36 protein-coding genes are annotated in these 54,322 nt (G+C 55.5%); 19 read left to right on the top strand and 17 right to left on the bottom strand.

The annotated features are described in order from the left end of the window. The first annotated feature begins 77 nt into the window (after positions 1-77). The 9 genes from secE (at position 78) to NZ823_05865 (ending at position 13,371) form a co-directional block, all read left to right on the top strand. Entirely contained in the window at positions 78-341 is a 264-nt protein-coding gene (secE, locus tag NZ823_05905) for a preprotein translocase subunit SecE (protein ID MCS6804667.1), read from the top strand. Position 342: 1 nt separating this feature from the next. Further along, positions 343-909, top strand: a complete 567-nt coding sequence (gene nusG / locus NZ823_05900) for a transcription termination/antitermination protein NusG (protein ID MCS6804666.1) — start codon at positions 343-345, stop codon at positions 907-909. Positions 910-993: 84 nt separating this feature from the next. Continuing rightward, a complete protein-coding gene (gene rplK / locus NZ823_05895) occupies positions 994-1,419 on the top strand; it encodes a 50S ribosomal protein L11 (GenBank protein ID MCS6804665.1) in 426 nt (141 codons plus the stop codon). A gap of 88 nt (positions 1,420-1,507) precedes the next feature. Next, on the top strand, positions 1,508-2,197 hold the full coding sequence (gene rplA, locus NZ823_05890; GenBank protein ID MCS6804664.1) for a 50S ribosomal protein L1: 690 nt from the start codon (positions 1,508-1,510) through the stop codon (positions 2,195-2,197). 15 nt (positions 2,198-2,212) lie between these two features. Next, positions 2,213-2,749, top strand: coding sequence for a 50S ribosomal protein L10 (rplJ, locus tag NZ823_05885; GenBank protein MCS6804663.1), 537 nt, complete (start codon positions 2,213-2,215; stop codon positions 2,747-2,749). Between the two features lie 208 nt (positions 2,750-2,957). After that, positions 2,958-3,356 (top strand): 50S ribosomal protein L7/L12, encoded by a 399-nt coding sequence (rplL, locus tag NZ823_05880; GenBank protein ID MCS6804662.1) that lies wholly within the window; start codon positions 2,958-2,960, stop codon positions 3,354-3,356. A gap of 213 nt (positions 3,357-3,569) precedes the next feature. Further along, entirely contained in the window at positions 3,570-7,967 is a 4,398-nt protein-coding gene (gene rpoB / locus NZ823_05875) for a DNA-directed RNA polymerase subunit beta (protein ID MCS6804661.1), read from the top strand. An 89-nt stretch (positions 7,968-8,056) separates the two neighbouring features. After that, positions 8,057-12,361 (top strand): DNA-directed RNA polymerase subunit beta', encoded by a 4,305-nt coding sequence (rpoC, locus tag NZ823_05870; protein MCS6804660.1) that lies wholly within the window; start codon positions 8,057-8,059, stop codon positions 12,359-12,361. A gap of 86 nt (positions 12,362-12,447) precedes the next feature. Then, entirely contained in the window at positions 12,448-13,371 is a 924-nt protein-coding gene (locus tag NZ823_05865) for a branched-chain amino acid transaminase (GenBank protein ID MCS6804659.1), read from the top strand. Between the two features lie 397 nt (positions 13,372-13,768). On the opposite strand, the gene NZ823_05860 is transcribed toward NZ823_05865, so the two are convergent. After that, entirely contained in the window at positions 13,769-15,691 is a 1,923-nt protein-coding gene (locus tag NZ823_05860; GenBank protein MCS6804658.1) for a hypothetical protein, read from the bottom strand. A gap of 1,172 nt (positions 15,692-16,863) precedes the next feature. Continuing rightward, a complete protein-coding gene (locus NZ823_05855; protein MCS6804657.1) occupies positions 16,864-17,373 on the bottom strand; it encodes an RNA chaperone Hfq in 510 nt (169 codons plus the stop codon). 365 nt (positions 17,374-17,738) lie between these two features. Between NZ823_05855 and NZ823_05850 the strand changes: the two genes are divergently transcribed. After that, the gene (locus NZ823_05850; protein MCS6804656.1) at positions 17,739-18,389 is read left to right on the top strand and encodes a LemA family protein; all 651 of its coding nucleotides are present in this window, start codon (positions 17,739-17,741) and stop codon (positions 18,387-18,389) included. Between the two features lie 70 nt (positions 18,390-18,459). Here NZ823_05850 and NZ823_05845 read toward each other — a convergent pair whose 3' ends face one another. Next, positions 18,460-18,948: a RecX family transcriptional regulator gene (locus NZ823_05845; GenBank protein ID MCS6804655.1), complete on the bottom strand. Its 489-nt coding sequence runs from the start codon at positions 18,946-18,948 to the stop codon at positions 18,460-18,462. 118 nt (positions 18,949-19,066) lie between these two features. On the opposite strand from NZ823_05845, the gene NZ823_05840 reads away from it, so the two are divergent. Continuing rightward, positions 19,067-19,231, top strand: a complete 165-nt coding sequence (locus NZ823_05840) for a zinc ribbon domain-containing protein (protein ID MCS6804654.1) — start codon at positions 19,067-19,069, stop codon at positions 19,229-19,231. A 92-nt stretch (positions 19,232-19,323) separates the two neighbouring features. Beyond that, complete coding sequence (locus NZ823_05835) at positions 19,324-21,081, top strand: DNA polymerase (protein MCS6804653.1); 1,758 nt, start codon at positions 19,324-19,326, stop codon at positions 21,079-21,081. Between the two features lie 54 nt (positions 21,082-21,135). Here the strand turns inward: NZ823_05835 and NZ823_05830 are convergent, their stop codons facing one another. From NZ823_05830 to rimO, 6 genes are all read right to left on the bottom strand, one after another. Further along, positions 21,136-22,605, bottom strand: a complete 1,470-nt coding sequence (locus NZ823_05830; GenBank protein MCS6804652.1) for an amino acid permease — start codon at positions 22,603-22,605, stop codon at positions 21,136-21,138. 214 nt (positions 22,606-22,819) lie between these two features. Continuing rightward, the gene (gene gyrB, locus NZ823_05825; GenBank protein MCS6804651.1) at positions 22,820-25,270 is read right to left on the bottom strand and encodes a DNA topoisomerase (ATP-hydrolyzing) subunit B; all 2,451 of its coding nucleotides are present in this window, start codon (positions 25,268-25,270) and stop codon (positions 22,820-22,822) included. Positions 25,271-25,471: 201 nt separating this feature from the next. Continuing rightward, positions 25,472-26,578, bottom strand: coding sequence for a DNA replication and repair protein RecF (recF, locus tag NZ823_05820; protein ID MCS6804650.1), 1,107 nt, complete (start codon positions 26,576-26,578; stop codon positions 25,472-25,474). Between the two features lie 399 nt (positions 26,579-26,977). Continuing rightward, positions 26,978-28,228, bottom strand: a complete 1,251-nt coding sequence (locus NZ823_05815) for a competence/damage-inducible protein A (GenBank protein ID MCS6804649.1) — start codon at positions 28,226-28,228, stop codon at positions 26,978-26,980. A gap of 7 nt (positions 28,229-28,235) precedes the next feature. Next, a complete protein-coding gene (locus tag NZ823_05810; GenBank protein MCS6804648.1) occupies positions 28,236-28,778 on the bottom strand; it encodes a phosphatidylglycerophosphatase A in 543 nt (180 codons plus the stop codon). Positions 28,779-28,823: 45 nt separating this feature from the next. Further along, the gene (gene rimO / locus NZ823_05805) at positions 28,824-30,155 is read right to left on the bottom strand and encodes a 30S ribosomal protein S12 methylthiotransferase RimO (GenBank protein ID MCS6804647.1); all 1,332 of its coding nucleotides are present in this window, start codon (positions 30,153-30,155) and stop codon (positions 28,824-28,826) included. Between the two features lie 193 nt (positions 30,156-30,348). Here rimO and NZ823_05800 point away from each other — a divergent pair, with 193 nt between their 5' ends. The 6 genes from NZ823_05800 (at position 30,349) to thpR (ending at position 37,089) form a co-directional block, all read left to right on the top strand. Continuing rightward, positions 30,349-31,476, top strand: coding sequence for a site-2 protease family protein (locus NZ823_05800; protein ID MCS6804646.1), 1,128 nt, complete (start codon positions 30,349-30,351; stop codon positions 31,474-31,476). A gap of 287 nt (positions 31,477-31,763) precedes the next feature. Further along, positions 31,764-32,672 carry a diadenylate cyclase CdaA gene (cdaA, locus tag NZ823_05795; GenBank protein MCS6804645.1) on the top strand — a complete coding sequence of 303 codons (909 nt, stop codon included), beginning with the start codon at positions 31,764-31,766 and terminating at the stop codon, positions 32,670-32,672. 3 nt (positions 32,673-32,675) lie between these two features. Then, positions 32,676-33,647, top strand: a complete 972-nt coding sequence (locus NZ823_05790) for a CdaR family protein (GenBank protein MCS6804644.1) — start codon at positions 32,676-32,678, stop codon at positions 33,645-33,647. A gap of 20 nt (positions 33,648-33,667) precedes the next feature. After that, entirely contained in the window at positions 33,668-35,008 is a 1,341-nt protein-coding gene (glmM, locus tag NZ823_05785; GenBank protein ID MCS6804643.1) for a phosphoglucosamine mutase, read from the top strand. A 3-nt stretch (positions 35,009-35,011) separates the two neighbouring features. Next, positions 35,012-36,472 carry an ectonucleotide pyrophosphatase/phosphodiesterase gene (locus NZ823_05780; GenBank protein ID MCS6804642.1) on the top strand — a complete coding sequence of 487 codons (1,461 nt, stop codon included), beginning with the start codon at positions 35,012-35,014 and terminating at the stop codon, positions 36,470-36,472. A gap of 5 nt (positions 36,473-36,477) precedes the next feature. Beyond that, entirely contained in the window at positions 36,478-37,089 is a 612-nt protein-coding gene (gene thpR / locus NZ823_05775) for an RNA 2',3'-cyclic phosphodiesterase (protein MCS6804641.1), read from the top strand. A gap of 229 nt (positions 37,090-37,318) precedes the next feature. Here thpR and selD read toward each other — a convergent pair whose 3' ends face one another. From selD to NZ823_05740, 7 genes are all read right to left on the bottom strand, one after another. Further along, positions 37,319-38,371 carry a selenide, water dikinase SelD gene (gene selD, locus NZ823_05770; GenBank protein MCS6804640.1) on the bottom strand — a complete coding sequence of 351 codons (1,053 nt, stop codon included), beginning with the start codon at positions 38,369-38,371 and terminating at the stop codon, positions 37,319-37,321. Between the two features lie 103 nt (positions 38,372-38,474). Further along, entirely contained in the window at positions 38,475-40,202 is a 1,728-nt protein-coding gene (locus NZ823_05765) for a CRTAC1 family protein (protein MCS6804639.1), read from the bottom strand. After that, a complete protein-coding gene (locus NZ823_05760) occupies positions 40,199-41,779 on the bottom strand; it encodes a tetratricopeptide repeat protein (protein MCS6804638.1) in 1,581 nt (526 codons plus the stop codon). Before NZ823_05760 ends, NZ823_05765 begins: the two co-directional genes overlap by 4 nt. Beyond that, positions 41,776-43,506, bottom strand: coding sequence for a CRTAC1 family protein (locus NZ823_05755; protein ID MCS6804637.1), 1,731 nt, complete (start codon positions 43,504-43,506; stop codon positions 41,776-41,778). The genes NZ823_05760 and NZ823_05755 overlap by 4 nt, the downstream gene beginning before the upstream one ends. A 19-nt stretch (positions 43,507-43,525) precedes the next feature. Next, complete coding sequence (locus tag NZ823_05750; protein MCS6804636.1) at positions 43,526-44,935, bottom strand: tetratricopeptide repeat protein; 1,410 nt, start codon at positions 44,933-44,935, stop codon at positions 43,526-43,528. A 148-nt stretch (positions 44,936-45,083) separates the two neighbouring features. Next, the gene (locus NZ823_05745; protein ID MCS6804635.1) at positions 45,084-46,601 is read right to left on the bottom strand and encodes a tetratricopeptide repeat protein; all 1,518 of its coding nucleotides are present in this window, start codon (positions 46,599-46,601) and stop codon (positions 45,084-45,086) included. Positions 46,602-46,680: 79 nt separating this feature from the next. After that, a complete protein-coding gene (locus NZ823_05740; GenBank protein ID MCS6804634.1) occupies positions 46,681-50,085 on the bottom strand; it encodes a TonB-dependent receptor in 3,405 nt (1,134 codons plus the stop codon). Positions 50,086-50,376: 291 nt separating this feature from the next. On the opposite strand from NZ823_05740, the gene aroE reads away from it, so the two are divergent. Continuing rightward, complete coding sequence (aroE, locus tag NZ823_05735) at positions 50,377-51,900, top strand: shikimate dehydrogenase (GenBank protein MCS6804633.1); 1,524 nt, start codon at positions 50,377-50,379, stop codon at positions 51,898-51,900. A gap of 54 nt (positions 51,901-51,954) precedes the next feature. On the opposite strand, the gene NZ823_05730 is transcribed toward aroE, so the two are convergent. Beyond that, on the bottom strand, positions 51,955-54,084 hold the full coding sequence (locus NZ823_05730; protein MCS6804632.1) for an acetate--CoA ligase family protein: 2,130 nt from the start codon (positions 54,082-54,084) through the stop codon (positions 51,955-51,957). Positions 54,085-54,322: the final 238 nt, after the last annotated feature.

Below are 54,322 nucleotides of genomic sequence, written 5' to 3'. Positions count from 1 at the left end.
GGTCTCCAAAACCGCAAGGTCGGGTTCGAATCCTGATACCCCTGCCAGTGATGATCTTGAAAGAAACGAAGGCAAATATGGCAAAAGTAATAACGGCGACGGAAGAGAGCCCGAAGGGGTCATCAACTAATATCGTCGCCAGGAAAGTTCAGGCAATTGGCCAGTTTTACCGTGATGTGAAAGCGGAGCTGAAACGGGTCACGTGGCCAACGCGCGAAGAAGTCTACCAAACAACGATTGTGACAGTGTTGGTAGTCATCTTCTTCGGTTATTTTCTGTGGGCCACCAATGAGGTGCTTTCCTATCTGGTCAGGGCCTTGATTGATTTCTTGTCAAAGTAGCATGGCAGAAGAACGCTGGTTCATCATTCATACATACTCTGGGCACGAGCACAAGGTGTGCGAGAGCCTGCAAAACCGCATCCGCGCCTTAGGCATGGAGGATGAGATTACCGAGGTCTTAGTCCCGACAGAGAAAGTCGTCGAACTCAAGAGTGGCAAGCGGGTAGAATCGGACAAGATGATCTTTCCCGGATATGTGTTGGTGAAGATGAAGACCGATGACTTCGGCGAGATTTCCGAGAAAGCGTGGCACACGGTCAGAAATACACCGAAGGTCACCGGGTTTGTAGGGGGACAGCATCCGACGCCATTGACTGACGAAGAAGTGGAAGAGATCACATCCCATGCCAAGCTCACGGCTGAGAAACCAAAGCCTAAGCACACTTACCTGGCCGGAGAAATGGTCAAAATCATTGACGGGCCATTTACCGGCTTCAAGGGCAAAGTGGACGAGGTCAATATGGACAAAAGCACGCTCAAAGTGATGGTGACGATCTTTGGGCGAACCACCCCGGTCGAATTGAGCTTTTTGCAAGTGGAGCGAGAAACGTTCACCGAGGAGACATAGGCAGGAGGTGGCGCTCGCCGATTCAATGGCGTTACAGGCAGCCAGCGGATGGAATATCATCGGCGTCGGTCGTCGAGAGGGAATATGGCAAAGAAAGTGGTCGCACAGGTGAAACTACAGATTACAGCAGGCAAAGCCAATCCGGCCCCGCCGGTTGGGCCAGCACTGGGCCAACACGGGGTCAACATCATGGAGTTTTGCAAGCAGTTTAACGCAAAAACAGCCAAGCAGGGCGACATCACCGTGCCGGTGGTGATCACCATCTATGCGGACCGGTCATTTACGTTTGTCACGAAAACTCCGCCGGCGGCGGATTTAATCAAGCGAGCGATTGGCCTGGAAAAAGGCTCCGCTCGACCCAATCGTGATAAGGTGGGGAAAATTTCTCACAAACAGCTTGAGGAGATTGCCAAGATCAAGCTGCCTGACTTGAATACCAACTCGTTGGAAGCGGCGACGCGTATCATCGCCGGGACAGCTCGCAGCTTGGGTTTGGAGATTGTTGATTAACACGTAGTTTGTAGGAGCATCGATTGGTGGATGCGTCCGGCATGGCGGTCAATCGCCTGACTACAAACAATCAAACCGGAGAGTTGTGATGAGCGGAAAGAAATATGCCGCTGCGGCGGCCAAAGTTGATTCGCGCAAAGCATATAGTGTCGAAGAGGCCATGGCTTTGTTGAAGCAGGTCGCTTATGCCAAGTTTGACGAAACGGTGGAAGTGACCATGCAACTAAACGTGGACCCGCGCAAGGCCGATCAATTAGTCCGTGGGACCGTGCTGTTGCCGCATGGCTTGGGCAAAACCGTGCGCGTTGGCGTTATTGCTTCGGGGGAAAAGTTGAAAGAAGCCGAGGCAGCAGGCGCGGACGTGGTCGGCGCCGAAGACTTGGTGGAGAAAATCCAAGGCGGTTTTCTGGAGTTCGACGTGTTGATTGCTACACCGGATATGATGAAATTGGTCGGTCCACTGGGACGAGTGCTGGGACCGCGCGGCTTGATGCCGAACCCCAAGACGGGGACTGTCACTATGGATGTGGCCAATGCCGTCAAGGAAGGAAAAGCGGGTAAAGTGGAGTTTCGCGTGGACAAGACCGGCGGCATTCATGTGCCCATTGGCAAGGTTTCATTTGACACACAAAAGCTGGTCGAGAACGCCCGCGCCGTGTTTGAGGCGGTGATCAAAGCCAAGCCGTCAACGGCCAAAGGCCGCTACATCAAAAGCGCCTACTGCTGTTCCACGATGGGACCAGGCATCAAACTGGATGAGAACGCCTTGACGGCCTAGTCAGGAGTGGGAAAGATGAAGACGCGAGCAGAAAAACAGGCACAGATTGATTTGCTAGCCAGTGAATTTCGTCGTGTGCCACATGTGTTTGTTGTTGGGTTTGAGGGGTTGTCAGTGGCCAAAGACTGGGAATTGCGTGGCAAGTTACGCGCGGCTCAGGCGGGCATCAAGTATCACGTCGTTAAGAACCGGTTGGCGCAGAAAGCGGCGGAAGGCACGCCCGTAGCGCAGTTGAATGAGCAATTCAAAGGCATGACAGCGGTGGCGCTGACCCCCGATGACCCGGCGACGCTGGCCAAGCTGTTAACGGAATTTGCTAAAGAGAATCCGACGTTTCGCTTCAAAGGGGCGGTGATCGAAGGACGAGCCATTGCGCTTGACCAGATCGAAGCGATTGCCAATCTGCCGACCAAGCCGCAGTTGATGAGCCAGATCATGGGCTTGATCAACGCGCAGCCACAACGACTGGTCAATGTCATGCAGGGTGTCATTCGCAACCTGGTGGTTGTGTTAGCGCAGATTCGAGATCAAAAGGCTCAGGCCGAAGGCTGACTACAGGAATAACCGGCGGAGTTGTCCATGTCGTTGGTGACGACGCTCAGAAACAATGAAAAGCGAGCGCCGATTAACAAATTCACGGATTGGATAATCTGTTCATCAGCTAATCTGTGTCTGATGCCTTTTTCGGAGCAGAAATCTTGTGTAGTGCCCGGCGGATTGCTTGGGCGAGGATTGAAACTAACGAGGAGAAACAAAGATCATGAGCAGTGAAAAACTTCAACCGATTGTTGATCAAATTGCCAACTTGACGCTGTTGGAAGCGTCTGAGCTGGTCAAGATGATGGAGGAAAAATTTGGTGTCTCGGCACAAGCGGCCGCCATGCCGATGATGATGCCGGGCATGGGTGGCGCGGCGGCGGGGGCAGCCCCGGCGGCTGAAGAGAAGACAGAATTCGATGTCATTCTTTCGGCCATTGATGCTGCTAAGAAGATTGGCGTCATTAAAGTGGTGCGCGAAATCACGAACCTCGGTTTGAAGGAAGCCAAGGATTTGGTAGAGAGCCTACCAAAGCCCATTAAGGAAGGCGCTAGTAAGGAAGAGGCCGAAGAAATCAAGAAGAAGTTGACTGAGGCAGGAGCTACTGTCGAAATCAAGTAAGCCATCAGCAACGAGCGGGCTTTTTCAACCACGCTGAAGGCTGGTGGTTGATAGCGAACCGGTTGATCCGACACGCAACGTTACGAACAGCTTCGTTATTCACTCAACGACACAGCAGGCAAGGCGCTCATCGGGAGCGAGGCAGCCGGCGTGTCGGTTGAGTCATTTTGTGTTTGACGGCGATTGCCGCCAAGCTGTTAGAGGGAACTAGTTATGCCACACCAAGCAAACAACGGACATCAACGATTGGACTTTTCTCGCATTCGGACGGCTATCGGCATTCCTAATCTGATTGAGATTCAACGTCAATCGTACAATCAACTCATGCAGATGGACCTGCTGCCCGAAGAACGCAAGCCCAACGAGGGTTTGCAAGCGGTCTTCCAATCGGTTTTCCCAATCAGTGATTACCGCAACAGCGCCCAACTGGATTTTGTCAGCTACTCAATGGGCATCTGGCAATGCAAATGCGGTCAGTTGGAAGGATTGGAGCACCTTCGATCCACATGTAGGAAGTGCAAGGCGACTATACGACTGAACCCGTTGATGTCTGATCATGTGCTGTGCCTCGCTTGCGGCGCGACGAACAAGAACGTGCTTCATCTGTGCCCGAATTGTAGCGAGCCGGTGGGCCTCAAGCTCAAGTACGATGTGCTCGAATGCCAGGAACGGGGCATGACGTATGCCGTTCCCATGAAAGTCAAATTCCGCCTGACGGTGTTCGACGTGGATGAAGCCAGCGGCCGCCGGTCGGTGCGCGACATCAAGGAAGAAGAAGTTTACTTTGGTGACGTTCCGCTGATGACGGAAAACGGCACATTCATTGTCAATGGCACCGAGCGGGTGATCGTTTCGCAGTTGCACCGCAGTCCGGGCATCTACTTCGAGAAGCCGTCCACTCACGGCTATCTGGGCAAAATCATCCCCAATCGTGGCGCGTGGGTGGAGTTTGAATATGACGCCAAGAATATCCTCTATGTGCGAATTGACAAGAAACGCAAGATTCTGGGCAGCGTCTTCTTGCGCGCGCTAGGGTTGCCTGTCAAGGTTGACCTGCGCTCTATTGACAACGACGAATTGCTCAAGACGACGATCCTGACGGCTCGATACTCGGATGAAGAGATTCTCCGCCTGTTTTACAAAACCGAACGCATTCGTATTCGTGACGGCAAACTTTTCTGGCAACTGGATAGGAAAGAGAACCCTGCATCGGCGACGCCCAAGTTCGCCGACGTGAAAACGCCTACGGACATCGTCAATCCGAAGACGGGCGAGGTGATCGTTAAAGCCGGACGGAAGATCAGCACGCATGCGTATCGTGAGATTCTCAAGGCAGACGTCAAAGAGATTGAATTGAACATCGGCGACCTGGAAGGCGCGATGTTCATTTCCGATTTGGTTGATCCGGACGGCGAAATCAGAGCCGAGGCCAATACGCCTGCCACACCGCAAGCGGTCTCTTCGCTGATTGTCAACAACATCCGCGAATTTGAGGTGTTTATCCCCGACCGCGACGAAGTTGGACATGTATTGAGCACAACGCTGAAAAAAGATAGCGCCAAATCGCCAGCGGAGGCGCTCGTTGAGATTTACCGCAAGATGCGACCGGGCGACCCGCCGACGGTGCTATCGGCCTGGCGTCTGTTTGAGTCAATGTTCTTCGATCCGCGCAAGTTTGACTTCTCGAAAGTAGGACGACTCAAATTCAATATCAAGATCGGCTATGACCAACACCATCGGATTGACGATCTGACGCTTTCGCCGAGCGATTTCTTCGACGTGGTTAGGTACTTGCTCAAGCTCCATCGCGGTATCGGCGAGATTGACGACCGCGATCATTTGGGCAATCGGCGCGTGCGTGCCGTAGGCGAATTGCTCGAAAACCAATTCCGTATTGGTCTGGTTCGTATGGAGCGCGCGATCAAGGAGAAGATGTCGGTTCATGCGGAGTTGCAGACGGCCATGCCCCGCGATTTGGTCAATGCCAAACCGGTCATCGCGGCGCTCAAAGAGTTCTTTGGCTCAAGCCAACTGAGTCAATTCATGGATCAAACGAACCCGCTGTCAGAGATCACGCACAAACGCCGGCTCTCAGCGCTTGGGCCGGGCGGTCTATCGCGCGAGCGCGCTGGCTTCGAGGTACGAGATGTGCACCCAACGCACTACGGTCGCATCTGTCCGATTGAGACGCCGGAAGGGCCTAACATCGGGCTCATTTCCTCATTGGCCTGCTATGCGCGCATTGATGAATTTGGCTTCATTCAAGCGCCCTACCGCAAGGTGGAAGATGGTCGTGTGATTGATTACGTGCGCATCACCAGTCCCGGTGATAGCCCGTTCAAGCTCCATGAACATCTTCCCCAGCACAAGGTCGAGAAAGTCAATCGCCGGTTGAAACACGACGGGTTGCAGCCGGCTGAATACGAACCGTATCCGTTTTACCTGACAGCGTGGGAAGAAGCTCACGCGATCATTGGTCAGGCGAATATTGAACTTGATGAGAACAATTACATCGTGCCAAGCCGCGTGCCCGTGCGCAAAGCTGGTGAATTTGCCACCGCCTCGCGCGAAGAGGTGCAATACATAGACATTTCGCCTAAGCAACTGGTCTCGGTTGCGGCCTCACTGATTCCCTTCCTCGAACATGACGACGCGAACCGCGCTCTGATGGGGTCGAACATGCAGCGCCAATCGGTTCCCTTGCTCAGGCCGGAAGCGCCAATTGTGGGCACGGGGATGGAAGATGTCGTCGCGCGCGATTCGGGCGCTGTTGTCGTGGCCCGACGCGATGGCGTGGTAGACAAGGTGGATTCCGAGCGGATCATCATCCGCGCCGATCAGGAAACGCGGGGCGGCGCCTTATCGCGCGAAGTTACAGCAGATATTTACCAATTGATCAAGTTCAAGCGGTCCAATCAAAATACCTGCATCAACCAAAAACCGATTGTTCACGTTGGGCAACGGGTCAAAAAGGGTCAGGTGATTGCCGACGGGCCGTGCACAGATCAGGGGGAGTTGGCGCTGGGTCGGAACGTGTTGGTCGCGTTTATGCCCTGGCGCGGTTATAACTTTGAGGACGCGATCCTGATCTCCGAGAAACTCGTCCGCGAAGATGCATACACGTCAGTCCATATCGAAGAGCTCGAAGTTGAAGCGCGCGATACCAAGCTGGGACCGGAAGACATCACGCGGGATATTCCCAACGTCAGCGAATATATGTTGCGCGACCTGGATGAAAGCGGGATCATTCGCATCGGCGCTTACGTCCGGCCCGGCTCAATTCTGGTCGGCAAGGTCACACCCAAAGGCGAAACGCAACTGACGCCCGAAGAAAAACTCCTGCGGGCTATTTTCGGAGAGAAAGCGGGCGACGTGCGCGATGCCAGTCTCAAGTGCCCGCCGGGGATCGAAGGCACCGTGATTGACGTGAAAGTCTTCACCCGTCGCGGCGTCACCAAAGATGCGCGGTCGCTAGCCATTGAGCAAGCTGAGGAAGATAAGCTGCGGCGCAACCTGCAAGACGAAATCCGCATTCTGGAAGAGGAACGCGACAAGCGAATCCGCGAACTGCTGGAAGGCCAGCGGCTGGCCGCCGATCTGTTTCATAATCGGCGCAAGGTGCTTGAGAAAGGCGAGAAGCTGACGCGCGACATTCTCAATGAGATGGAATTTCACGCGCTGCGCAAGATTCAAGTAGCGAATCCCAAGGTTGACGTCGCTGCTCAGATCAAAGAGATGGAGGCGCGCACGCACCGTCAGGTGCTCGTGCTGGAACACTTCTACAAAGAGCGCATTGAAAAATTGCGGCGCGGCGACGAACTGCCTGCCGGCGTGATCAAGATGGTGAAGGTGTACATCGCCATGAAGCGCAAGATGTCGGTCGGCGACAAGATGGCCGGACGGCACGGCAACAAAGGTGTGATCGCGCGTATCCTGCCGATTGAAGACATGCCGTACTTGGAGGATGGGACACCGGTCGAAATCGTCCTGAATCCGCTTGGCGTGCCTTCGCGGATGAACGTGGGGCAATTGCTGGAAACACACCTGGGATGGGCTGGCCACGCGCTGGGCTTACGATTTTCTTCGCCGGTGTTTGACGGCGCCACTGAGGAGGCGATCCGCGAGAAACTGCTGGAGGCAGGATTGCCTCCTTCGGGCAAAGTCACGCTCTACGATGGCATGACGGGCGAGCCATTTCAGGAGAAAGTGACGGTCGGCTACATCTACATGATGAAGCTGTCACACCTTGTGGATGACAAGATTCACGCTCGCTCCATTGGCCCTTACTCGCTGATTACCCAACAGCCACTGGGCGGTAAAGCGCAGTTTGGTGGCCAGCGATTCGGCGAGATGGAGGTCTGGGCGTTGGAAGCGTATGGCGCAGCTTATACGTTGCAAGAGTTGCTCACGGCCAAATCGGATGACGTGGCCGGCCGGTCGCGCATTTACGAAGGCATCGTCAATGGGAACATTGATTTTCAACCGGGCGTGCCGGAATCGTTCAGTGTGCTGGTGCGCGAGCTTCAAGGGTTGTGCCTTGATGTCGAACTGATCAAGCGCGACGAGGAGTTTGAAGCCGCCAATCGAGAAGAAGCATTGGCCGCCGATTGATCCGGGCACTGCTGACCTGTGATTGAGACCTGCTGCCTCGCTTCACCGTCTGAGGCAAAGGTCACGGGCAAAGGCTTAATGGAGGAACGATGTTTCGACGATTTTTTGATAAACAGTCACCAACGATCGAGTTTGAAGCGATTCGTGTTGGATTGGCTTCGCCGGAAAAAATTCTCTCCTGGTCACATGGCGAAGTGACCAAACCGGAGACGATCAACTACCGCACGTTTAAGCCTGAACGTGATGGCTTGTTCTGCGCGCGCATCTTCGGACCGATTAACGATTACGAATGCTTATGTGGTAAATACAAACGCACCAAGCATCGGGGCGTCATCTGTGACAAGTGTGGTGTAGAGGTGACGCTGAGCAAAGTGCGTCGTGAGCGGATGGGGCACATCAAGCTGGCCAGTCCCTGCTCACATGTCTGGTTCTTCAAGAGCCTCCCTTCGCGCATCGGACAATTGCTCGACATCCCCCTGCGAGACCTGGAGAAGGTCCTCTATTTCGAGTCATACATCGTCGTCATGCCGGATGAGGAGATCGCCAAGATCGGACTGCCCGTCAAATACAAAGAGCTGCTCAACGAAGAGCAGTACCGGCGGCTGGCCCAGGAGTTCCCCAACAAAATTGGCCCGCACGTCGCGCGCATGGGCGCCGAGGCCATTCGGCAACTCTTGACGCAGATTGATCTGGAAGAGCTGGCCACTGAGTTGCGCGAGAAAATGAAGAGTGATCCATCGCAACAGAAACGCCTGAAATATGCCAAACGACTCAAAGTGGTCGAAGCATTTCGCCGGTCAGGCAATCGCCCGGAATGGATGATCCTGGAAGTCATACCGGTGATTCCGCCTGAGCTGCGTCCGCTGGTGCCACTAGATGGTGGACGGTTTGCCACATCGGACCTGAATGATCTATATCGGCGCGTCATCAATCGCAATAACCGCTTGGCCAAGCTGTTGGAACTGCACGCGCCGGAAGTGATCATTCGCAACGAAAAACGCATGCTACAGGAAGCGGTGGACGCGTTGTTTGATAATGGCCGGCGCGGGCGCGTGATTAAAGGCGCCAATAGTCGCCCCTTGAAATCGTTGGCTGACTCACTCAAAGGCAAGCAAGGACGATTCCGTCAGAACCTGCTCGGCAAACGGGTGGATTACTCCGGGCGCTCGGTCATTGTGGTGGGGCCGGAATTGAAATTGCATCAGTGTGGATTGCCCAAGCAAATGGCTCTGGAGCTGTTCAAGCCATTCATTTATTACCAGCTCCAGCAGAAAGACCATGTGCAGACGGTCAAGCAAGCCAAAGAAGCCGTCGAGCGACAAGACCCGGTCGTGTGGGACATTCTGGACGAAGTGGTGCGCGAACATCCGATCCTGCTCAATCGTGCGCCGACGCTCCATCGGCTGGGTATTCAAGCGTTTGAGCCGATCCTGGTGGATGGCAAAGCCATCAAGATTCACCCGCTCGTTTGCACAGCCTTCAACGCCGACTTTGACGGCGATCAGATGGCCGTTCACGTTCCGTTGAGTCCGGAAGCGCAGGTTGAAGCGTCCGTGCTGATGCTGGCCTCAAACAACATCCTCTCGCCGGCCAGCGGCCAGCCCATTGCCGTCCCCACGCAGGACATCGTGCTCGGCTGCTATTACCTAACCAAACGCAAGCCCGGCGCTAAAGGCGAGGGGATGCGGTTCGCTTCGATGGATGATGTGATGCTGGCGCTCGATGCTGGTTACGTCGAATTGCAAACGCCGATCAAGTTGCGCTACGACGGAAAACTCATTGACATGGAACAGCAGCACAAGGATCAGGACATCGTCAATGCGCCGGTTTATGACGTGGAAGGGCGCGTGCTCGATACGACGGTCGGGCGTGTCATCTTCAACAGTCACCTGCCGGCGGAGATGCCCTATATCAACGGCGTGATGCGGAAAGCAGGCTTGCAGTCGTTAGTGCGCTATTGCTTCTTGCGCCTGGGCCATTCGCAAACCATCGAGATGCTGGATAGCCTCAAGGAGCTAGGATTCCTCTACGCTACAAAAGCGGGCATTTCCATTGGCATTGAAGACTTGGTCATTCCAGCTACCAAAGCCAAACTGGTCGAGCAAGCTGAGAAAGAAGTGTTAGCGGTTGACGAACAGGTCAAAGACGGCGTGGTGACCAGCGGCGAGCGATACAACAAGGTGATCGAAATCTGGTCGGCTGTGGCCGAAAAAGTGGCCAACGAAATGTTCAAAGCAATGGCTGCCAGAGAAGAAGAAACAGGCGAGCCGAATCCATTGATCCTGATGGCTGATTCCGGCGCGCGTGGCTCCAAGCAGCAAATTCGCCAACTGGCTGGCATGCGCGGCTTGATGAATAAACCATCAGGCGAAATCATTGAGACGCCGATCCGCGCCAACTTCCGCGAAGGGCTGAATGTGTTGCAGTACTTCATCTCAACGCACGGCGCCCGCAAAGGTCTGGCTGACACAGCCCTGAAGACAGCCGATTCAGGATATTTGACACGCCGCCTGGTGGATGTGGCGCAAGACGTGATTGTGACCATGGAAGACTGCGGAACCGTGCGCGGCATCTGGGCCGAAGCGATCACCCAAGGCGGTGAGATCATTGAATCGCTGCGCGACCGCATCATCGGACGCGTTGCGCTGGAAGACGTGGTAGACCCGATTGACGGGCGCGTCATTGTCGAAGCGAATCAGGAAATCACCGAAGACCTGGCCAATGAAATTCAGAATGCTGGCGGCATTGAGCGCGTCAAGATTCGCTCGGTGCTCACTTGTGAGGCGCGTCGTGGCGTGTGTGTGGCCTGCTACGGCCGTAACCTCGCGACCGGCCGCATGGTCGAAATCGGGGAAGCAATCGGTATTCTGGCAGCGCAATCCATCGGCGAGCCAGGCACGCAGTTGACCATGCGCACGTTCCACATTGGCGGCATGGCCGGCTCGATTAAAGAACAATCGTCGCACGAGACACGACGGGGCGGCACAGTCCGATATGATGACTTGTACACCATTCGCAACCGCAAAGGCGAAATCGTGGCCATGAACCGCAATGGCAGCATCGTCATTGTGGACGCGCGCGGACGCGAAATCGAACGTTACCCGGTCATCTACGGCGCTATCTTGAAAGTGAATGAAGGTGACATCGTTGAACCTGATCAGAAGTTGGTTGAGTGGGACCCGTACACCTTCTCCATTCTCTCGGATGTGGCGGGCACTGTCCATTTCAAGGACCTGATCGAAGGCGTCACAATGAAAGAAGAAATTGACAAAGCCACTGGCTTGGCGTACCGGTTTGTCATTGAGTCGCTCGATGAAAAGTTGCAGCCACGCATCGAAATCCACGACGAGCATGGCAAGACGATTAAGACACAGCACTTGCCGGTCCGCGCCATCGTCATGGTCAATGACTTCGATGAGTTCCGCCGCCGACGCCGCGAAGAAGGAAAAGAGGGCTGGCAAAACATTCACCTTCAAGAACAGGAGAACGTGCGCGTTGTCCCCGGCGACGTCATCTGTAAAATCCCGCGTCAAATGGCCAAAGCCAAGGACATCGTCGGCGGCCTGCCGCGCGTGGTGGAACTGTTTGAGGCCCGCAAACCACGCGACCCAGCGGTCATGACAGAGATTTCCGGCAGGGTCAAGTTAGCTGGTATTACGCGCGGCATGCAAAAGGTCCAAATCCATGGCTACGACGGTGAGGTCCGGGAATACAACATCCCTCGTGGCGTGCACCTCAACGTCAATGACGGCGATGAAGTCAAAGCCGGCGACCCATTGATTGATGGCCCGCGCAATCCGCATGACATCCTGGCCATTCTTGGCGTCGAGGAAGTGCAGAAATACTTGGTCAACGAAACGCAGGAAGTCTACCGGCAACAAGGCGTGCAGATTCATGATAAGCACATCGAAGTCATCGTTCGTCAGATGCTGCGATGGGTCAAGATCAAAGATGTAGGCGATACCGATTTCTTGCTAGAAGAGCAAGTTGATCGCTTCCAATACCACGATGAGAATGAACGGGTGATCGCCAGTGGCGGGCGTCCGGCTCAAGGTGAGCCGCTCCTGCTGGGCATCACCAAAGCCAGTCTCTCAACCGATAGTTTCATCAGCGCAGCCAGCTTCCAGGAGACCACCCGTGTGCTCACTGAAGCTGCTGTCAGTGGTCGTGTGGACTACCTGCGCGGCCTCAAAGAGAATGTCATCGTCGGACGCCTGATTCCGGCCGGTTCGGGCATGCGCATCTATCGTGACATTGAGTTACCACCTGATAAGGCAGCCGTCGGCGTTGACCGCATGCGCCCGGAGGAACAGGAAGAGTTAATGCGTGATGTCCGCCACACCGTCGTGGACGATGCCATCTCAATGGGATTCGAAGAAGTCTCAGAAGAATAATAAGAGTGGGCGGTCGGTCACTGATCGCCGACCGGCTTGTACAGTTTCATGATCGGTGACCGCCCTGCCCATCCGCGGAGGGATACATGACGCAAAAAACAACAGAGAAAATCTGGCACAATGGGCGGTTCATTGATTGGGATCAAGCGACGATTCACGTGATGTCGCACGTCGTGCATTATGCATCAGCGATGTTCGAGGGCATCCGCTGCTACGAAACGGCTAGGGGCCCGGCCATTTTCCGCCTGCGCGAGCACATCACGCGACTTTTGCACTCATGTCTCATCTATCGCAGCACGCCGCCCTACACCCTCGAAGAGTTGTGCCAGGCCTGTGTGGATGTGGTTCGTGTCAACAAGGTCCGCGCCTGCTACCTTCGCCCCATTGTCTTTCGCGGCTATGGCACGTTCGGTGTCAATCCTTTGCCAAACCCCATTGAGACTTACATCATCTGCTGGGAATGGGGCAAGTACCTCGGACCCGAAGCGCTGGAACAAGGCGTAGATGTTTGCGTCTCCACGTGGACGCGCATCTCTTCCAACACAATGCCGCCAATGGCGAAAGTCTCTGCCAATTACATGAATTCGCAGTTGATCAAGATGGAAGCGATCATCAACGGTTACGCCGAAGGGATCGCGCTGGATGCGCGCGGCAATATCAGTGAAGGCAGCGGAGAAAACCTCTTCATGGTGATGAACGGCACTGTTTACACGCCGCCCATTGCTGCTTCCATTTTGCCCGGCATTACCCGCGATACCGTCGTAGACATTTGCCGAATGCTTGGCATTGAAGTCGTCAAACAAGAAATTCCCCGCGAAATGCTTTACATCGCCGACGAAGTCTTTTTCACCGGCACGGCGGCGGAAATCACCCCCATTCGCAGTATTGACAAAATTATCATTGGCAAAGGTCAACGCGGCCCCATCACCAAACGCTTGCAGGAAGAATTCTTCGCCATCACGTCAGGCCAAAAAGAAGCCCCTGGCGACTGGCTGACGTTTGTCGAATGAATGGACAGAGCCGCCGAGACCAATGTGAGAGAGTCAATAGATTATCACCTGGGCTTCGGTGTTTTTCTCAGAGGAAGGAGATTGTCACCGTTGACCGCATTTGAGCATGTGGCACGGGCGTTCCCGCCTGTGCTCTATTTTCATGCTTCGTGGCGAGCCATCGCGTAGGGGCGGTTCCTTTGAAAATAGTTGCGGCCTAAGTTGCCAACTTGCGCTACCTCATTCTGATTTTTCGTGGCATGCTGTAGCACATGGACGATTCCCAGGAAAATTTATACGAGGTGGACACTACTATTTTGCTATCAAGAAAAATTTTCAGCCTGTGACAATATTGGCGAGGTAGCTAGCCCTGCGATTTGGTTCACGCTGGTGATGGTCGCGGGCGAAGCTTTGACCGCTAATGCTTATTTTGGTCCGGCGTCTTTGAACCTGGAAGCTGAAGCTTGGCTTTTCTCTCCCTGGCTTGCTCAAGTTGGCCGCGAGCCACAGCAATCTGGGTGACTAGCCGCAGCGGCGGCTTTTGCAACGAGGCTACAGCAAATGTTGTGCGATGAACATCCGCTTTAGTCAGTCTGTAGGCCAATTGCTCCAGCATTGAAATCAGATTGTCTGGCGCGATGACGTGACCCATGCCGAACCGCTTGGTGTTGATTTGGAAATTTGCTTCGCTGGGACACTCGATGTTACCACTTGATTCGTTCATCGCCGTCGCTGCTTGAGTGAAGGCTTCAAAAGCGCGGTCGGTCTCCAACAAGGCGAGCGTATCCGAAATGAGCAGTAACGAACGCGCTTTTCCTGGTGCGCCAGGTAATTGCTTAGCTCTAATAAGGGCTTCGCTGAGCGTGGCCAACGCCGCATCTTTCTGCTTTTGCTGACCCAGATGTCGAGCAATTGCAATCAAGCCCAGGATCAAACGTTCAGGATTGGTCAGCGCGAGTGCGCTCCGGCGGGCTGTTTCCAGGTCGTTGGTTTTGATCGCGTGTTGCACGCTCAAATAATTGACATAGTCGGACGCTTCGGCTTTCAACTTCAGATTTGCCAGTTTAGCCAGAATCTCCCAGGCCTTATCAAACTGATTGGCCTTGACTGCTTCACAGGCGGCGTGGAAAAGCAGGCTGTCGCGGTCTTCAGGGTTGAGTGTTTTTTCGGCTTGTTGGAGCAGGTCTTCGACTCGTTGTTCTGGATTAGCTGACTGGCGAGTGAGCATCTGCTGGACATCCTGTTGCTCCTTTGTGGACAAGATATGTGAAAGTTGGCCGATGAGCGCCTCAACTAATGGGCCGTTGTCTGGACTGTACTGCATCACGTAAGGTTGAATCGCCTTGAGGGTGTAAAAGAAATCCCAAGGCCCACAAAGCCAATCAGGCGCGGAGGGTTTTGTCGGGGCCGGGCTGAGTATTCTTTGGACATTCCACGCAATCACGCTCACCAGTACGTTCAGGTATGCGGTGACGTGCATTGCCTTGACCGGCTCAGTGCCATAGTTATAGCGCGCCGTAAACGGTATCTCTGGATGCGTGTAACTACCCAGTCTCACGAGTTCGTGAAGACATTGAGGGGGATGCCTTAAAGTAGCGGAGAGGGCTTGCTCGAAGAGCGCATCGGCCAGTGCGCCATCCTTCTTTCTTACGTAGGCCATGAACATGATGAACGGTGAATTCAAACCCTCGCGTAATGTGGAGGCCGCCAGCTCGGCAGCCTTTTGGGGGTCTTGATCAAGTAGGGAAATGGCGTGTGCGAGCAACGCATCTGACGAAGGTGGCTCAGCCGGCGTTTCTTTTCTCTCTTTTGGTGGTTCCTGGTTCGAGGCAACGCTTTTGACCAACTCCTCGGCTAAGCGTAAATCCAATCTGGAGATTTTGGTAATGACTTCGTGCCTGACTTGTTCCACTGTGTACGCCCGGGCGCAGGAGCGGCTCTCTTCACTCGGTTTTGGACTGGCCAGCGATGTCGTTTGCTCAACAGCCATGCGGAAAAGCTTGCGGGCGTAAGATTGGTCAAAGTCCCATATCACTTCGGCAATGGATGCATAACTTCGAATCCGGGTTATGGGATCATCCAACGCCTTTGTCACATCAACAAGCTGGTTGAGTGAGTTCAAAGCTTGAGCAATCTCACGTTCAATAGCTTGTATGGCCGCTTCGTGGTCAACTTGACCGGCTTGTGTGCCTTTGTTCTCCGAAGATGCCTGTGCTTGCGTTGCCTTCTCCTGGTTCTCCTGTTTCAAACCAATAGAGCAGGGCCATACACCACTCACGGGCGCCAGTTGTTGCCAAAAAAGCAATGCGATCACGAGAGAGAATCGGATGTTCATGTTCATACAGCCTCCCTTGCCAGCTTGGTATTTTAGTAGTTCGCTTGAGGAAAAACAGCGCCCGACAAAAAGAATGTCAAAAGGAACCCTACCTTGACATACGCGACAGAGAGTTTTCTCATTGGACTTTCCTCCTGGAGATGTTTTGACGTTTTTCATTTTACGTCTTTTTTACGTCAAGAAAATTCTCAAACTTGGAAGAACTATCTGCAATTCATCAACCTTTCCCATCTCACGACGATGAAAATGAAGCCACCGAGGCCACAAAGGCCACCGAGGAGGATGCTCTACCAGCTAGTCTGGAAAAAAGCCATGTGTGGGAGGCGCAAAGGAGCGCACCAGCAAGAACGCCCCAGGCAACACTGTTCGGTTTCTGTGCGCATTGGTATTACGTCCAAGTGCTACGCTCGTTTCTGTTAAGCCGCGCCAGCGGCGCATGCGAAGGTAGCCAGAGGTGCAACGTCTGGGAGAGAAAACGTCCAAGCTCAGCGTGCGCCGCAGGCGCAAACAGCAGGTCGCCAGACGTGCAACGTCTGGAACAGCAGGTCAAACAATCGTGGCGCGTTGCAGACGCACCAGGGCCAAGCGTTTGTGCGCTGTGATTGGCCACCTTGAACGGGCTGGTGAGGGAACGGTGGAGACCCTTCACGGCGCGATGCATTAGATCAGTTTGCGAACGAGCTTACCCTGGGAACACACGCCCAGCGTGCCTCAGCCCGCAAGGTGCAGGCCTCCCGGCTAAGTGCAATTGAAAATCGCTCTAGGGGATGACGGCTCCCAGACGTTGCGGGTCTCACTACCCGCTTGCGGCGTCTACCGCCGCTCCTGCAGCACGCACAGTTCAAAAGGCCAAACGCCAGCTTAGACGGTGAGCCTCGGCCTACGCTCGTGTGGGCGGCTGCCAAGGCCGCTCTGGGGGCCGCTCAGTTGAAGACGCCAAACTTCAACAGAGAGTAAACTCATTATCGCTCGTTTGTCCAGAAACGAATCTGTCTGATTGTTGCTTGGTTCAGTCAGCCTCGGCGCTCAATCAACAAACCAATAAGGTTTGAGATGAATCGTCGCCATCCGGTCGCTATCGAGTCAGGCCTGACCGACAGCACATGCGACTCACAACAACGATTCCGCTAGAGCCGCTCTCCGGTCGTCATCGAGCTGAGTGTCAGCGAGGGCGACGATTATGACTCATCGTCATCTTGCTCTTCATCGCTGCTGTCATCTTGCTCAACGTCATCCTCGTATTCCTCTGTCTCTGCTGCCTCTGTCTCTTCATCTACTTCGGCATAATCTTCTTCAGCAGCGGCTTCAACTTTCTTCTCTTGCTTGTAGAGATATTTGATGCTGTGTTTGAACACGAGCAGATTCGGCTCGCCGTTGCGATGAATCTTCAAGCACGCCTTGTCGTACCACTCAATGTTACCGAGAATCGTCTCCCCGTCTTGCAAGACAATCGCCATGGGTGTCTTGGCTTCCATTTGTTTGCGGTAATAGTAATTCTCCGCATGAGTCTGCTCGGGCGGTACACGTTTGCCGCCGCTGCGCCCGCGTTGTGAGCTACTGCGCTCCTCGCGGTCGCGTCGGTCCCGCTCACTGCGGACGAGCGTTTGATCAAAGTCTCGACGGTTGGCGTAATCCGCACTCCGAGTCGAGTAATCCGAATACGATGATCTCAAACTGCGTCTGTTCACAGAACTGCCTCCTGATTATTTTCTACCCTCAATTAGCTTGTTGGGGGAGAAATTACGCATTAATACTACCTCATGACCCTCAGGTTAGCAAGTGGCATTTCGATTTGGCCGCGATGGGCCCGACTCAGGCACTCATCTGGTAGGTGAGCGGGCCATCCCGCTGCGCTCCAGATGCTGGTGCAGCTTGACGGCACTGGCCAGCCAACCGTCTGGTATCCAGACGTTGGCGCGGCTTGACAGCACTGCCTCGCCAATCATCCGGTAGGCAAGTTCCCCTTGCATGATGACCAAATCATGTAATAATAGAGCCGACATGGTGAGGGGAAAATTAACACACAACGCCCAGGAAACGATGGAGGAACGCCATGAGTGATCTATTCGATCAAGCACCGGAAAAGCAACGCGATCCATACCGTCAGGAGTACTATCGCCAACAACAGGAGCTGGCCCAGCAACAATCGCGCCGGCGCACTGCCTGGATCATCGCTGCTATAGCCATCGCTGTGCTCGCCATGGGGAGCTGCGCGAGCTACAACAACCTAGTTAGCAAACGTGAACGAGTGCGCAAACAATGGTCACAAGTGGAAAATGTAATGCAGCGGCGTGCCGACCTGATCCCAAACTTGGTCGCCACCGTCAAAGGCATTACTAAACAGGAAAGCGAAATCTTCACCCGGCTGGCTGATGCACGATCCAAGCTGCTCAGCCCGACGGCAACGCCCGCCGAAAAAGTGCAGGCCGACCGGCAACTGAGCGTACAAGTTCTCTCGCTTGTCGAACAGTACCCTCAATTGAGATCGAGCGAGAGCTTCAACCGGCTGATGGATGAACTGGCTGGAGCAGAAAACCGCATCGCGCAAGAGCGCCGGGTCTACAATCAAATCGTCGAAGAGTATAACGTTTCAACCTCTCGGTTCCCAACTGTGCTAGTGGCCAATTTATTCGGCTTCAAGCGCGAGCAAGACTACTTCAAGGCCACAGAAGATGCTAAACAGGTTCCGGCTGTGCAGTTTTAATGGCGCATGGTCAACCTCATGAGTGACCATGCCCTGCTGAGCATGTTGAGCACTCAGCGGGCAGACGGACTTAATCTTGATCGAGCGGCGTCTGGCAGACTGCCTCAACCTTACGACGGACAAGTTCGGGCGCAAAACCCAGTCGTATGAGATAATCGAATAGGCTTTTGGCTTCTTGACGGTCACGCGGGCGGCCTCGCACGCGAAGGCGCTTAGCAATGGCACGGTCAATCAATTCTTCTTCACTCGATTGTTGGTAGGCGTCACTGACGGCGGCCTCAATAATCGGCTGGGGAACTTTCCTATGGGCTAACTCCCAGCGTAATCGGCGGCGGCCAAGCGGTCGCTCATGCAAACGCGAGGCACTATAATCGGCAGCAAATTGCTCGTCATCCAGATACCGCCATGCTTTCAGTTGCGCAATCACTTGGTCAACAACCTGCTCACTGACAGCCCGGGCTAATAATTTCTCGCGCAATTCAGCCACCGTGCGCGATTTCACTGACAACAGTTTCATCGCGCGGGCCATGACCTTTTCGTAATCGTCCGGTTGCTGCATGCGTCATATCAAACCACAGCCCTTCTGGCCTGTCAACGTATCCCCAAAACGATGAAATCTGCTATCATTAACCCGTCAAAATTATCATTTTAATTCACTGTATGGAGGACAAACACCTATGCCAGTTTATGAATATCGTTGCACCAAGTGCCATAAGAAATTTTCTTTGACGATGACGATCGCAGAACACGACACCAAGAAGGTGAAGTGTCCCAAATGTGGAAGCAGTAAGGTGGAACGAGAGCTGGCGGCGTTTTATGCTATCACGTCGAAAAAGAGCTAGCCCTCCGTTAGGCTTTTGGTCTGCGGCGCTGGTCTGGGCCGCGAGGCCAAAGACCCCGATTGGCTAAGCCAAAAGCCGACAGGAAAGCTTGAGTGGCACACGGGCTGATCATGGCGTATCAACTGCTCAGCACGCCTGCGGCCGTCGCTGAAGTGGTCCAGCATCTGGCCAATCAACGGGCGATCGCGGTTGATACCGAGACGACCGAGCTAGACCCCTTCCGGGCGCGGGTCAGACTGCTGCAGTTGGCGACGCCTGAGCGTGTGTGCCTCATTGACCTCTTTCAGTTACCCGCCGATGCGTTGGCGCCGGTCAAACTGCTGCTTGAAGCCGAACGCCCCACGAAAATCCTCCATAACGCCAAATTCGATGCCAAGATGCTCCGGCATCACTTCGGCATTGAACTGAACGGCCTGTTCGACACAATGCTGGCCGCTCAACTCATTGGCGCGGGCGACACGACTCAACGGCACAGCTTGGCCGAACTTGCCTCGCACTACTTGAATCGTCAGCTAGACAAGTCACTGCGCGCCAGCGACTGGTCGGGCCAGTTGACACCAGCGATGCTCAACTATGCGGCTGAAGATGTTGCCGTGCTGCTGCCACTACGACAGGCGTTGATTGAAAAGATCAAATCGCTGCAACTCGTTGACGTTGCCAAACTGGAATTCGATTGCGTGCTGCCAACGGCCGCCATGGAGCTAGCCGGCATGCATCTGGACGCTCAGCAATGGCAACGCTTGGTCAACCGCTATGAGAAAAAATGCCGCCAACTGGAGACCGAGATCAAACAAACACTCGCTGCAACCGGCTCGCAAATAGACTTGTTTGGCGAGGCCGACATCAACCTGAGCAGCGCCCAGCAGGTTCAAGAAGCACTAGCCCATCTGGGGATTTCCATTCATAGCACGCGTGAATGGGAATTGGAATCCCATATCGCCGAGCATGCAGTTATTGCTCAACTCATTGAGTATCGCCATGCGCAGAAATTCCTCAGCACGTATGGACGGTTGGCCGAACATATTCATCCGGTGACCGGCCGCATTCATGCCGATTTTCGTCAAATCGGCACGCCGACAGGGCGTTTCGCCTGCAGCGATCCCAATCTTCAGCAAATTCCTAACATACCCGATGTGCGAGCATGCTTCAGCGCGCCGCCAGGCCGGCGGTTGATCGTCGCTGATTATTCGCAAATCGAGTTATGTATTCTGGCCGAGCTTTCCCGTGATCCGAAACTGCTGGAGGCGTTTCATCAGGACGTAGACCTGCACCGCGCGACGGCCAGTCTCATGTTTAACGTGCCGCTTGATCAAGTCACCAAAGAGCAACGAGCCACTGCCAAGGTGATTAACTATGGGCTCATGTACGGCATGGGCGCGGCAGGATTGGCTGCCCAGATACAAACATCAGTGATCGAAGCGGAGCGACTGATGAATCGCTACTTTGAGATTTATCGCGGCGTCGCCCAGTGGCTGCGAGCGGCGGCAGATACAGCCGTCGCCGTCGGCCACAGTCGAACGCCGCGAGGGCGATTATGGAACTTTCGCTTCGACCCGCGCGACCGCGAGCAGGTGGCCACCGTTCAACGCCTCGGCAAAAATGCACCGATTCAGGGCTGTCAAGCTGACATGCTCAAACGGGCCATGCGGGTTGTGTATGACGCGCTGAAGCCGTTTGACGCTCACATCGTCAATTCAGTTCACGACGAACTGGTGATCGAAGTTGACCAAACGGTCGCGCAAGAAGTCGCTGAGCTGGTTTATGACCGCATGGTTGCTGCCGCTCAAGAATTCATCAGCGCCGTCCCCGTGCATGTGGACGTCCATATCGGCCACGATTGGACCAAGTAGACAGGCCGCAAACCCGACCAGAGCCCAAACCGGTCAGCGTTGGATCAACACAGCTCAACTGCCATTGGATTCACGCAGCCGGCTGCGCCGATAGCCGTAGAGGAAATAGATCGCCAGGCCGATGCCCATCCACACACCAAACCGAACCCACGTTGCCCATGGCAAACTGATCATCAAGTAGAGACAACTGATGATTCCCAGCAATGGCACAAATGGAACCCCAGGACAACGAAACGGGCGAGGACGATCAGGGTCTTTGTAGCGCAACACAATCACACCAGCGCACACCAATACGAAGGCGAACAGCGTGCCGATGTTCGTCAAGTCGGCTGCCGCTGCGATGTCGGCAACGCCGGCTAACACCGCGACGAACACGCCCGTCAAAATTGTGGGCATGTACGGCGTTTGATAGCGCGGGTGCACCTCAGCGAATTTCTGCGGCAGCAGCCCATCGCGGGACATCGAGAAGAAAATGCGCGGCTGCCCGAGTTGAAAGACCAACAGCACGGCTGTGGTTGCAACAACGGCGCCAAATGCAACTATGCCTGCGGCCCAATCCAGATCCAAATGATTCAGCGCCTTGGTCAATGGTTCGGGCACGTTCAATTCCGTGTAAGGGATGAGCCCCGTCAGCACGGCGGCCGTGGCAACGTACAGCAACGTACAAATCGCCAGCGATGCCATCATGCCAAGCGGCAAATCGCGCTGCGGATTTCGCGCTTCCTCGGCTGTGGTTGAGATCGCATCAAATCCGATATAAGCGAAAAAGACGAGCGCCGCGCCGGTCATGATGCCGGACCAACCATTGGGCGCAAACGGCGTCCAGTTATCCGGTTTGACGTACATCGCGCCGACGACAATGAAAAACAGCAGGATGACCAGCTTGAGAACAACCATGACGGCATTGAAACGGGCGCTCTCTTTAATGCCGATGACGAGCAACACGGTGATCAACATCACCACCAAAAATGCCGGCAGATTGAAGATGATGGGAATACCAAACAGGTGAGGCGCTTGGCTGACGATCTCAGGATTCTGGAGTCCTATGTTGTAACTGGTCGTGAGCCATCGCCACCCAGAGGCATCTAGACCAAAGCCACGCAGCAGCTCCATGAAGTATCCAGACCAACTAATCGCCACGCCGATATTGCCAACAGCATATTCGAGGATCAAATCCCACCCGATGATCCACGCGATCAATTCGCCGAGTGTCGCATAGGCATACGTATAGGCGCTGCCAGATATGGGAATGAGCGAGGCAAACTCAGCATAGCAGAGTGCGCAGAGGCCACAGGTGATGCCGGTGATAATGAATGACACAATGAGGCCTGGCCCAGCGCCCGGTCGCAGCGCATCGCCTGCCGCAGCCGTTCCGGTCAGAGCAAAAATACCGGCGCCGATGATCGCGCCGACGCCCAGCGCCGTGAGGTCCCACGCGCCGAGCGCCTTCTTCAAATGCCGTTCGCCAGCTTCGCTTTGAGCCAATATCATATCAACCGACTTGGTTCGAAAGAGATTGCTCATGACTGATCTTCCACCTCCCCGAGCAGTAAATTTGGAGGGCAGACGATAACGAAGCTTGCTGGCAATGTCAAAAGGATTTGCGCGCCAGAGACGTTCGTCTCCGGCGCGGCTGATCTATCGAAGTAGCTGGTTACGTGTGGGGCTCAAATATCGAGGTTCCTCACATCCAAGGCGTGCTGCTTTGCCGAAACGCCCAAGCTCTGCGCCCTCCAGATCAAATATCGAGGTTCCTCACATCCAAGGCGTGCTGCTCGATGAACTCACGGCGCGGCTCAACGGCATCCCCCATGAGGATGGTGAAGATTTCATCTGTCTCGACGGCGTCTTCAATGCGCACCTGCAGCAGCGTGCGACGCTCCGGGTCCATCGTCGTTTCCCACAATTGCTCAGGATTCATCTCGCCCAAACCTTTGTAACGTTGAATTGTCAGGTCTTTTTTCGCAATCGCCAACACGCGACCGAGTAGTTCGTTGCGCGATTCAACGGATGACTCCGTACCGTCGTGCCTGAGCAGATAAGGGGGTCTCATAAGCTCATGCAGTTCACGATAGAACCCGACTGCTTTCTGAAATTCGACGTGCGTGGCCAGGTCCCAATCAATCCGGCACGTGTCGTTCAGGCTGGTGCCGACCTCAAGCCCGTAGAGGCCGTGTTCTTCGTCTTGAAACAGGTCCGTACGATAGCCGGCTTCAACCAACTGTTGCTCGAGTTGACAGAGCGTCTCGCTATTTTCAAACAGTTGGTGAAGAGACATGCCGGGCCGTAGCAAGCCTCCCTCGCCAACCAGCGCGTCCAGGATCAGATCAACCAGTCGAGGGTCCTGCAACCGCCGTTCGAGCTTACCTCGGTAGGTATCGAACTCCACCAATTTCTCCAGCAACCGCGCCAGCTCGCGATCACGGATCACACGGCCGGTTCGAGCCACAATCAGCTCAATCTCGTCAGCCGCCTTCCCCATCAAGTAACGCATCATCTGCTTCTCGTCGCTCACGTATTTTTCCGTCTTTCCTCTCTTAACTTTGAACAACGGCGGCTGAGCGATGTACAAGTGACCTCGCTCGATCAATTCAGGCATCTGGCGATAGAAGAACGTCAACAGCAAGGTGCGAATGTGACTGCCATCAACGTCGGCATCAGTGGTAAGAATGATGCGGTGATAGCGCAATTTGCTGCTATCGAAATCATCCTTGCCGATGCCAGTTCCCAGCGCCGTGATCAGCGCGCGAATCTCCGTGTGACTGAGCATCTTGTCATAGCGAGCTTTCTCCACATTGAGGATTTTGCCTTTGAGCGGCAGGATCGCCTGAAAGCGGCGGTCGCGACCGGACTTGGCTGATCCGCCGGCGCTGTCCCCTTCCACCACAAACAGCTCGCATAAGGCTGGGTCTTTTTCCTGACAGTCGGCCAGCTTGCCCGGCAACCCGCTGCTCATATCGAGCGCGCTTTTGCGACGTGTCAAATCGCGCGCCTTGCGGGCGGCTTCGCGCGCGCGGGCGGCTTCAATGGCTTTGTTCAAAATTCGCTTGGCCGTGGCCGGATTGCGCTCAAACCAGATACTCAACTGTTCTGAAACGAATGACTGAACAGTGCCGGAAATCGGGTTAAGCAGCTCACGTTTTTCATTCCCCTTGAACTGCGGCTGAGGAATCTTGACACTGAGCACGGCGACCAGTCCCTCGCGGACATCGTCGCCGGTCAGATTCTCTTTGACATTCTTCATCAGCCCAGACGATTGAGCGTACTGATTCAGCGTGCGCGTCAGTGCTGTGCGAAATCCTGTCAAATGCGTGCCGCCATCCACTGTGTTGATGTTGTTGGCGAACGAAAAGAGCGTCTCCGAATAGGAGTCATTGTATTGCAGCGCCACTTCCACCGTCAGGTCATCCTTTTGCGCTTGGAAGTAGAATACATCTTTGTGCAGCACATTTTTGTTTTTGTTCAGATGACGGACAAATTCAGCGATACCGCCTTCATACTGGAATTCGCTTCGCCGTTCCGGCGTCGTGCGTTCATCCACTAACGTGATGAGCACCCCACGATTCAAGAAGGCTTTTTCACGCAGGCGCTGCGCCAGCATTTCAAAACTGAATTCTGTCGTCTCGCGGAAAATCTCCGGATCGGGCTTGAAACTGATGCGCGTTCCTCGCTTCTTGGCCACGCCGGTCTGTCGTAACGGTCCGGTCGGCACGCCGCGCTCATATTCCTGCTCGTAGACGTAGCCATCACGCCGGATTTCCAGCCGCAACCACTCGGAGAGAAAGTTCACCACACTGACCCCCACGCCATGAACGCCGCCCGATACTTTGTAGGCATTAGCATCGAATTTGCCGCCGGCATGCAATTCCGTCATCACCACTTCAGCGGCTGAGCGTCCCTTGGGGTCGGTCGGATGTTGATCCACAGGGATGCCACGCCCGTTGTCTTCGATGGTGATGGAATTATCCACGTGAATGGTTACATCAATTCGATCACAATATCCGATCAACGCTTCGTCAATGCTATTGTCCACAACTTCGTGAACCAAATGATGCAGTCCAACTTCATTGGTCGGACCGATGTACATGTGTGGACGCTTGCGCACTGCCTCGCGCCCTTCCAGCATCGTGATCGAACGGGCTGTGTAGTCGCCGCCTGAGTCGGGCTGAGCTTCTTGCGGCTCCGGCATACTCTGTGTGTCAGCGGTGTGTTGTTCAGCGCTTGCAGCGACAGCTTCGCCTGTTTGCGAAGCAACGAGTACCACGCCACCCGACGCTGCTGCTGCCGGCTGAACATCTTGATTGGTAGATTCAGGCTTCAAAAACTCGTGCGGTTGGCTCATACGATTTTGCTTCCCTTCTCTTCATTCTTTCGACCGCTTGCTCACTGGCTAGGCGTTCGACTCGACGATTATCCGCCCATCCTCAACCCGAAACACGTCGGCGCGACCAAAGTAGCTCGTGGCGATCTCCCTTTTGGAGGTTGTGAGGAATGTCTGCGTCTTGTCGGAGAGGTAATCCAGTAACACGTCAATTCGCCGTCGGTCCAATTCTGCGTCAACATCATCCACCAAGAAAACCGGGTATTCATGAGATAAGGCATTGTACACGGAAATACGAGCTAAATCAAGTATTAACAATGCGCTACGCTGCTGCCCGGCGCTTGCAAAACGACGCACATCGCGACCATCAAACCGGATTTCCAGATCGTCACGATGAGGCCCGACCAGCGCATAGCCGACGGCCAGCTCTGCATCCCATCTGAGCTTCAGGCGCTCGCTCAGCAACCCAGCATACTGGTTCAACTGACCGTGCCCTTCCAGCGATGATCTGTATCGAACATTGATCTGTTCTTGTCCGAACAGGTGACCATGCAATGCTTGTTGTAGCTTTTGGGTGTAATCGGTTCTGGCGTGGTGTATTTTCGTGCCGTATTGAATGAGCTGCTGATTCCAAACGTGAAGTTGTTCAATCAGCGACGATGAACGGCTTCCTTGGGCGATTTGGCGGAGCAGATGATTTTTCTGTTTGATGATTCGATTGTAGGTCCCCAGCACATGCGCGTAGGTCGGGTCCACGCTCATCGCTCCCTGATCAAGAAAGTGGCGACGATGCTCCGGCTCGCCACGAATGACGTTCATCTGCTCCAACGAGCAGATGAAAACGGTCAGGTGAGACAAATACCGGCTGGACGGCTCACGCTTGCCGTTGACGAATAACGCTTTGGATCGCGGCGTCAACTGTATGGCCAACTGCTTTTCTAACTCATGTTGCCGGACCTGCGCCCGTAGAATGGCTTCCTGTTGATTATGCAACAGCGTCTCGCTCAACCGCGCCGTGCGAAACGACGTCGTTGTAGCTAACAGATGAATCGCTTCCAACCAATTGGTTTTGCCTTGCGCATTGGAGCCATACAGGATGTTTAACCGGCTGGACGGCTCGAATTCATCCTGCACGATATTGCGGAAGCACTGCGCTTGCAGTTTGGTAATAATCATTTTGGCTGCATTGTAACATAAGGCTTCTATTCTGACCATTTCATCCCTTGAGAATGTGGCACAGACATTCCTGCCTGTGCCCTTTTTCTGAGGTGTTGTTTCAGAAGCGAAAGGGATTGAAGGATATGAACCACCAAGCAATGATTCACATCTTCAATCCACATAATGAAGCCGTGGTGCGGCGTTTGAATCGAGGTTGAACGGTCTTGCCAAGAGAAAACTGCGACGCTGGTGCTGGTCATCATCGGCGGCGCTTTCTCCGTCCGACATTCTCACTCGCAGGATCGTGCCTGCGCCGTCGCAAGCGCGCGTTAGCTCATTTGAGTTTATCTAACACCTGGGTGATAGATATACCGTGACAGCGTTGTTCGACCCAGAGCTGATCGAACGGTTGAGAGATCAACCGATGAGCGTGCGGCGAAGCCAATCCAGGGCAAATGTTGTCGTCAATTCTCTGACGCGCTCGCGGTCGCCGGGGATGCGCAGCTCTTTATGCTCAACCCGATCCTTCAGCGCAAGGCCGATGTAGACCAGTCCGACGGGCTTTTCTGCTGTTCCGCCTTCAGGCCCGGCGATGCCCGTCACGGCCAGTCCGATGGTAGCGCCCATCTTGTGTTGGACGCCTTGCGCCATTGCTTCGGCGACTTGTGCGCTGACCGCTCCGTGAGTTTCAATCAGCGTGGCAGGGACATCGAGCCACTCTACCTTGACCTGATTGGCATAGGCCACTACGCCGCCGATGAAGTAGGCAGAACTGCCTGGCACGTCGGTCAATCGTTTGGCAATCAGGCCGCCCGTACAGCTTTCGGCCAGCGCCACCGTGTAACCACGCGCCACACACAACTGCTTAATGACTTGCTCCAGTGACGCGCCATCGGTGGAGACGACGTTTGCGCCGAGCTTCTCTTCGAGCTTGGCGGATAACTCGTTGATCAACGACTGGGCTTCCTCCATCGTTGAACCGGTCGCCGTCAGATGCACTTCCAAGCCGGTCAAGCTCGACAGAACCGTTGTCGTTGGATTGCTGTATGCTCGGTAAATCGGCGCGATCATGTTATCCATTGCCGATTCAGTCAGCCCGCCGACGCGCAGTTGGCGACGAGCCATGAAAAAGCCCCGGTACCGTTGGCGCAAGCGAGGTAGGGCTTCGCGCTCGAACATCGTCATCATCTCGCCGGGCGGTCCTGGCAACAAAACCATCACGGTATTGCCATCCTCAATAAACTGGCCCGGAGCCGAGCCGCGCGCATTGGGCAAAATTTCTGCGCCCTCGATCACGTCCGCTTGCCGTTCGTTATTGGGCGTCATCCTGAAACCATATCTGGCGAATCGTGCACGCAGGCCTTGCAACAGCTCTTCACTCCGAATCAGCTTGCGCCCCAACACAGCAGCGAACGCCTCGCGTGTCAGGTCATCTTCGGTCGGACCGAGGCCGCCGGTTGCGATGATAAGGTCAGCCGATTGTGTGGCCACACGCACACACTCGACAATGCGCTCCAACTCGTCGCCAACGACCATCTTCAGCTTGACGTCAATGCCGAGGCTATTCAATTGTTCGGTTAAATAAAGCGAATTCGTATCCGTGCGGAATGGCGTCAGCAGCTCCGAGCCGACTGCCAGAATCGCAGCGACAAACGGTTTCTTTTCCATGATCGCTTCACCCAAGGAACCAGCGTTGAAGGCCGACTAACGCAATCGCGCCGTAGATGCCGGCCATCAGGTCATCAGCCATCACGCCGAGGCCGATTTTCAATCGTTCCAATTGACGCACCGGCGGCGGCTTGACAATATCGAACATGCGAAATAACGCCCACCCGATAGCCACGAAGAGCCACAGCGCCGTTGGTGGCTCAAGGCTCCAGGCCAACCACAACGTCACAAACTGGCCGACGATTTCATCAATCACAACACATGGCGGATCATGCTGCCCGAGCCTCTGACTCATGCGCGTGGCTGCCCATACGCCGAGCGCGCTCAGGCCGACTGCCGTGATCCATCCGAGCGTGACAGAACGTCCGACAGCCCAAAACAACGCCACACCGGCGAGCGAACCGACCGTCCCCGGCGCAATTGGAGAATACCCCAATCCGCCGCCGGTCGCTACCCAACGCGCCACGACGTCAGCAAACCGAGCCGCGTGCGCCTCTGTCCCCTCTTCGACATGAGCCGCGCGGCCGGCGCTCTGGCGCTCAGTACTCATCTTGTGTTGGTTCATCACAAACCACGCTTGCATGCGCCTATCAACTCACACAATCCTCCCCAAGAGATCGTGCGCAAAGGCGCGAGTGATTTGCACAGTGACAAACTGGCCTGGTTCAACTGCGCAATCATCAGGCATCTCATTGATCAGCACACATCCGTCAATCTCCGGCGCTTGCGATTCCAGCCGGCCTTGCAACAGATACTCAGATTCAGGTGAGGTCCCTTCCAATAACACACGTCGGCGCTGACCGACGAGCTGACGATTTTTCTGCTTGGAGATGCGAGCCTGTTCTTGCATCAAGATGCGGCGTCGCGCCTGAGCGATTCGTCGGGGCACTTTATCGGGATGCTCAGAGGCGCCGGTGCCCTCTTCATCGGAATAGACGAACACGCCGACGTGATCAAATTGGATTTGTCGAACGTGATCAAGCAATTCTTGAAACTCCTCTTCGGTCTCGCCGGGGTAACCTGTAATAAAGCTGGTACGCAACGCTGCATGAGGAATGCGTCGGCGAATGCGTTCGACCAAGTGTTCCAGCGCAGCGCGTGAACCACCGCGTTGCATGCGATGCAAAATCCTCTGGCTGACATGCTGAAACGGAATGTCAAAGTACTTGCACAACGTCTCTTCACTGGCGACGACATCGAGCAGCTCATCGCTGATGTGGTGAGGATAACCGTACATGAATCGGACCCAGGCCAGGCCGTCAACCCGCGCCAATCGTTTGAGCAACTCTGCGAGTCCGTGACGCAGGCCCAGGTCCTCGCCATAGTGCGTGGTGTCCTGCCCAACAAGCACAATTTCGCGCACGCCTTGCTCGACCAGTCGGCGCGCTTCCTCAACGACCGATTCAGGCCGACGACTGCGCATCGGGCCGCGCAGTCGAGGAATGACACAAAAGTCGCAACGGTGATCGCAGCCTTCGGCAATTTTGATATAGGCGGTATATCGCGGCGTCGAGAGCACGCGCGGGGTCGTGTGATCGTACAAGTACGGCGTCGGCCCAACTGCTCGCGCTGGGTTGGCTTGATCCTCACAGGCGCGAAGAATCTCTTCAACTTCGTTCGTCCCTAGCACCGCATCAATTTCCGGCATCTCATGAACCAACACATCACGATACCGTTCAACCAAGCAGCCTGTCACAATCAGCTTGCGACATCGGCCGGTCTGTTTCAATTGAGCCATTTCTAAGATCGTATCAACTGATTCTTCCTTGGCCGGATTGATGAACGCGCAGGTATTCACCACGATGATCTCTGCTTCGTGTTCATCAGCCGTCAGCTCATATCCCCGCTCTTTGACCAGCCCCATCATCACTTCGCTATCCACTAAATTCTTCGGACAGCCCAAACTGACAAACCCGATCTTCTTCATGTTGTGGTCTCCGAAAACATCGCTCTCACCGGATTGCGACTCCAGCAAACCGCTTCAATGCAGCCGCTGGTAGGCAAACATTTGTGAAAAGATGGTCGCCCAGCCATAGAATCACTCGGCGACACTAAAGCCCCTACTATACCCCAAGATGTCTACCTTTATCTAGACGGGACGGATATGCTACTTTTGCTGCATGTCAATCCGACTCAAACCGATCACCGTCGCGCGAGTTTTTGGTATCCCGGTCAAGTTGAGCTATGGTTGGTTTCCCGTTTTTGGATTGCATATCTACGCCGTTTCCGCTCACTACCTGCCACACCATCTTCCCTATCAAACAACGATCGAACATTGGGGCTTGGGTGTGTTGACAACGGTGCTGCTGTTTTTGTCGGTGCTAGGTCATGAACTGGGGCACGCATTGTTTGCGCGAGCTGAGGGACTGAAAATTTATGACATCACTCTGCACCTGTTTGGCGGATTGGCGCGATTCGATCGCGAAGCTGATACGCCGCTGGGAGATTTCAAGATTGCGGTGGCCGGTCCGGCGGCCAGTTTTTTGCACGGCTTGATGTTTTTCGTGCTAAACCAGCTTAGCATTTACGTCCTGCCATCTCGTTCGGCAGCCCTGCTGACCAACTATCTGGCTCTCACCAATCTGATTCTGGCGCTCTTCAATTTGCTGCCGGGCTTCCCCTTAGATGGCGGTCGCGTGTTGCGAGCCTGGTTGTGGCATCGGCATGGCGACTTTTTTGCGGCGACGCGATGGGTCACACAGGCCGGGCGAGGTATCGCCTATTTTCTGATCGCGCTTGGCGTCTTCTGGATGCTCACCTGGAAGACGAGCGCCGACTTGTTCATCGGCGCATGGGCGATGTTCGTCGGCGTCTTCTTGAAAGACGCCGCTCATGCAACGCTGCGCCACCTCAACGCAGTTCACCAGGCAGCCCACTTGCGCGTCGCCGACGCAATGAAACAATCAGCCATAATCCCACCAGCAATGACCATTCAACAGCTCGTGGATGACATCCTGCCGGTTCATCGTCAGACGTCGTTTCCTGTCTGCCAACAACGGCGTTTCATCGGCGTGATCCTACTGGAGCGATTGCGGCAGATTCCACCGGAGCAGTGGTCAACACTGACGGCTCAAGATGTCATGCTGCCCACAACAGCCAACATGCTACTGCATCCATCCACCCCACTGGGCACAGCGCAATCGCTGCTGCGTGATAATCAGGTCGGTTGTGCCGGCGTGCTGGACGATGCCGGACAATTTGTCGGTTTCATTAGCTTGCTGGAAATTCATAAAAAGCTCGTGTCGTGAGTCGGGGTCCAGGGTCCGTCGTTCGTGATTCGTGATTTGTGATCCGTGGTTCGTGGTCCGTGATCTGTGATCCGTGATCTGTGGTCCGGGGTTCGTGATCCGTGATTCGTAGTTCGTAATTCGTAGTTCGGGGTTCGCGGTTCGTGGTTCGCCGTCCGTGAGCCAGGTCCCGTGAATTATTCCTCTTCCATCCTTGATCCGCTTCCTCAATTGTGGGTGGATTTCGCGTTGCAACCAAAGGTTCAATGCTTGATTCTGCTCCTAAGCAAAGCCATAATAGGCACGTGATGAATTTCACGCGGTTATTTGCCCAAATTTCATACCGAGATGTGCTCGACGTGGCTGCTGTGGCGCTGATCATTTACGGTCTGCTTAAACCGATCAAGGGCACGCGGGCAATTCAAATCGTGTATGGCGTGCTGGTCGTTTGGTTGATCCATAGCGTTGCTGTGCGATATGAGCTGCGAAGCCTTGAATTCCTGCTACGACATGCCCTGCTCTACTTAGGGTTCGTCATCATTGTGATCTTTCAGAGCGAGCTGCGTTCAGCATTGATCCAATTTGGCAAATATGTGCCTCAACGCTTCGGTTTTCGTCAGGTGCGATTGTCGCGCGATGAATTCATGGTTGAAGAGGTCATCCTGGCGGCGACCACGCTGTCGGCTCAGCGCATCGGAGCGTTAATCGTCTTTGAGCGGGACGTCTCACTGGAACACTTCATGGATACGGGCGTGCGGCTGGATGCCCGCGTCTCCTACGATTTGCTGGTGACCATTTTCAACACGCGAGCGCCGTTGCATGATGGCGCGGTCATTATTCGCAAGGACCGTATCGCCGCAGCCAGTTGTTTCTTGCCGTTGACGCTCAATCCTTATCTTTCCAAAGAGCTGGGCACACGTCACCGAGCAGCCATTGGCATTACCGAAGATACGGATGCCGTGGCGCTGGTCGTATCGGAAGAAACCGGCATCACGTCACTGGCAATGAACGGCGAGATTAAGCGACACCTGGACGCGGCGCAGTTGCGTCTCGCCTTGCACGAGGTGTTGTTGCCGCCAAGGCGCTACCGGCGTGAAGCGGCCGCTGAGACGTCCGCGCTCACCATGCCAAAGCCAATCCTGACCACATTAACAAACCGCGCCCTGATGTGGAAGGGGCTAGGATTTCGCTCACGTGTCTCCGGCACTGAAAAATAGGTGATGGCAGAGCAGAGTTGGCAACAAAAACTGGACGAGTGGCGCTCCGTGTTGCTAGAAGCCGTCGAGCGGTTTTTCACCGAGAATAAATCACTCAAGCTGGTCTCTCTGGGCATTGCTCTGCTGATGTGGTTCACACTGTCGCAACAAGGCGAGCGCGACCGCACCATCGAGAACGTCACTGTAGAGATCATCAATCGCCGCTCCGATACGATGGTCACCGCTGTCCCCATCAAGGTGGTAGACATCCGTGTGCGTGGCCCTTTGTCTGTTGTGACCAATCTGAGTCGAACAAACGTTCGCGTGGTGATTGACGTGACGGCAATGTCGCCGATGAATCATTTGATTTGGCTGGGAGCAGCTCATGTGCGCTTGCCCTCGGAGGCTGAAGTGCTCAGGATTGATCCGCCGAACATTCCTGTGCTGGTTGAATCGGTCGTGCGCCGGTCTGTTGCCGTTAAGCCCGTGTTTGATCTGGAACAATTACCCGCTCACCTGGCGATTGCCGAGTATCAGATGAATCCGTCTCAGGTCAATATCAGCGGTCCGGCCTCCGAGATTGACCCGGTGCAGCACGTATTGACCCAACCGATCACACTCCCACCGGTTCAAACCGACGCTTCGCTGACTGTCTCCTTGCAACAGCCGGGACCGCATGTGACACTCACGCCGTCACAGATCAACCTCACCATCCGCACGGATCAGGTCGCGGAAAAGCAATTTCCTCAGATCACGCTGCCTTCGCTGCCACGCAATCTTGCGATTTCTGCCACCAGTGTGACCGTCACGTTGAAGGGACCCAAGAGCTTGCTTGACAAAATGGGGCCGCAGGATATGATTGTGAAACTCGATGCAACGACGTTTTCAAAGGATGGTCGTGAAGTTTCTCCGAAGGTTGAATTATCCGAACGCTACCGCGAGCTGGTTAGCGTGTTGTCCGTTCGACCGGAGAAGCTGATGATCACAGCTCGATAAGCAAGAGAGGCGCTGGCAGCATGGCATCCTTGTTTGGCACAGACGGCATTCGTGGTGAGCCTGGCACATACCCGCTCGACCCACCGACCATTTACACCTGCGCTCGTTCGTTGGCAAGCCATTTGAGAGAACGACTCGGACGCCCCCCGCGCGTAGTTACCGGGCGCGACACGCGGGAATCAGGCCGCTGGATCGAAGGGCTGGTCACGCGCGCCTTGCGCGACATGGAAGCCGATGTGATCAGCGCCGGCATTATGACGACGCCCGGCATCGCTTACTTGACGCGCTCGCAACAATTCGACGCCGGCGTGGTTATCTCAGCTTCGCACAATCCCGTCCCTGATAATGGAATCAAGATATTCGCTTCGACCGGCGCCAAACTGGACGATCAGTTGGAGCAAGCCATTGAGGCAGATGTGCGCCAGGCTGCGCCCGTGACCCCTTCAGCGACGGTCTGGCTGGAGGATGGCGAAGAGCTACGGCGCCACTACATGGATTTTTTGATTAAGCAGGTCGGCCATCAGGTAAATCTGAGTGGACTCCGGATCGGCTTGGATTGCGCTAACGGAGCCGCTTACGAGATTGCGCCGACTGTCCTTCAGGCGCTAGGGGCAGAGATTCAGGCGTGGGGCGTGGAACCCAACGGTGTCAACATTAACCAGGGTTGTGGCACGATTCACATTGAAGCCTTATCTGAGCAGGTGCGCCAGCATGGCTGTGATCTAGGCATCGCCTTCGACGGCGACGCCGACCGCGCGTTGTTCGTCGGACCGGATGGACGCATCTTTGACGGCGATCATATTCTCTTCATCGTTGCCACTCAGATGAAACAGCAGGGACGGCTCAATGGCGACCTTGTCGTTGGCACCGTGATGAGCAATTGGGGATTGGAGCAAGCATTGCGTCAACACGAGATCACGCTCTACCGCACGCCGGTGGGCGACCGATATGTGCTGGAAAAATTGCTCGAACTGAATGGGTCGCTTGGCGGCGAACAATCGGGTCACATTATTTTTCCGCAGATCAGTTTGGCTGGCGACGGACTGATCACAGCCATTGAAGTGCTGCGCATCATGTCGGAAACCGGCTCCGACCTAGACCAACTCTCGCGTGGCTTCACGCGGCATCCGCAACTGTTGGTCAACGTGCCGGTGAAAACGAAGACGCCGTTTGAGCAGGTCCCGGCCATTGTCGCCGAACAACAGCAGATCGAGCACCTGTTGCACGGACGAGGTCGGTTGCTGCTGCGTTATTCCGGCACGGAGAACAAAGCCCGCGTCATGATCGAAGCCGACGATCCAGTCCTGGTTCACACGTTAGCCCATCAACTGGCCAACACTATTCGGGAGCATTTGGGATAGCCTATGAAAAAGCGAGCCGACATTCTTCTACTCGTGCACCGATGGAAAGTCGCATTGGCATGGATGCTGCTGATTCTTCTCTTTTCTGGTTGGGATTCCAGCCGGCTTGTCTCCGCTCAGACAGCGGTTTCAGAGCGACCGTATCTGATCTTGATTTCGATTGATGGTCTGGTGCCGGATTATTACAATCGCCCCGACCGTTTAGGATTACGCTTACCCAATATGCGCCGGTTGTGCCGCGAGGGAGCATGCGCTGAAGGCGTCATCGGCGTTTATCCGACTGTCACGTTCCCGTCTCACACCACGTTGGTGACCGGCGCTCGACCGGCTGATCACGGCGTTTGGACGAACACTGTCTTTGACGAACCGACTCAACCGCCGACAGGCCGTTGGCTCTGGGAAGCCTCGTTTATTCGGACGGAGACGCTGTGGATGGCTGCCAAGAAAGCCGGCTTGAGCGTGGCCTGCGCTATCTGGCCGGTCACCGTTGGCGCTCAAGGGATTGATTGGCACATTCCCGAAGTGTGGGACGCAACCGGTCCGTTCAAGCTCATTTCGCAGACGATGCGAGATCGCTCGACGCCCGGTCTCATTGATGACATCCTGCGCGCCTCCAATCGAACCCCCAATGACTATGCGCCCTACGACGAGTTCACAGTGGATGCGGCTGTGTACATGATCGAGCGATTCAAGCCGAATTTCTTGATGGTTCATCTGATTGACCTGGATCAGGCGCAGCATGAAGCCGGTCCCTATTCAGCTCGTGGCTTTGAAGCAACGGAACGGGCTGACGCAGCTATCGGTCGTATCCTGGAGGCGATTCGCCGCGCCGGAATTGAAGCTTCCACGACCGTCGCTATTGTCTCCGATCACGGATTCATGCGCATTGACAAAGAGTTTCATGCAGGCGCGGTGTTGGCTCAAGCCGGCCTGATTCGCCTCAACGCGCAAGGCCAGGTGATCAGTTGGGACGCCGCTGTTCATCCCAGTGGCGCGTCGGCGGCCATCTATCTAAAAAATCCGAACGACGCATCGGTGGCCAATCGTGTCTGGGCTGCGTTTGAACCTTACACCAAAGGCCCCGAAGCGCCGCTGCGTCGGATTCTGCAACGAGACGAATTGGATCAACTCGGCGCCAATCCACGCGCCACGTTCTTTCTGGAACCATCGAACTTCTACGCCATCACCAACAGCTTCAAAGAACCGGTGATTCAACCGGCTCCAGAGAAGAAACGCGGCAATCACGGATTCCTGCCTGAACGGCCTGAAATGTACGCCAGCTTGATCCTATGGGGTCGCGGCATTCAACGTACTTCGCTGGAATTTGTCCAGATGACCGATATTGCTCCTACGCTTGCTCGCATCCTGAATATCCCATTCCAACCGCCGGCATACAGTCAACCGATCACCAAAGTTCTTGCGCAACCGTCCAAGCAAGCTGAGACCCAAACTGCTGCCAAGTAACAGCCATGACCGACGCGACCTTGATTCGCACATTCATTTGCATTGAATTACCTGACGAACTGAAAGCAGCAATTGCAGCCATTCAAGAGCAGTTCAAAATGCATAAAGCTCACGTCAGTTGGGTTCGCCCACAAAACATTCACCTGACACTGAAATTCCTCGGCGATGTTGAGCAACAGCGACTGCCGGACATTATCGCGCAAGTCAACAATGTGGCTACAGCATATTCGCCGTTCTGGCTAACGCCGCATGGTCAGGGCGTGTTCCCCACCACCAAACATCCGCGCGTCTTCTGGCTGGGCATCAACGATGAAACAGGCCAATTGCCGGCTCTGCAGGCAGCCGTTGAGTCGGCTCTAGAATCACTGGGATTCCCCAAAGAGCAACGCCGCTTTCAACCACACTTGACGATCGGGCGTGTTCGACCGTATCGAAAACCCAAGGACCTGACGCAGGCTTTTCTGCATCTCGCGTTTTCCGCCTCGCCGTTCCTCGTTGACCACATCACGGTGATGCAAAGCGAGCTGAAACCAACCGGCGCCGTTTACACGCCGCTGCACGTCGTCGCGCTGGGAGAAAAGTCCAGTCCGGGCGATGCCGGCACCGGCATTGTTTGATGAGGGGGTCGTAGAAGACGGTGATCTGCTCGAGCTATGCCGATTACGAATTGCGGAACGCGGGTTGTGGATTGGCCAAACTCACCTAGAGAATCGGCCACAGGCAACTGAGCAGGGTCTCTCCTATAGCAATTGTCACATTCTCAGTCCATGGAACACGGGTGGGAACGCCTGTGCCACATTCTCAGTTCATGGATCACAGGCGGAACACCTGTGATCCATTCTCAGTTCACGGGATGACATGGATGTAGCCGGCCGGACCAGCCGTGATTTCACCGATCAGCGCGGCCACTGGCGCGCCAACAGCAACGAGCTTTTCAACCAATTGGTCTGCTTTCTCCGGAGCGACTGCAATGAGCAGGCCGCCGGATGTCTGGGCATCGCACAGAACCAGTTGCATGGACTCGGACACGCCGTCGTCCCATTGAACAAACGCTGACAGAAAAGCGTGATTGTTACGGCTGCCGCCCGGTATCGCCTTCTGCGGGATCAGCTCCCACGTGGCCGGCAGCACCGGCACAGCAGCAGCGCGAACAGTTGCGCCGACGCCGCTGGCGCTGACCATCTCGCGCAGGTGGCCGATCAATCCATAGCCGGTCACATCGGTTGAAGCGTGAACACCGACGTTGACCATCGCATGAGCTGCGGCTTTATTCAACGTCGCCATCAACTGCGTCGCTTGATGGATTGTTGATTGGTCAACGAGCTGGCGCTTGATGCCGGTAGTGATGATGCCGAGGCCGAGCGGTTTGGTCAGCACTAACCGATCGCCCGGACGAGCCGTGGCATTGGAAATGATCGCGCTGGGATGACAGATACCAACAACGGCCAGTCCATACTTTGGCTCGGCGTCGTCAACGCTGTGTCCGCCGATGATGGCGACGCCCGCTTCACGGGCTTTGTCAGCGCCGCCCCTGAGAATCTGCGTTAGGACATCCAGCGGCAGATGCTTGCTCGGAAACGCAACCAGATTGAGCGCGACCAGTGGTTGAACGCCTTTAGCGTACACATCGCTCAATGAATTAGCCGCAGCAATGGCGCCGAACCAGTATGGATCATCCACGACAGGCGCGAAGAAATCGGTCGTCATCACCAGCGCCATGTCGTCGTTGAGACGGTAGACGCCGACATCATCGGACGTGGCCGGCCCGATTAAGATGTTTGGATCATCCGATGGAGTCAACTGGCGCAGCACCTGCGACAGGTCGGCAAGACTCAACTTACACGCTCAACCTGCGCCATGACTCATCTGGGTCAATCGAATCTGCTCTGTTTGTTGCATAACCTGACGGTGGATTGTACTGAGGACCGTGTCACACTGCCAACTCGCACCGTGCGTTCCTCAGATAAAAAGCGGACTTCGTCAGTGGGGCTCATGTGAGCCATCACCTTTTCTGCTCCGCATTCGTCGCGCCCTCGCGCACCTCCACATACCTGTTGATGCGTGGCGCGCGCAGACGATCGCGCGTGCCGCTGGGCCAGCGGATTTCGATCTCGTCAACTTTTTGTCGTTGGCCGAGTCCAACCAGCAGTCGCATGTCATGGCCGGAGCAGTAACTACCTCCGCCGTTGACGCTGCGCCAAATCGTCAGCTTCTGCGCTTTGACGATGACAGTGGCGCCGATGGCATCACGATTGCTCTTGACTCCGATCAGCTTGAGGCCGATCCAATTATTCCGATTGCCGCCATCGTTACGGATCAGAACGGGCGGTTGCCCGCAATTGATCAAAAGAAAGTCGGTGTCGCCATCGTTGTCGTAATCACCCGATGCTAGCCCGCGACCGGCGTAGCGGCGTTTCATCACTTCTCCCAGCGTGTCGGCAATGTTACGGAATACGCCGTTGATATTCTCCAACAGGAATGGTTCTTCTGCGTAGTAGACGCCTTCGCGGAACAGATGCACGTTATCGAGCGGATGGCCGTTAGTCACAAAAATATCGAGATCGCCGTCGTTGTCGAAATCAACAAAGCGCGTGCCGAATCCGCTATAGAGCATGGCCATCTCTGCAAGGCCGGCCTGAACCGTCGCGTCAAAAAACCGATCGTCACCCTCATAGCGATGCAGCCGATTCGGCTCAAGATCAATGTTGGTGACGAACAGATCAAGCTTGCCATCGCCGTTGTAATCGCCGAAGTCCACGCCCATGCCGGATTCCGGTTTGGCGTTCAGTCCATAGGCAACTTCTGCCATCAAGGCAATCTCACGGAACCGGCCTTGACCGTCGTTTTTGAAGAGGAAATTTCGCACCGCATCGTTAGCCACGTAAATGTCTATCCAGCCATCATCATTGTAATCGGCAGCGACAACGCCCAATGCTTTGCCTTCGACCGAGCTGATACCGGTCTTGGCCGAGACGTCCGTGAATGTGCCATCGCCGTTGTTCCGATAGAGCGTGTTCACAATCCCTCTGAATACGTCGGGATGACAGTAGGCGCGATAGCCGGGGCGACTCTCGCCACAGTAGACGTTTTTGTCGAAATTCCAGTCAAGGTAATTGCAGACGAACAAGTCGAGTCGTCCATCATTGTCGTAATCAAAAAAAGCGGCGCTGGTGCTCCACCGCGGATCGCCGACGCCCGCTTTGTCGGTCACGTCAGTGAACGTGCCGTCTCCGTTATTGCGATAGAGAATGTTGGGGCCGAAGTTGGTCACATAGATGTCGCTCAGTCCATCATTGTCGTAGTCAGCGACGGTCGCCCCCATGCCGAAACCGCGACCCATCACGCCAGCTTTCTCGGTCACGTCGCTGAATGTGCCGTCACGATTATTTCGATAGAGCGCATTGCGAATTGCTGTCTTGGGCTTGTGAAACGGCGTCTCACCGCTATTGACCAGATAGATGTCCAACCAGCCATCGTTGTCATAATCCAGAAACGCGCCGCCGCCGCCCATTGTCTCGATCAAGTACTTTTCGGGTGTGGCCAGGTTGTCGTGCCGCCAGGTGATCTTGGCCGCTGCCGTGACCTCGACGAATTGAATCTTCTTGTTGGCTGGAGGCAGCTTCTGTCGTCCCTGAGTTGACAACAACACTGTAAGAACGATCGCCACCACAGCAGCGACCCTCACCTTCCACTGACCGCTGACCACTGACCACGCGCCACTGACCTTCATGGTTTTTCCGCCTGCTGCCGTCGTTCGCGCAGCTCGCGTTCGCGCTTGTCTTCTTCTTCGAGCGCTTTGAATATGGCCAGTTCCTTCTCGGCCAGCTCTTGCTGTCCGGCGCGCGAGTAGGCCAGAAACAGTTGATACCGCGCCTGTGTGTAATCAGGCTTCAGATCAACGGCTCGTTCCAACACACGTTGCGCGTCGGCGAATTTGCGCTGACGCATATAAACCTGTCCTAACGTCAGATGCGCTTCGACGTGAATGGGCCGCAGTTTGAGCGTTCGCAGCAGGTATGGTTCGGCTTGTTCAGGTTGACCAAGTTGCAAGTACGCATAGCCGAGATTGGCTAGTGATTCGACGTGATCAGGTTGTATAGCAATTTGCTTGAGGAAGTTTGCCACTGCTTCGGTGAACTTGCCTTGCGCGCGTTGAGCGTAGCCGATCAGATAGTAGATTTCTCCTCGTTTCGCGTCGTTCCACTGAAGCGCTTTCTGATAGATCTGTTCGGATCGAGCATATTGAGAGACTTTGAAGCAGGCGTTGGCCAGCCGCATCAGGTAGGCGGGATTATTCGGGGCGAGGGCGACGGCTTTCTCATAAGACGCGACGGCTGCGGCCACGTAGTCGCGTTTGAAGTATTCCTCGGCCATCAGAAAATGAGCGTCAGCGTGTTGCGCATCACGTTCGACGGCGTGTTTGAATTCCTCAATAGCGCCGTTAGAATCGCCCATCTCGGCCAGCACCAGTCCCAGCCGATAATGCACCTCAGCCAGCTCAGGTTTCAAGTCAGCCGCTGCTGTGAGCGCCTTTTTCGCCGCTTCATGCTGGTCCAAATTGTAGAGCGCCAGTCCGAGGTTGTATTGCGCTTCAAAGCTGTGTGGTTGTTTTTCGACAACAAGCCGGAACCGTTCGGCGGCCGGCTGATACAAGCCGCTTTGAGCCAGCATCAACCCCAGCGTAAAGTGCACGCGCACATCGTCGCTGCCTTTTTCCATCAGGCGCTGAGCAAGCTGCAGCGCCTGCGCATGACGATTGGTCTTCAACGAAACGTCGCACAGCGCAAAGAGCAAAGCCGGATCATCCGCCGATTTTGCACGGGCGCGTTCCAAGTGTTGAAGCGCCTGTTCATACTGACCACGTTCGCGGTAGACAAGTCCCAAATTGTAATTGGCTGCGGGGTGTTGCGGGTCAACTTGCAAGACACGCTTAAACTGAGCGATGGCCTGGAGAGTCTTTTGCTGCTTCAGGTAAAGATTGCCCAGATTATTCCGCGCATCAATGAAACGTGGGTTATAGCGCAACGCTGTCTGATATTGCCGTTCAGCTTCGCTATGACGGTTTTGTTGATCGAGGATAATTCCTAACAAATTGTGAGCCTCGGCTGAGCGCGGAGCCAGGTGCAAGGCGGCGCGAGCGGCGCGCTCAGCTTGCATGAGATCACCGGTCTCTAGTAGCGCCATGCTCTGCTCGATGTGCGACTCCACGCGGTCAGCTTGTGCGTGGGCGCGCCACGCGATCACGCAGCCCAGCAGAAGCCCGCTCAGCGCGAACAGCAGCCACAACCGTTGACGATGATTCCTCATGCTGAGCCTCGTCGGGTTGCTTTGGGCTGAACGTCAGGTTGCTTCACGTTCAACAGTTGATTCGGTTTGACATCGCGCAAGTTTGATCGCGTGCCATTTGGCCAACGGATTTCAATCTCATCCACTGTGCTGGCTGCACCCAATCCGAAGTGGAGACGAAAATCATTCTGAGAAAGATAGCTGGAACCGCTGAACACATCGGCCATCTGCCATCGCTGGCCGATGCGGAGTCTGACGCGCGCGTTGACGGCGCGACGGTTCATCTTGGCGCCGACCAAGTTCAGGGTCAGCCAATTGTTTTTGTTGCCGCCATCGTTGCGCAATACCGTCGGCGTGTCATCTATGTTGTTGATTACGATGTCCACATCACCGTCATTGTCAATGTCGCCGAATGCCGCGCCGCGACTGCATTTGATGAGGCTCAGCCCTGGCCCTGCCTGCCGCCCCACCTCGACAAACCTGCCTCGCCCCACATTCTCAAACAGCAAGTTTCGCTGCTTGTATGATGTCCCGAAGTCATGCTTATCAACTTGCGGGTAGACATGACCGTTGGCGGCAAACAGGTCAAGGTCACCATCGTTATCGAAGTCAAAGAAGGCCGTCCCCCAACCCAGGGAGGCCAACGTAGTTTCGCCATGACCACTGGGATACGTCACATCGGTGAACTGATTGCGCCCTTCATTGTGATAGAGCGTATTGGTGTCATCAGAAAAGTTGGTGACGTATATATCCATCAACCCGTCGCCGTCATAATCGCCGACTGCGACGCCCATGCCCGCTTGTTCGCGTCCTTCTTCATTGACCGCTGTGCCGGACGGGTAACCGATTTCTTTGAATGTCCCGTCGCCGTTATTTTGATAGAAATAATTCGGCGTGGAATCATTGGCGACATAGAGGTCTAGGTCGCCATCATTGTCGAAATCGCACCAGACGGGCTGGAAACCGTAGTACCCCTTCGCATCGTCAACGCCGGCTTTCCGGCTGACATCAGTGAAAGTGCCATCGCCGTTGTTTTGATAGAGCGTGTCGCCAGCGCCTTTCAATCCGCGCGGCCCACACATGACCGGCACGCCTCGAAACATGCAGAAGTTGGCGCCGATAGGATTTGTGCCACCGTGCTCGGGCAAATTATTCAGATCGAGTTCAACATAATTGGCGACGAATAAGTCTAAGTCGCCATCGCCGTCGTAATCGCCGAACGCCGCGCCAGTTGAATAACGTGGGTCAGCCACACCGGCTTTGCGTGTCACGTCGGTGAACGTCCCATCGCCGTTATTACGGTAGAGGATGTTTGGGCCGAAATTGGTGACATACAGATCATCCCATCCATCATTGTCCACATCCGCCACAGCGACGCCTTGACCCCAGGCGCCGTTGCCGCCCACACCGGCTTTCGTGGTGACATCTTCAAATCGGCCGTCTCGCCGATTGCGGAACAATTTATGAGTGGCTGCCAGCTTCTGCTCTCGTAGCATCTGGAGATTGCCGCCGTTAACCAGGTAGACATCAAGCCAGCCGTCGCGATCATAATCGAACAAAGCGACGCCGCTGCTGGTTGTCTCCAGAATGTACCGCTTCTCCAAGCTGCCTCCGACGTGACGGAACGTGCCTAAGCCCGATAGATCGGTGATGTCTGTGAATTGAACACGCGGCCCTGTTGATTGGCTGAAGCTATTGAGGCCGAGCAGGCAGATCAGCAGGAGGCCACTGGCTATTCGTTTCATCATAGCCCATGCTCTTTTCTCATCATCGAGGGAGTTCCATGCCGCCGGTGCGTTGCCGAAACTCAGCATTGAGTCGCTCGACAGTAGCAAATTCCTTTGCTGCTTCTTCGTGACGACCCAATCGTTGCAAGACCAGCGCCAGTTGATAATGCGCGTCGGCACGTGATGGGTTCAGCGCGATCGCCTGAGTGAACTGCTCAACGGCCGAAGCCAGTTGGCCAGCACGCGCCAGTGCGCGCCCCAACAGAATGCGCACGTCAGCGTGCTGAGGATTCAATTGAACAGCGCGGTGCAGTGCTTGTAGAGCCGTTTGATCGTCTCCCCGCCGAAACGCGACGGCGCCCAGCCCATGAAATCCCTCAAAGCGGTCCGGCGCGCGACCGATCAGTTCCATGTATTCCTTCTCGGCTTGTTCGAGTTCACCGATTGATTCCAGTGTGATGCCCAACAAATATCGCGCTTGGATGTGGCCCGGCTGAGCTTCTAAAACACGCCGAAAGGCATCACGCGCGGCGTGTGCTTCTCTCCTGGTCATGGCGATGCGGCCGAGCTGGATGCGCGCATCGTGCAAATCCGGCTTCAGCTCAAGGGCGCGTTTCAATTGTGTCGTCGCTTCATCAAACCGACCCAGTTCAGCCAAGCTATGACCGAGTAGATAGAACGATTCGGGCAAGCGCAACCCGCCTTCGTAATTGCTCAACATAGCCACGACCCGTTGATAATCGCCGAGCCTGAACGCCGCCAGTGCCAGTTCCAATTTAACCGGCACGAGCGCAGGATTGAGAACAAGGACCTGTTCGTATTCTTTGACGGCTTCGGCGTACCGACCCATTTGCGCCCAGAAGACAGCCCGTTCATAGCGTATCTGCGGGTTCTGGGGATCATGGTTACACAATCGGTCGAGTTCCGCTTCGGCTTCAGCAAACCGCTTTTGCTCGGCGTAAAGGCTGACCAACTCGCGACTGGCCGCCAGTTGACCCGGCTCAATGCGAATGGCTTTTCTGAGATACAGCTCAGCGCGGAGCGGCTGATTGCGTCGCCTATAAAGCAAGCCGGCGTAGTAATTGGCCAGATAATTGTACGGATCAATCATCAAGGCAGCTTTCAGTAAGTCCTCGCCGGCGGCTTCACGACCTGTTTGGAAGTAGTAGAGGCTCAGGTGAGCGCGCGCGTCGGCTTGCTGCGGGTCCAACGCGATGGCTTTCTTCAGCGCAGCCACCGCTTCGGCGCTCTTGCCCAGTTCCAGTCGAACGCGACCAAGTTCGGTATAGAGCGCCGCGTCGTTCTGTTGTTGTTCCAACCGCGCAAGCAACTGGCGCTCTTTCTGACGCAACTGCTCAACGGCGTGTCGGTAGATGTCGCCATTGCCGTTGTCTTGAGCAGAAACGAAGCCGACTGTGAGCGTCATCACAGCCAGAACAAGAAAGATCATGACTGCCATCACTCGGCAAGCCAACATACCCAAGCGTGAGTGAGCGCAATGCACGCTGTATCCCTCCGAAGCAGTCCCTCTTCCCATGATGTCGTCACGGCTGAGCATGCGCAGCGGATTGTACTGCTGACGATGAACCGGGCGCAATCTACTTGCCGGACGATTCCAGGTGCCGGAACGTTTCCAGCGCCTTGGCCGCTGCCTCATTCTGGCCGAGTCGCGTGTAAGCGAGAAAGAGTTGGTAATGAATGCGCGCCTCCGCCGGAGCAAGTTCAGCCGCTTGTTTCAGCGCGGCGAGCGCTTCAGCCGGCCGGTTCTGTTGCAACAATGCCCGACTCACTTGATACAAGCCCTCGACATGATTTGGCATGATTGAGAGCGCGCGCCGAAGCCTCAGCTCCGCTTGAACCGGATTGTTAAGCGCCACCATCGCCTGGCCCATCCCGACCAGCGATGCAACGTGGTCGGGATTCAACTTGAGTTCCCGCTCGAAATGCTTGATGGCTTCTTCATAGCGCGACAACTTCAATTCGGTATGCCCGACGTGGAAACTAGCGTTAGGCGCTGTCGGATTGAGCGCATAGGATTTTTCGTAAGCAGCGCGAGCCTGAAGCAGATTGCCTTGCGCCAGATAAACGTCGCCAAGCCGCGTGAACAGCTCGGCGCGAGCCGGCTGCAACCGAGTGGCGCGTCGCAAGGCCTCTGTCGCTGGCGCGTAATATCGCTGCTCCAGATAGAGCTCAGCCATGGCTGCATAGACATCAGGCTGGTTCGGTTGAAGCGACAAGCTGCGTTTGTAGGCGCTCAAGGCTTCGGCCAGCTCGCCTCTAGCCACACAGATGGCGCCCAGTAGGGAGTAAGCCTCAGCTTGTTGCGGATTCAATGCAAGGGCCTTCTGCACAGCCTGTTTGGCTTCTGTTTGCTCTCCTCGCCGATGGTGGACGTAGCCCAGACCGTAGTGCAATTGGTCGAGCGTCGGTTGCAGGTGAAGCCCTTGGTTGAATACAGTCTGCGCCTCGTCCCAGCGTTTGTGCTGCGCCAGGATCATGCCCAGCCGGGCGAGTCGGTGAGCGTTTTGTGGCTCTTGTTGTTTCAATTGCTCGATGATCGGTCGGGCTGATTCCCATCGTTGATCGGCAAGATAGGCGTTGCTCAATCCGAGCAAGACTTGCTCATTCTGATGATCCAGTTGGTAGGCTCGTTCCAGATAGGAAATCGCTTGGTTCCACTCATTGCGTCGAGTATGAATGTATCCGAGGCTGAGCAGCGCGCCGATGTGCGCTGGTTCCAACTTCAACACGCGTTGAAATTCGAGGATCGCTTCGCTCAGCCGATCCGTCTCCATGTATAAGTTGCCGATGTTGACACGCGCCGGCAGATAATCGGGAGCTAACCGGATGGCTCGTTGCAATGATCGTTCGGCTTCGACGACACGGCGCTGACGGAATTGAACGTAACCAAGGAGGTTGTGAGCGGCCACGAAACGAGGATGTTGCTTGAGCACTCGTCGCAGCGTGGATGCAGCCGTAGCGTAATCCTGCCGTTCAATGGCTTGCAGTGCGCTGCCCAGGTCAATCGCGGGCTTAGGTTGAATCGCCGGTTTAGGCTGCGCGACTCCAGCGAAAACGATGGTCAGAATACATACAACGGGCAGCCAACAACTCATTTTTGTTGACTGCCCAACGCGCCACATAACCCTTACATCGGTTGTTAGCTCCGACGGACGCTCAACAACCGACGAGTGACTAAAACAGCAATTTCAAGCGAAATTGCCCTTGCCGTTGCGGGTACGCATTGAACGTCTGCCCAACGTTGTTTGAAAAGTTGACGGACCCATCGCTGTTGAAGTTGATGCCGGCGTTGGGCAGCACCAGTTGGACATTATTGAATAGGTTGAAAAATTCGATACCGAACTGCAGATTGATGCCTTCGGTGATGCGCGTATTCTTGAAGAGTGAGAAATCGGTGTTAAACCGGTTCGGTCCCCGCAGGATGTTGCGTCCGGCCGTGCCGAAGGTGATGGATCGTCCGGCGAAATTTCTCACTGATCGGCTGGGAGGACGGAAGGCGCTTGGATTGAATGAACGGCCAGCAGCGCGATCAGCGGCCGTCGGTCTCGGATCGCCAACCAAGTCTGGGCGCACGCTACTGTCGGCTACCGTGGGGGTGAACGGCTGACCCGATTGTCCAAGCACGATGAAGTTGACCTGCCAACCGCCGATGATGCGGTCGGTCACTGCGTCCAGGTTATTGAGGAACGGTCGCCCACTGCCGAACGGTAGATCATAGATGACCGCTGATGTGAACCGATGGCGGTAATCAAATCCAGAATTGCCGCGCTCCAGTCGCTCATTGAGCGGATTGACAGGACCGCCAAATTCACCACGCGCTTCGCCAATCGCGCCAAAGTCGCCAGTCGAGTTGTCAATGCTGTGCCCCCATGTGTATGAGGTAATGCTGCCGAGGCCGTAGGAGAACCGTTTCTCGAGACGGACTTGCAACGAATCGTATGCCGATTGCGCGCGGTTTTCATAAGCCTTCACGCCGTTGAGGAACCGACCGGCGCGATTCAACGCGACGCCCAGACCACGGTTCAGACCAAGGTTGCGCACAGCCTGCAATTTCAGCCCGCGCGTTCCGACATAGCCCACATCCAGCACCCAATTGGACGCGAATTCCCATTGCACAGTTAGGTTATATTGATGGACATAACTATCGCGCCGGTTTGGATCAATCTGACGATAGGTCACCGTAGGGTCTAAGTTTTGCGGATCGCTACCACCGGGGAATACCGGCGGACCGGTACTGAGTGTAATTGGCCGCCCAGTCACCGGATGCGTTCCGCCGATGAACGCTGGCGGCACATTGGGCGGATTAAATGTTAACGGCGGAAACTCGGCCGCATCCAGCGCATAGAGCAGCCCGTAGCCGCCACGTAAGGCGAATTTGCGATTCGGGCCAAAGGCATAGGCAAAGCCAAATCGCGGCCCAAAATTGTTTTTATCAGAGTTGACCAGATCGCGGTCATTGCTTGTGGCGACGCGCACGGTGCCGGTGGCCAGATCATAATTCCCAATGCGATTGAAGCGCTCCACTTGCGGACGGAAGAAATCATACCGCAGACCGATATTGAAGGTCAGATCGGGTGAGACTTTCCAATCATCTTGAATAAAGACACCCCATTCGGAAGAGGTCAACGAAAACGGTCCATTGACCTGCGGGCGCGCCGAGAAGTTCATCACGCCCAACAGCAGGCCAGCTTGCGCATTGCCGGTTCCGCCGTCGTTGGCGCCCATGAAGCCTTTGGCTGGGCCGGTGCGTCCGCCGTCAAATGGATGAATCTGACGCAATCGAACTTCACCACCGAATTTGATCGAATGAGCGCCTTTAATGACCGACACTTTATCAGAGAAATAAGTGTTGTTCGACGGCACAAGGAACGGACCGCCATCGCCAGTGAACTCGATGAAGCCAAGGCCACCTGTGCCGATGCCCATGCCGCCCTCGGTCAACTTATCGCCCAAATTGACATTGGGAATCCCAATGTCTTTAGAGACAGTGGGACTGACCCCACAACGCCCGCCAATGCCGCATTCCAAAATGCCGATCTCGATGCGAGTGAATCCAAAGCGAAAATCGTTAATCACGCTCGGCGAAAATGTGTAGGTGTCACCAAACGCCACCTGACGTGTCGCGCCGGTTTCTTCGCCGGCGCCAAAGCCGGCGGGCAACCTGGTGAAGAAACTATCGCGCGAGCGAAATTGATCGTTGAAACTGAACCGCCCGAAGATGGTCTGTTTCTCGCTCCAGGCAATGTCCATTCGCACATCAAACTGGTCAATCTTTTCATTGATGCGGCGGAACTTCAGGAAGTTATTGGCGACGCCCGGCGCATTGGGCGGATCGAAATATGACAGGTAATTGACGGCCACCGGGTCCAGCAGTCGCCGAGGGATGATATTGCCAGGAAAGGGATCGCCTGAGTTAGGATCGAACACCACGCCCGTATCATCGTCGGTGCCCAATCGTCCATCGCGACCGGGGCCGAGGAATTCTGAGAAATCGCCCATGCGCGTCTTCATCGTCGGCACGCTGGTGAACGGACTGCCGCGCTCAAACGGAAACTTGTTGCGTTGACCTTGATAGTCGCCGAAGTAGAACACCCTGTTCTTAATGATCGGGCCGCTCAATGTGAAGCCATACTCATGCTCGCGGCGCGGCGGCTTGGGTGGTAATCGGAATGGTCCGCCACCTTGCAATCGGGAAAACACCGGACGGGCGTCTAGCACGTCGTTGCGACCGAAGTAGTAAACCGATCCGTGAATTTCATTGCCGCCGGATTTGAAGTTTGCGTTGATGACCGCGCCGCCAGCGCGTCCGACCTCCGCCTGCGGCACACTGGTTTCCACCTTGAATTCTTGAATCGCGTCCGGCGGCGGGAAAATGCCGATTTGCCCGTATTGCGGCTCGTTGTTATCCACGCCATCAATAGACCAGTTATTGTTCTGCGGTCGCAATCCATTGGCTGAAATCGAAGAGCCTAACGAGCGGCTGAAACGGGCTGCTTCGGTCGAACCTTCAGACAAGCCGCTGACCGATCCCTGAAATGCCGAGGCATCTGTCAATGCGCCGACGACCGCCCGACTCACACCGGGAATGAGCGTAGCAAACGAGGTGAAATTCCGGCCATTGAGCGGCAACTCGGTGATCTGTCGCCCGATGATCACATCGCCACGCACGCTTGTCTCCGTCTCGACCAGCGGCACCTGCGCCGTGACCGTGATCTCTTCGGCCACAGACCCGACCTTCAAGGTAACATTCACCGAGCGAACGTCGCCAATGCGCAGCTCGAGCTGCTGCGTCAACGCCGTCTGGAACCCTTCGCGTGACACTTTCAACTGATAGACACCGGGGTCCAACAACGAGGGGAACTGGTAGCGTCCCTCACCATCGGTCATGGTGCTCCGGCTCACGTTCGTGCTGAGATTGGTAATCGTGACTTCCGCATCGGGGACGACTGCGCCGGTTTCGTCTGTCACCACGCCGGTGACCGTGGCTCGCTGCGTTTGCGCGGCCAAGGCCGTCGCTGAGACGACCATGCACACAACAGCAAGCCATCCTCCCAACCATACGCTTGCGCGCGCGATCATAACTCGATCCTCCCTAGCTCATGAGCGATTTGGATTCACCGCTTCCACAGAGGCGTGACTTATATAACATAAGCAGCCAAGACGGTCAACGAGAATTTTCACCCGCCTTCGTTACTGATGGTAGCGCGGCCCGCATCATGCCCTCAGAAGCTTCTTCTATATTCACGCGCCTGGGGCTTGTCTGACACTGTCAAGCTGCTTCTCAGCTAATCGGCACGCCGGCCAACGCGCAGAAGCGACTGTAAACTGCTGCCTTGATAGCCGTGTTGTTTCTGGTAGAATCTCGCGCTGATGTTGCCGCCGAGAGCCATTGCAATTCCTGTGGTGGCGCCGACGCTCAGTGAGGCGCTGCGTCGCGTGGCCGAGGCTGAACGGCTGGGCGATGTGATTGAATTCCGCCTGGATTACATGGCGGATTTTTCACCAGCCGACCCCGTCTACAGCGTGAGGCCGCTCGTGAATGCGACGACGCGACCGATCATTCTGACCTACCATCCGGCGTTCACCCGCCAGCCTGAGCAGGTGCCACCGTTTGAGGATCAAGTGGCTTGTTGGCGGGCGCTGTTTTCACTGACCAATGTTGATCGCGTTTATTTTGATCTTGACCTGCAATTGGCGCGGTGGTTTCAATCCTCCGGCGAGCCTGTCCCGTGGGACCGCGTGATTGCCTCGTACCATAACTTCACCGAGACGCCGCAGCCGCTGTCGCTCGTCTATGAACAGTTGGCGGCAACGCCTGCCGCAGTGCTGAAAATTGCCACGCACGCGCAGGTGATCTCCGACAATCTGCGGCTGTTTGATGTGCTCGCTCGAGCGATTCAGGATCATCGCCCGCTGATTGCCTTGACGATGGGCGAAGCTGGATTCATGAGTCGGATTCTCTCGCCGGCGTGGGGAGGCCTGCTCACCTTCGGCGCCTTAACCGAGCACGAAGCAACTGCTCCCGGCCAACTGACGGCTGAACAGTTGATCCATCTGTTTCGTGTGCGCCAGATAGATCAGGATGTGAACATCGCTGGCGTCATCGGCAATGCCGTACAACATTCGTTGTCGCCGCTGCTCCATAACACGGCGTATCAGCACCGCTCGTTGAACTGGGTGTATCTGCCACTACAGGTGACCGACCTGTCGGCATTCATGCGCGATTTCGTCAGGCGCTCCACACGGCGCATGAATTGGCATCTGCGCGGACTGAGCGTGACCATCCCGCATAAGGTCGAAGCGATCCGATTCGTTGACGCACTTGATCCAGTGGCCGAGCAGGTGGGCGCGCTCAACACGTTGGTGATGGATGGCGAAAGGATCATCGGCTACAACACCGATGTTGAAGGAGCGATGCGTCCATTGCGACAACGTATCCAGCTCAGAGACGCCCGCGTCGTTGTGCTTGGCGCCGGCGGCGCTGCCCGCGCCGTCTGCTTTGGATTACAGCGGGAAGGAGCGCGCGTCACCGTGTTAGCGCGAGACGTGCCAAAAGCTGCCGATGTAGCCAGACAATTCAATGCCTCGGTTGATACGCTAAGCGCGTTGGCGCGCTACCCGCATGATGTGTTGATTAACACCACGCCGGTCGGCATGCAAGATGCCGACCCGGTCACGCCAGTGCCAACCGACTTGCTAATACCCGGCACGGTTGTGTTTGATCTGGTCGCTCGTCGTGACGAAACACCGCTGCTTGAGGCAGCGCGCGCTGCCGGCTGCGCGGTGATCGGCGGCGTCGAAATGCTTGTGTATCAGGCAGCGCAACAATGGGAGCTATGGACCAATCAGACGGCCCCTCTTGAAGTGATGTTCAAATCAGTCGGCCTCCACTGACAAAGATGGTACATGCGCGAGACTCATGGCCTGTTGCTTGAAGTGATGTTCAAATCAACTGGTCTCAATTGACGCTTCCGAGAAGAGGGTGATTTTGACATCAACCGCTTTGGATGTATCCGGCTTGTAGCCGGCTATGAACGGGTTGATGCTCAGTTCAGCAATGGCCGGAAAATCCTCGACCAGTTGGGAGACACGCAACAGCGCTTCTTCCACAAGGACGAAGTCAATCGGATCGTGATCTTTGGTTCCTTGCAGCATCGGGTAACCGCGAAGCGATTTAATGAGCTCGGTTGCATCCAGGTCGGTGAGCGGCCAGACGCGCGCGCTGATGTCTCTGGGCGTTTCATTGTCAGCACTGTTCAGGCCGAACGTGATTAGTGGGCCGAACGTCGCATCGTGCACCATGCCGATAATGACCTCGCGCCCGCCGCGCACCATCTGCTGGATCATGACGCCTTCAACCTGGTCGGCAATGCCATGCCGCTCGGCGCGTTCCATCAAGCTCGCGTAACTGCGCGTCAATTCGTCATCGTTGCGAATGTCGAGGATCACGCCGCCGACGTCCGATTTGTGCAGCAGCTGTTGAGCGATCAATTTCAACACGACGGGATAACCGATCTCATGCGCATGAGCGACCGCCTCATCGAGCGTCGCTGCGAAGTTGAATGCGCAGGTAGGAATGCCGTAAGCGTCAATCAGGCGGAGCGCCTCGGCCAAGTTCAGCGCCAGCCGTCCTTCGTCGCGCGCACGCTTGAGAATGGCCTGCGGAAGGCTCACATCAACGTCGAAGCGCCGCAGCTCGCCCTCCGGGCGTTGTTGCAAGCGATGATAATCAATCAGCGCTCCCAGGGCGCGCGCCGCCGATTCTGGTAACGGGTAGATTGGCAACAACCCACGCGCTCGCTCACGCAAGGCTCGTAAGGACTCTTCAGTGGTCGTCACGACGCATAACACCGGCTTGTCATACTGCCGCAGCAACGGCACAACAGCGTCCACTGTGGCCTGCGACGTCAACGCAGCGGCGGGCACTAGCAGAACAAGCGCAGCATCAACCCGCCCATCAGCCAACACTGTGTCGAGCGCAAGGCGATACGTCTCTGCGCTGGCGTTCGCAGTCAGATTCACGGGATTGCTAACCGTTATGTCGTCGGGCAGCGCAGCTTTCAGCGCCGTAATCGTTTTGGCCGACAGTCGGGCGATGCTCAGTCCGAGGTGAACGCAAGCATCCACGACCAGCGTGGTCAAACCGCGATCGTTGCTAATCACAGCGACACGACTGCCCTGCGCCGCGGCGCAATGGCTGAAAGCCAAGGCAAAATCCAATAGCTCTTCGGCTGAACCAGCCCGCAACAGACCACACTGTTGGAACAGGCTATCGGTGGAGATCATCAGTTCAGAGCGGGTTGGCCTCGTTGGATCACTTGTTGGCGCCGATGGCAATGAACCGCTAGTCTTTAGAGCAACGATCGGCTTTCGCCGGCTGACGCGCCGCGCTAGTTGCGTGAACCGTCGCACGTCGCCAAATGAGTCTACATACATCAGGATGACATTCGTATGCTGCTCATCAGCCCAGTACTCAAGCAGGTCATCAGTGGACAGGTCACTCATGTTACCCAGCGAGGCGAACATGGATAAGCCCAGTCCCAGTCGCTGGATCATATTCAACACCACGAAGCCCAACGCCCCCGATTGACAAACCAACGCAATCCGGTCAGCCCACGCTGGGAGTGGCCCCAACGAGGCATTCAAGCGTACATCCGACACGGCGTTCATAATGCCCATAGAGTTAGGCCCCACCAGGCGCAGGTCGCCGGCTCGCACCCTGTGAACGAGTTCCTGTTCCAGTTTTGCCCCAGCCCGCCCCGCCTCTCCAAAACCAGCGGAGATGACGACCACTGCGCCAACCGGTTTGGCGATACATTCGTCAATGACCGATAAAACCGCCTGCTGAGGGACGACGATCACAGCTAGGTCAACATCACCGGGCACAGCTTCCAGATTTGGATAACAGCGCAGCGACCCAATCATATCGGCATGCGGATTGACAAGAAACACATCGCCACGAAACCCACTCTCCAATATGTTCTGCACAATTCGTTGCCCGATAGAGAACGGTTGACGAGATGCCCCAATGACGGCGACAGACCTGGGTTTGAAGATGTAATCGAACGGGCGTTTCATTCAAGGCCACTCTCTGCCGCCAGCAATCATACGCATTCCACGCGCTCATGCAAGGGCGAATCGAGCATTTCACAACAGGCGCATGCCAAAGGGATACTGGCTCCTTCAGTCACGCCTCCACAGATTGCTTGCAGACAAGGGAATCGCCCATGTGCTATCGCACGCCACGAAGAATGAAAAGGGTTTTTTAGAGGAGCATGCGTTTTGGACTGCGGCGGCAAGCCCCAAGGGCGCGACG

It is taken from the genome of Blastocatellia bacterium, assembly GCA_025054955.1.
Lineage (GTDB): Bacteria > Acidobacteriota > Blastocatellia > HR10 > J050 > JANWZE01.
Note: the sequence above shows the minus strand (reverse complement) of the source record. Positions and strands in the feature narration are given on the sequence as shown.

Bases quoted from the DNA above. Each gene is read 5' to 3' on its own strand.
- NZ823_05730 (MCS6804632.1), bottom strand. From the start codon at position 54,084: ATGAAACGCCCGTTCGATTACATCTTCAAACCCAGGTCTGTCGCCGTC.
- rpoB (MCS6804661.1), top strand. From the start codon at position 3,570: ATGCCACACCAAGCAAACAACGGACATCAACGATTGGACTTTTCTCGC.
- NZ823_05810 (MCS6804648.1), bottom strand. From the start codon at position 28,778: ATGAGTACTGAGCGCCAGAGCGCCGGCCGCGCGGCTCATGTCGAAGAG.
- gyrB (MCS6804651.1), bottom strand. From the start codon at position 25,270: ATGCCGGAGCCGCAAGAAGCTCAGCCCGACTCAGGCGGCGACTACACA.
- rplA (MCS6804664.1), top strand. From the start codon at position 1,508: ATGAGCGGAAAGAAATATGCCGCTGCGGCGGCCAAAGTTGATTCGCGC.
- NZ823_05830 (MCS6804652.1), bottom strand. From the start codon at position 22,605: ATGAGCAATCTCTTTCGAACCAAGTCGGTTGATATGATATTGGCTCAA.
- aroE (MCS6804633.1), top strand. From the start codon at position 50,377: ATGTTGCCGCCGAGAGCCATTGCAATTCCTGTGGTGGCGCCGACGCTC.
- rimO (MCS6804647.1), bottom strand. From the start codon at position 30,155: ATGAAGAAGATCGGGTTTGTCAGTTTGGGCTGTCCGAAGAATTTAGTG.
- NZ823_05860 (MCS6804658.1), bottom strand. From the start codon at position 15,691: ATGAACATGAACATCCGATTCTCTCTCGTGATCGCATTGCTTTTTTGG.
- NZ823_05845 (MCS6804655.1), bottom strand. From the start codon at position 18,948: ATGCAGCAACCGGACGATTACGAAAAGGTCATGGCCCGCGCGATGAAA.
- nusG (MCS6804666.1), top strand. From the start codon at position 343: ATGGCAGAAGAACGCTGGTTCATCATTCATACATACTCTGGGCACGAG.
- NZ823_05750 (MCS6804636.1), bottom strand. From the start codon at position 44,935: ATGATCTTTCTTGTTCTGGCTGTGATGACGCTCACAGTCGGCTTCGTT.
- rplK (MCS6804665.1), top strand. From the start codon at position 994: ATGGCAAAGAAAGTGGTCGCACAGGTGAAACTACAGATTACAGCAGGC.
- NZ823_05765 (MCS6804639.1), bottom strand. From the start codon at position 40,202: ATGAAGGTCAGTGGCGCGTGGTCAGTGGTCAGCGGTCAGTGGAAGGTG.
- NZ823_05740 (MCS6804634.1), bottom strand. From the start codon at position 50,085: ATGATCGCGCGCGCAAGCGTATGGTTGGGAGGATGGCTTGCTGTTGTG.
- glmM (MCS6804643.1), top strand. From the start codon at position 33,668: ATGGCATCCTTGTTTGGCACAGACGGCATTCGTGGTGAGCCTGGCACA.
- recF (MCS6804650.1), bottom strand. From the start codon at position 26,578: ATGATTATTACCAAACTGCAAGCGCAGTGCTTCCGCAATATCGTGCAG.
- rplJ (MCS6804663.1), top strand. From the start codon at position 2,213: ATGAAGACGCGAGCAGAAAAACAGGCACAGATTGATTTGCTAGCCAGT.
- cdaA (MCS6804645.1), top strand. From the start codon at position 31,764: ATGAATTTCACGCGGTTATTTGCCCAAATTTCATACCGAGATGTGCTC.
- rpoC (MCS6804660.1), top strand. From the start codon at position 8,057: ATGTTTCGACGATTTTTTGATAAACAGTCACCAACGATCGAGTTTGAA.
- NZ823_05790 (MCS6804644.1), top strand. From the start codon at position 32,676: ATGGCAGAGCAGAGTTGGCAACAAAAACTGGACGAGTGGCGCTCCGTG.
- rplL (MCS6804662.1), top strand. From the start codon at position 2,958: ATGAGCAGTGAAAAACTTCAACCGATTGTTGATCAAATTGCCAACTTG.
- NZ823_05755 (MCS6804637.1), bottom strand. From the start codon at position 43,506: ATGATGAAACGAATAGCCAGTGGCCTCCTGCTGATCTGCCTGCTCGGC.
- NZ823_05745 (MCS6804635.1), bottom strand. From the start codon at position 46,601: ATGAGTTGTTGGCTGCCCGTTGTATGTATTCTGACCATCGTTTTCGCT.
- NZ823_05800 (MCS6804646.1), top strand. From the start codon at position 30,349: ATGTCAATCCGACTCAAACCGATCACCGTCGCGCGAGTTTTTGGTATC.
- NZ823_05760 (MCS6804638.1), bottom strand. From the start codon at position 41,779: ATGAGGAATCATCGTCAACGGTTGTGGCTGCTGTTCGCGCTGAGCGGG.
- secE (MCS6804667.1), top strand. From the start codon at position 78: ATGGCAAAAGTAATAACGGCGACGGAAGAGAGCCCGAAGGGGTCATCA.
- NZ823_05815 (MCS6804649.1), bottom strand. From the start codon at position 28,228: ATGGAAAAGAAACCGTTTGTCGCTGCGATTCTGGCAGTCGGCTCGGAG.
- NZ823_05850 (MCS6804656.1), top strand. From the start codon at position 17,739: ATGAGTGATCTATTCGATCAAGCACCGGAAAAGCAACGCGATCCATAC.
- NZ823_05840 (MCS6804654.1), top strand. From the start codon at position 19,067: ATGCCAGTTTATGAATATCGTTGCACCAAGTGCCATAAGAAATTTTCT.
- thpR (MCS6804641.1), top strand. From the start codon at position 36,478: ATGACCGACGCGACCTTGATTCGCACATTCATTTGCATTGAATTACCT.
- NZ823_05780 (MCS6804642.1), top strand. From the start codon at position 35,012: ATGAAAAAGCGAGCCGACATTCTTCTACTCGTGCACCGATGGAAAGTC.
- NZ823_05865 (MCS6804659.1), top strand. From the start codon at position 12,448: ATGACGCAAAAAACAACAGAGAAAATCTGGCACAATGGGCGGTTCATT.